A 56,414-nucleotide genomic window follows, 5' to 3' on the forward strand; every position below is an offset into this window, starting at 1 on the left:
TGCACTTCTAGCTCAGTTGGTAGAGCAGCTGACTCTTAATCAGCGGGCCCAGGGTTCGAGTCCCTGGAAGTGCACCACAAAAAGACAGGACAAACGTCCTGTCTTTTTTGTTGCACTTCCCCCCTTCGGGGGCGGCTTCACCGTTCGCGCTGTTAGCGCTCCGGTTCAGCTCGCAGGGCCTCTCGGGCTAAACAACATGCCACCGGCATGTTGTTCTTAACGCCCTCGTCTAGAAGTGCACCACAAAGAGGTGAGCATTGAAAGGTGCTCGCTTTTCTTTTGCTGCACTTCCCCCCTGCGGGGGCGGCTTCACCGTTCGCGCCGATGGCGCTCCGGTTCAGCTCGCAGGGCCTCTCGGGCTAAACAACATGCCACCGGCATGTTGTTCTTAACGCCCTCGTCTAGAAGTGCACCACAAAGAGGTGAGCATTGAAAGGTGCTCGCTTTTCTTTTGGTCCACTTCCCCTCTGCGAGGGCGGCTTCACCGTTCGCGCCGATGGCGCTCCGGTTCAGCTGGCAGGGACTCTCAGGCTAAAAAACATGCCGCTGGCATGTTTTTCTTAACACCTTCGTCTAGAAGTGTACCACAAAATGGGAAACGTAAACGAAACAGGCAGTTGCGTTCTCCCGGTGCCATACATATAAATAATAAAACCCATTCATTTGATCACATGGAAAGGATCGAATCAATGGGTTTTAAAGCGAAAACACGCTTATTCAATTACTCTTCGATGGAAACGCCCAATTTTTCGGCAATCTCGTTCAGCTTCATGCCGGATTTCTGGGCTTTGGAGACCAGAGACTTGATCTGCTGTGCTTTGGTTTTGCGGCGCACGCGCTTTTTCGGTGTGAGCAGATCCTGTTTACGGGCCTGCAGCTTGCGGATCTTCTCATTGATCGAGGCAATTTTGGCGTCGAATTTTTCCACGGCTTCGGCCTTTTTCGCCTCTACATCCTGAATCGAATCATTGAGCTCGGCGATTTGCAGATCCAGATCATTGGCGATCTGCTCAGAGGTGCGGCGTACTCGCTTTTGTTCAGACATGGCATATAACTCCTTACCATTTTATAGTATTTTTATCGTAGCATATGCCGATAAAACTAACAAGAGTATTTTGTCTGAATTTTTGGAAAACACAAAAGTAACACAAAATTCGTTATAAAATGATTTTTCGAAAAACACGTTAGAAGATAAGCGGTTTTATTAATAGAAATTTTAAAAACCTTGCATCAAAAACTGGAAATAAAAACCGCTTCCCCCAACTTCTTTATAAAGAAGGTAAAACCTTCCATAAAAGGTGGGGAAGCGGTAAAAGCAGTTGGATGGATGTAAAATCAGAACAGATCGTCGTCGGTGTCGTAAACAGAAATATACGAAGGGGCGTGCTCCTGCTTGAGCAGGGCAATGCCCAGTGCAGCGCCGGCAAGCGCGAAAATCAAAGCTAAAATTTTAACAAGCAGTTTCATCGGGAAACCCTCCTTTAAATAATGCGGGATGTTGCTTTTAGTATAGCATAAAGCGGTTGGCGCGTGCAAACCATTTTATGGGGAAAAACGGCAAAAATACAAAGAAGATGGGTTACAGAATCGTAATCCATGTTGACTTGAATCCATAAAGGAATTAGAATATTCTAGAGCGGGTGCGCCATGCTGTGGTTCGTAGATGCGCCCCGTAGATTGTATGAAATGGGGGAACGTTCAATCCATGTTGAAAAAGCTGAAACGTGCGGCGCTGGGCGCCGGCGTGCCGCATGAGAAGGGAACTGCCGCCCTGGCCACGGTGAAGATGCCTGTGCCCAGCAAGGTTGTTCTGCCCATGCAGCAGCACATCGGCGCACCTTGCACGCCGGTGGTCAAGAAGGGTGACACTGTAATGGTGGGCACCCTGGTCGGCAAAGCGGAAGGCTTTGTGAGCGCAAATATTTATTCCGGCGTGTCCGGTACGGTAGCTGCGGTGGACACCGTGCATATTTCCAACGGCACCAGCGTACCGGCTGTTGTGATCACGCCCGACGGTCAGCAGACCGTTGATCCCGCTGTGAAGGCTCCGGTGGTGACCGATAAGGCCAGCTTCATTGAGGCGATTCAGGCTTGCGGTCTGGTGGGCCTGGGCGGCGCCGGCTTCCCCACTGCAGTGAAGCTGAGCCCCAAGGCTCCGGTGGATACCCTGGTGATCAATGCGGCGGAGTGCGAGCCCTATCTGACTGCTGACACCCGCGAGATGCTGGAGAACGGCGAGACCATCGCCTCCGGCATCAAGGCCGTGATGAAATATCTGGAAATCAAGAATTGTGTGATCGGCATCGAGCGCAACAAGCCCGAGTGCGTGAGCGCTATGAATCAGCTGTTCAGCGGTGAGGCCGGTGTGACCGTGAAGGTCCTGCCCAACCGCTACCCGCAGGGCGCCGAGAAGGTGCTCATCGAGAAGACCACCGGTCGTGAAGTGCCCCAGGGCGGTCTGCCCAGCGATGCGGGTGTGATCGTGCTGAACGTGACCACCGTGTCCACCATCGGCAAGTTCCTGGCCACCGGTATGCCTCTGGTGACCAAGCGCCTGACCGTGAACGGCGACGCCATCAAGGAGCCCAAGAATGTGGAAGCCATCATCGGCACCCCCCTGCGCGAGGTGCTGGATTTCTGCGGCCTGAAAGAGGGCGTGACCGTTGCCAAGCTGATCAGCGGCGGCCCCATGATGGGCGTTGCGCTGCCGGACGCTGATGAGCCGGTTCTGAAGCAGAACAACGGCGTGCTGGCCTTCAGCGAAAAGATGGCCACTCTGCCCGCCGCGGGTCCCTGCATCCGCTGCGGCCGCTGCATCGAGGCCTGCCCCATGGGCCTGGCTCCCGTGCAGATCGCCGGTGCCTTCAATAAGAAGAACACTGAGGAGCTGAACAAGCTGTGCGTGGACCTGTGCATGCTGTGCGGCACCTGCAGCTATGTCTGCCCCGCCAAGCGCCCGGTCACTCAGACCATGGGCCTGGCCAAAGAATTTGCCAAGAAGGAGGCAAAGAAATAAATGGAAAACCGTTATATGGTCACTGCCTCCCCCCACATTGTGGATCGTTCCTCCACCCGTGGGCTGATGGGCAATGTGATTATCGCTCTGCTGCCCTGTGTGGTTGCCAGTGCGTGGATCTTCGGCCTGCGCGCTCTGCTGGTGATCGGCGTTACCACCGCCGCCTGCGTGGGCTTTGAGTACCTGTATTGCCTGCTGATGAAAAAGCCGAACCCCGTGGGCGATCTGTCCGCCGTGGTTACCGGCATTATCCTGGCTCTGAATATGCCCGTGAGCATGCCCCTGTGGATCGCCATTGTGGGTGCGTTCATCGCGATCGTTGTGACCAAGCAGCTGTTCGGCGGCCTGGGCTTCAACTTTGTGAACCCCGCTCTGGTGGGCCGCATTGTGCTGTTCACCGGCTTTGCTTCCCGCATGACCACCTGGACCTTCACCTCCCGCATGGAGCAGACCCTGAGCGGTATCGATGCCGCTGCCAGCGCCACTCCCCTGCAGGTGGTGGATGCTGCCGGCAACTCTCTGCTGGGCCAGTACCCCATCATGGACCTGTTCCTGGGTCAGCACGGCGGCGTGCTGGGCGAGACCTGCGCCCTGGCCATCCTGATCGGCTTCGTGTGGCTGGTTGCCACCCGCACCATCAGCCCGGCCATCCCCGTGACCTACGTGGCCACCGTGGCGGTCATCAGCGCTCTGGCGGGCAAGCCCGTTCTGGCTGAGCTGCTGGCCGGCGGCCTGCTGTTCGGCGCCGTGTTCATGGCTACCGATTATGTGACCAGCCCCTTCACCCTGAAGGGTAAGATCGTGTTCGGTCTGGGCCTGGGCATCATCACCTGCGGCATCCGCTACTGGGCAAACATGGCCGAGGGCGTTTCCTATGCCATCCTGTTCATGAATCTGCTGGTTCCCTACATCAATGATCTGACCCGCCAGAAACCCCTGGGCGCGAAGAAGAAAGGGGTGTAAAAGGCATGAAAAACAATAACATGTGGGAAAACTTTCTGAAACCCGTTGTGGTTCTGGTTGTGATCTGCATCGTGGCCAGCGCTGCGCTGGCCGGCACCAACCAGCTGACGGCTCCCATCATCAAGGCGCAGGAGGAAGCTGCTGCCAATGCCGCTTATCTGGAGGTTCTGCCTGAGGCCGACGGCTTTGAGGAGATCACCGACTTCCAGTCCAGCAATGTGACCAAGGCCCTGAAGGCCACCAACGGCGCCGGCTGGGTCATCCAGGCCTACGGCAAGGGCTTCGGCGGCGACGTGCCTGTGGTTGTTGCCTTCGACAGCGAGGGCACCATTCTGAAGGTGAAGTTCATGGAGAACAGCGAGACCGCCGGCTTCGGCCAGAAGCTGGCTGATCCCGCTGACGCTGACGGCCAGAAGCTGGCCGAGAGCTTTGTGGGCAAGAGCGGCACCCTGGAAGCGGGCGACGTGGATATGATCAGCGGCGTAACCGTTTCCTCCAAGGCTGCTCTGGCTGCCGTGAACTCCGCTGTGAACTGCTTCAACGAGGTCGCTCTGGGCCAGGCTGCTGTTGTGGAAGCCGAGCAGCTGACTCCGGAACAGGCTCTGGAGAGCATGGAGCTGACCGAGATCGAGATCCCCGAGGGCCTGACCGGCGCCTGGGAGACCGCCAACGGCACCACCGTGCTGCGCACCGAGGCCAATGGCTATGAATACGAGACTGCTCCCATGGATGTTCTGGTAGAGCTGGACGCTGACGGCAACATCCTGAACGTTTGGGTCGGCACCGATGGCCAGACCGCCGGTATCGGCGATCAGGCGGGCGGCGCTGAGTACCTGAACCAGTACAAGGGTGTGCTGGGCGAGGCTGGCCTGGACGGCGTGGATACCATTTCCGGCGCTACCCAGTCCACCCGCGGCGTGAAGAAGGGTGTGCGCAAGTGCATCCAGGCATTTGTTGCCATGTACCCTGACTGCGCTGCCGCCACCGCGGTTGCTCCCGAGGGCGGCGATGCTGAGAGCGAAGCCGCTTCCAGCGAGGCCGCTGTGGAGACCGTTACCCTGAGCGATGAGGCCTGCAAGGCCGTTTTGCCCGACGCCACCACCTTTGAGGCGGTGGAATCCGCCACCAGCGGCGTACAGGCTGCTGTGAAGGCTGACACCGGCTGGGTCATCCAGGCCAGTGCCAAAGGCTTCGGCGGCCAGGTGCCCGTGATCGTGGGTCTGGACGCTGACGGTGCCATCGTGGGCGTAAGCTTCCCCAAGAACAACGAGACCGATGGTTTCGGTGCAAAGCTGTATCAGGAAGGCAATGAAGAAGCTGCTGCTCTGGCCGCCAGCCTGGTGGGCAAGAGCGGTGAGGTCGCCATCGGCGACGTGGATGCCATCTCCGGCGCCACCATCTCCTCCAAGGCGGTCGTTGAGGCCGTGAACACTGCTCTGAGCTGCTACAACGAGGTGGCTCTGGGCCAGGCTCCCGCTGCTGACGAGGGCGGCGAGGGCACCGACATGAGCGCCATGAGCGCCGAGGAAGCCCGCGCTGCGCTGGCTCCCGGGGCCACTCTGACCCAGATCACTGCTCCCGAAGGCCTGACTGACGCCTGGCAGGGCGACGACGGCAGCTATGTGCTGTACGCCGAGGATAAGGGCTACGAGTACTCCACCAAGCCCCTGAACGTGGCGGTTGGCTTTGATGCCAACGGTGCCATCACCGGCGTTTGGGTGGATGTATCCGGTCAGACCGCCGGCATCGGCGATCAGGCCGCCGGCGCGGACTACCTGGGCCAGTACACCGGCATCACCGATGAGGCCGGTCTGGATGGCGTGGATACCATCGCCGGCGCCACCGAGTCCACCCGCGGCGTGAAGAAGGCAGTGCGCAAGTGCATCCAGGCATATGCCGCGGGCCTTGCGTCTTGATAGGGAGGCTGTGAATTCATGAATAAAGTTCAGATCTTTACCAACGGCCTCGTGAAGGAGAACCCGGTTCTGCGCCTGGTTCTGGGCACCTGCCCCACGCTGGCTGTTACCACCATGGCCTTCAACGGCCTGGGCATGGGCATTGCAGCTACCTTCGTGCTGTTCTGCTCCAACATTGCGATCTCGCTGCTGCGCAACGTGATCCCCGACAAGGTGCGCCTGCCGGCTTATATCACCGTTATCGCCACCTTCGTTTCCATCGTGCAGATGCTGGTCAAGGCTTACGTTCCCGCTCTGGATAAGTCCCTGGGCGTGTTCCTGCCCCTGATCGTTGTTAACTGCATCATCCTGGGCCGTGCCGAGATGTTCGCTTCCAAGAACAAGCCTCTGGACTCCGCCCTGGACGGCCTGGGCATGGGCCTGGGCTTCACCCTGACTCTGGTGCTCATGGGCTCCATCCGTGAGATCCTGGGCTCCGGCACCTGGTTCGGCATGACCGTGATCCCCGCTTCCATCGACCGGTTCACCTTCATGACTACGCCCGCCGGCGGCTTCTTCACCTTCGGCTGCCTGATGGCCCTGGTGATCTTCATCGAAAACAAGACCGGCAACAAAAAAGAGCGCAGCATCGGCTGTGAGGGCTGCCCCTCCAAGAGCGTCTGCGGCGCGAAAGGGGGCTGTGAATAATGGCTGCTCGTTTAGCTGCTATCTTCTTCACCATGATCCTGGTGGACAACTATGTCCTGGTTAAGTTCCTGGGCATCTGTCCGTTCCTGGGCGTATCCAAAAAGCTCAACTCTGCCTTCGGCATGAGCTGCGCTGTTATCTTTGTTATGACCCTGGCCACTGCGGTGACCTGGCCCATCCAGAACTTCCTGCTCACCCCGGTGGACGCGGAAGGCAACCTGAAATGGGATCTGGGCTACCTGCAGACCATCGTGTTCATCCTGGTGATCGCCGTGCTGGTTCAGCTGGTTGAGATCATCATGAAGAAGTACATGCCTCCCCTGCACAAGGCTCTGGGCGTGTATCTGCCTCTGATCACCACCAACTGCGCTGTTCTGGGCGTTACCGTGCTGAACATCGACAACGGCTACAACTTCGTGGAGTCCATCGTCTGCGCCCTGGGCGCGGGCTTCGGCTTCATGCTGGCCATGGTCATCTTCTCCGGCGTGCGCAAGCGCCTGGAGGATGCTCAGCCCCCCAAGTGCTTTGAAGGCCTGCCCATCACTCTGGTGGCGGCTTCCGCCACTGCCCTGAGCTTCGGCGGCTTCGGCGGTCTGATCGAAAACATCTTTGGTGCAATTTAAAAGGAGGCCGGGAATATGTCTATTGCAATGGCGATTGCCATCGTTTCTGTTGTCGGCCTGCTGGGCGCCATCATTCTGGTGCTGGCCGCCAAGTTCATGCATGTGGAGGAGGACCCCCGCATCGGTCAGGTGAACGGCTGCCTGCCCGGCGCCAACTGCGGCGCCTGCGGCTATGCCGGCTGTGCCGACTACGCCAAGGCCATCGTTGAGTCCGGCGCTCCAGTGAACAAGTGCGTTCCTGGCGGCGCCAAGGCTGCGGAAGACGTGGCCGCTGTGATGGGTGTGGAGGCCGGCGCCACTGCGGTGGTGAAGGCCATCGTGGGCTGCCAGGGCCGCCCCGGCGTGTGCACCCAGAAGTTTGATTACAAGGGTGTGGCCAGCTGCGCTGCTGCCGCTTCTCTGTTCGGCGGCGGCAAGGCCTGTGTACACGGCTGCCTGGGTCTGGGCGACTGTGTAAAGGCCTGCCCCTTTGACGCCATGCACATTGTGGACGGCGTTGCCTGCGTGAACGTGGCCAAGTGCACCGGCTGCGGCGCCTGCGCTGCGGTCTGCCCCCACGGCGTGATCGAGATCTGCTCCAACACCGAGAACAAGCCCAAGGTGCTGTGCAACAACACCGAGAAGGGCGCTCTGGTGATAAAGGAGTGCCAGACCGGCTGCATCGGCTGCATGAAGTGCCAGAAGACCTGCCCCAGTGAGGCGATCAAGGTCACCAACAACCTGGCGCACATCGACTACGACAAGTGCACCGGCTGCGGCGCCTGCGTGGAGGTCTGCCCCAAGCACGTGATCGTGAAGGCGTAAGCCGACCCGTAACAATGCAAAAAATCCCGCTGCTCAAATGCGAGCAGCGGGATTTTTCTTTGTTTCAGAAGCCGGGCGCGCAAGCACGGCGGGGTGTCTGCCTATGTAAAAGAGAAACAGCGCTTTTGGAAAAGCCGGTCATTCCAGAATGATCTGCGCCAAAGCGGCAGGATCGGCGGCAATATGGTCCGCCCCTTCGCCGCGCAGCTCCTCCTCGGTACGGAAGCCCCAGAGCACGCCGCAGCCCGCCAGACCTCCGTTTTTGGCGGTACGGATGTCCACGTTGCTGTCACCCACAAAGAGGGTGGAGGCCGCATCCGCGCCCATGGCGGCCATCAGCTGGCGCAGACCGGCAGGGTCCGGCTTTACCGGAACGCCGGGCAGTGCACCCTGTACAAAGGCGAAACGGCCGGGGAAATAGTGCTCCAGCACGCCTTTGGCCAGGGGGTGGGCCTTGTTGGTGAGCACGCCGAAGACCACGCCTGCGGCCTGCAGAGCGTCCAGCAGAGCCTCGATGCCCGGATAGGGCGCGGTGGCGTCCTCCTTGTGGGCGTCGTAGTAGCGGGTGAACTGCTCCAGCGTTTGGGCTAGCCGCTCGGGGCTGCGCTGGTCGGCAGGAGAGAACCGCTCGCAGAGTTTGGGGATGCCGTTGCCCACGAAGTAGCGGTATTCCTCCAGCGTGTGGGCGGGCCAGCCGTTTTGGGCACAGACATATTCGCCCGCGGCGGCCAGGTCTTCCAGCGTGTTGAGGAGGGTCCCGTCCAGATCAAAAATCACATAGCGATACAAAGCTGATTTCGCCTCCTTGGCGATGCAAAATGATTGAGAAAGTGCGCGTTCAGGCCACCAGCCGCAGGTGGTCCGCCGCCAGCTTTTTGATGCTGCGCACCCGGATACGGCGGCGGCAGGGCAGATAGATGGTCAGGGTACAGCGGCCCACCGCCTCGGAAAAGGGAGTCTGGATGCTGGAAAGCGAGATGTTGGGGCTGAACACACACAGCTGGTGGCGGCTGAACAGGCGGTTGTAGCACACCGCCATGGTGCCGTTGGAGTTGCGGGCCGCGCCCTCGGTGAACCAGCCCTCCACCGAGACGGCCACCAGCCCGGCCGAGAGTGCCAGCGGAACCAGCAGCAGCGGGGTGAGCTGGGGAAGCTTCCACATGGACACCACACACAGCATGGCGCAGAAGGCCAGAAGTGCGCCGCTTTTCCACAGAAACTGGGGCCAGCTGCGGTTGGCGGTGATGCCAGCCACCGGCCGCGGCGGGATGAACTGGGGCATCAGCGCCTGCAAAAGTGCATCCCGCCCTTTGCCGTACACCAGAATGGGCAGGTCCGCGCCGGTGTAGCTTCCGGCACACAGAAACACCGGAAACCGGCGCAGCAGCCGGGAGATGGGGGTGACGCGGATGTCGCAATAGCTTACCGCTGAGGCCTGAATGCGCCGCTCGGTCAGATTGATGCGCCCGCCCTTGGCGAAGATCACGCCGCCGCTTCGGCTCACCCGGAAGTTGGCGGTGGCCAGCAGGGAAGAGAACAGCGCGATGCCCCACAGGGTAAAGATCAATGTGAACAGCCAGGCCACACCGGCGGGCAGAAACAGCTCGGCCAGCCGTTCCATCCGGCCCAGGTTGGCCATGGCCAGCGAACCCAGGTCCACGCCCAGGTTGTTGCCGATCAGACCCTGGGTCTGCCGGGCGCTGAAGACCACCAGAAAGGAGGTGGTGACCAGGTTGGCGCTGAGCATGGTAAAGCGCAGCCGCTCCGCTCCGGTGGGAGCAAAAAAGGAGGAGGCCGACTGCACCGGCATCAGGCATTCCGCCAGCACCGCGGCCTGGCGGCGGGGCAGAAAGAACTGGACCTGCCCGAAGGCGGCGCTGGAGGCGGCGAACAGCCGCACCTTTGTGCAGCCCGCCAGCCGCAGATAGATGGGCCGGTCCAGCTGGATGGCCGCCAGCTGCGACGGGCGAATCACCTGCTGACGGTGCCAGAGGATGCCCCGGCGCAGGGTGAGCTGACGGTCGGTGAGAACGAAGCCGCAGCGCCGCCAGATGACAAATGAAAAAAGCGCCATCCCCACCAGGATGGCGGCATCCTGCCGCAGGGCCCTGGTCAGGCTGGGCAGGTCAAAGGCGATCAGCGCCTGGAGCATGGGCACCAGACAGAGAATCAGGCCGTAACGAATGTATTTGACGATGAAAACGATGTGGAAGCGCCCCTGGGCGCGCACGGTCCTCATAGGCCGCCTCCTTCCAGCGCGTGGATCAGCGGCTCGGCGTCCTCGTCCGAAACCGGAGGCAGGAACAGCACACAGCCGCTGGTGTATACGATCAGCAGGCTGCTGCGGGTCAGTGCCAACAGCGGAGTGCGAATGCGGCAGACCCCCGCCACAAATCGGGTGGGCACCCGGCGGCTGGATTTGAACAGGATGCCCCGGCTCAGGCGCACCTCGCCCAGCGAGACGCTGCCCCGCACGGTGGACAGGTGCAGCGGCACACACACCGCGCAGAAGAACAGCCAGACGGCGCAAAACAGCACGCCGCCCCAGAAGGTCTGCCAGAAAACAAAGGGGGCCAGCACCGCGCCGACAAGCAGCAGCCACAGGGCCACTACCCGGGCGCCGCCGGCACTCGCGGTAAAGCGCAGCACGGGTACGGACCTCCTTTGCAAACAGGCGGGAAAGGGCGTCAGCCGCTGGCCAGGCCCCAATCCTGCATCAATTCATGGATCGCAGTGTCCCGCGCGACGCAGAGCACCTTGTCGCCATTCAGAATCTGGGTATTACCACGGGGGATCAGCAGCTCGCCCGCGCGGGTGATGGCGATGATAACGGCGGATTCCGAGATGGGAATCTGCGCCAGGCTTTTGCCGTTGTACTTGAACCGGTCCGGGATCTGGATCTCGAACACGGTGGCGGTGCCGCCCGCCAGGTTCAGCACCTGCTGGATGGCGGCCGTCTCCACCTCACGCTCCAGAATGCGGGCCAGGTTGTCGGTGCTGGACACAGCAATGTCCACGCCCAGGCGGCGCAGCACCTCGGTGTTTTTGGGGTTGTTGACTCGGGCCACGGTTTTTTCCACATGGAAAACCCGCTTGGCGATCTGGCAGGTGATCAGATTCACCTCGTCCCGGCCGGTCACCGCCACCAGAGCCTGGCAGCGGCCGCAGCCCGCGGCCTCCAGATATTCCACGGTGGAGCCGTCGCCCTGGGTCACGGGGATGTCCAGGTCGTTGGCCACCTGGCTGCACAGCTTGCGGTCCTTTTCGATCACGATGGGCTGGTGGCCGTGGTCAAGCAGGGTCTTTGCCATGTAGTAGCCCACCTTGCCGCCGCCGACGATCATTACTCTCATAATTGCTTCCTCTTCCTTGCTGCTTTGTGACTCAGTCCGCGATGCGGGCGAAGATGATCTGGTCGCCCTCTTCCAGCACCGGCATGGGCTCCACCGCCAGTTCCACGGTAGTGTCGGCCCGCAATACGCCGTAGAGCAGATCGCCCTCCGGCGGACGGATGCGGTTCAGGCTTCGGCCCACGTCCCGCAGACTTACCGGAACGGTGACAAACGCGGTGGTGGTGGCGCCGATGGTCACACTGCGGGACTCCTGATCGTCCAGCAGGCCCAGCAGCATGCTTTCCACCGTCAGATTGGTGGTGCATACCGTGCGCAGACCGAACTCCTTGGTGAAGAAGTTCTTCAGGGCAGGATCGGTCACACGGGTGATGACCCGGGGCACATGGAAGATATTCTTGGCGATCTGGGCCACCATGATGTTCACGCTGTCATCCGGGGTGGCGATGGCCACCGCGTCGCAGGTCTCAATGCCCGCCTGACGCAGGTCGTCGATGTCGATGGGAATGCCCACCGCAGCGACGCCGGAAAAATGGTAGCCGTCCACGCCTTCCAGCCGCTGAAGCTCTTCCGGGTTGGAATCCATCACAGAGACCTCGTGGCCCATCTGCTCCAGGATACGCACAATATTGGCGCCGGCACGGCCGCAGCCTACAACAAGGATATTCAAGAAAACACCTCTTTTATAACAGAAAAAATCTGAAAAAAACAGCGAGATATGGACTCAAAGCCCCACGGGCGGCCCACATCCTTCGCTTATCCCGATTATACTGTATTTTACCCGGAAAAGAAAGGGCTCAGCAGAAAAAAGGGCGTTCTGTTTTGCACTTTCCTGTGGTATACTGTTATGGTACCTGCCGGGCACCCGGCGGGCGCTAAATGCCAGAAAACAAGTGAGGCGAAACAATGGAATGGATAAAAACGATCCTGTACGGGATCATTGAAGGGATCACCGAATGGCTGCCGGTGAGCAGCACCGGGCACCTGATCCTGGCGGAAAAGTATCTGAACATGGGGTTTGACGAGTCCTTCCTGGAGCTGTTCCGGGTGGTGATCCAGCTGGGCGCGATCCTGGCGGTGGTGGTGCTCTTCTTCCCCAAGCTCTGGCCCTTCTGCGCCGACAAGTCGAAGGGATATATCAAGAAAAACACCTGGGTGATGTGGTTCAAGATCGTGGTGGCCACCCTGCCCGCCATGGTGCTGGGCCTCTTGCTGGACGACTGGCTGGAGGAGCACCTTTACAACTACATCGTGGTTGCGACCATGCTGATTCTGTATGGCGTGTTCTTCATTCTCATCGAGAACCGGCACAAAAGGCCCCGTATCCGCAGCATCGACCAGCTTACTTATAAGGATGCGCTGATCATCGGTTTCTGGCAGGTGCTGGCCATGATCCCCGGCACCTCCCGCAGCGGCGCCACCATTGTGGGCGGTCTGCTGCTGGGCGCAAGCCGTCCGGTGGCGGCGGAGTTCACCTTCTTTCTGGCCATCCCGGTTATGTTCGGCGCCAGCGCCCTGAAGGTGGTCAAGTATCTGATGGAAGGCATGGTGTTTACCGGCGAGCAGCTGGCCGTGCTGGGCCTGGGCTGCGTGGTGGCCTTTGTGGTGAGCGTGCTGTCCATCGGCTTCTTGATGAACTTTGTGAAAAAGCACGACTTCAAGGTGTTCGGCTGGTACCGCATTGCCCTGGGCATCGTGGTGCTGGCGGCCGCTCTGCTGGGCCTGTGAGTCGCGGCGGCTGAATCAAAACAAGGAAAGAGAACATCCGGCCGGGGCCGGGTGTTCTCTTTGCGATAAGAGTTTGAAAAAGGATGTTTGAATGGAGGAGATTTCCATGGAAAAGGCAAAGGTCTATTTCACCGACCTGCGGGCAAAGCCCGGCATGAACCTGCTGGATAAGCTGCAGAAGCTGATTCGTACTGCGGGCATCGGTCAGATCGATATGGAGGGCAAGTTCGTTGCCATCAAGATCCACTTCGGTGAGCCGGGCAACCTGGCTTACCTGCGGCCCAACTACGCCAAGGCCGTGGCCGATGTGATCAAGGAGCTGGGCGGCCGGCCCTTTTTGACCGACTGCAACACCCTGTATGTGGGCCGCCGCAAGCACGCGCTGGAGCACATGGACGCTGCCATGGAAAACGGCTTCACCCCTTATTCCACCGGCTGTCAGATCATCATTGCCGACGGCCTGAAGGGCACCGATGAGGCCGAGGTGCCTGTGGAGGGCGGCGAGCACGTGAAGGTGGCAAAGATCGGCCGGGCCATCATGGACGCGGATGTGGTCATCAGCCTGAACCACTTCAAGGGCCATGAGAATACCGGCTTTGGCGGTGCGCTGAAGAACCTGGGCATGGGCAGCGGCAGCCGTGCGGGCAAGCTGGAGCAGCACGCCGCAGGCAAGCCCAATGTGGACCAGTCCCTCTGCCGCAAGTGCCACGCCTGCGCCAAGATCTGCGCCCAGGATGCCATCTCCTTCACCGGTGAGGGCGGTACCGCTTATATCGACCACAACAAGTGCGCGGGCTGCGGCCGCTGCCTGGCTCACTGCAACTTCGATGCCATCGGCGGCGATTACGACGCGGCGGTGGACGAGCTGAACTGCCGCATCGCCGAGTATGCCAAGGCGGTGGTGCAGAACCGGCCGAATTTCCACATCAATCTGGTGATCGATGTTTCCCCCAACTGCGACTGCCACGGCGAGAACGACCTGCCCATCATCCCGGATGTGGGCATGTTCGCCTCCTTTGACCCGGTGGCTCTGGACCAGGCCTGTGCCGACGCCTGCAACAACATGCCGCCCATCCCCGGCAGCCAGCTGGACGACAACCGGAAGACCCCCGGCTTCTGCAGCTGCGGCGATCACTTCACCGATTCCACCCCCATCACCGACTGGCGGGTCTGCACCGAGCACGCCGAGAAGATCGGTCTGGGCACCCGTGAATATGAACTGGTGGTTGTGAAGTAAAAATACAATTCGTATTTTTGCAAACAATATTACAAAAAGAAAATGCTCGCTCGCCGGATTGACCCGGCGGGGGAGCATTTTTGCTTATGGGAGAAAAGGCACACGTGAAGCGGGAAAGAGCGAAGTCAGAGCTTTTTCTCAATGGCGCCACGCCTGCCCTTTCGCCAGGCGGCGGGGGGCGGAAGCTGGGAGCGGAAGGACGAGTTGGTCACCGGCTACACCGTTCCGGTTTCGGTGAAGATGACGGTGATCGCCACGCCGGTGTCGCAGCCGCTGTCTTGAAAATTTTGCCAGTCGGTGGGCACCGGGGCGGTGGATTCGTCCCAGCCCAGCCGGGCCAGCAGTGGGATCTCCTTCCCGGGCTCAATCACCGATTCCCCGGTCAGGGAAGAATAGCTGCATGTGCCGGACTGGCTGGTCACATCCACCGGGCAGGGGATGGCGTAGCGCGTTGTGCCGGTTTCCTCCAAGATGATCAGCTCTGCCTGACTGGCGGTGAGCCGCATTGCAAACTCTGCCTGCCCGGCAGCTGGGCCGGTGAGCAGATTGGTCTTTTCCCAGCTGCCGTTCTGGCAGACCCAGAGGTCCACCACCATGGTGTAGGTGCCGTCGTTCAGCCGGTACTCCCAGAGGGTGAGTTCATTGTCAATGAGGTCCAGCACCTGGCGGGTCTCCTCGCTCACCGGCGCGGCCCGCAGCTGCATGGGCTCCAGGCCCTTTTCACAGCCGCACAGCCCGGCGGCAAGGAGGAGGGTCAATACAAGCAGAAGAAGTTTTTTGGCCATAACGGGGTCCTTTCCGGCGCGGCTCAGGTTTTGTCTTTTGCCCAGAAGCGGAAGAAGCTGGTCATCAGGGGAATGTAGGTGAGTGCGAACACCGCCCCGGCCGCACCGATGGCAGGCCGCTTCCAGCGGCGGGGCAGCAGGATGCCGCAGATGAGCCCCACGGAGAACAGACAGAATTTGACCAGCGCCAGAATCTTCCAGTTGGAAGCACGGCAGTAGTCGTCGGCAACACGGAACAGTTTCATACAGAGCACCTCCCAAAGACTTGGATAAAAACACCGGTTTTCTACCCTGATTGTACCCAATTTGACTGGTCCTGACAAGCCTGCATTGACGGGCGGCGGGCTGCCGCCGTATAATCGAAGGCAGATAAACTGCTTTTTCAGAGAGGAATGATTGTTATGGCAATCCATCAGGATCTGTTTGCTTACATCGAAAAGAGCCCCACTCCCTTCCACGCAGTGGCCGAAAGCGCCCGGCGGCTGGAGCAGGCGGGCTTTGCTGCCCTGAACGAGACCGAGAACTGGAGCCTTGTGCCCGGCGGCAAATATTATGTGACCCGCAACCAGTCCAGCCTGATCGCCTTTGTGATGCCCCAGGCGGCGGGCGAGGGCTGGCGGATGAGCGCCGCCCACAGCGACAGCCCCTCCTTCAAGGTGAAGGGCGTGAGCCAGCAGGCGGGCTTCACCATGCTGAACACCGAGGGCTACGGCGGCATGATCCGCTCCGCCTGGCTGGACCGGCCTCTGGGCATCGCGGGCCGCGTGCTGGTGAAGACCGAGACCGGCGTGGAGAGCCGTCTGGTGGACCTGGAGGGCGTGAGCGCGGTGATTCCGCATCTGGCCATCCACTTCGACCGCACCGTGAACGACGGCCACAAGTATGACCTGAAAAAGGACATGCAGGCCATCTTCGCCGGGCCGGATAAAAATGCCTGCTACACCGAGCTTTTGGCCAGGGCCGCGGGCTGCACGTCGGCGGAGATTCTGGGCACCGACCTGCTGCTTTACTGCAAGGACAAGGGCCAGGCCGTGGGCGGCGAAGGGGAGTTCCTGCTCTGCCCGAGGCTCGACGATCTGGGCTGCGCCTGGGGTACCCTGTACGGCTTTTTGAGCGCCCCGGCCTCCCGGCAGGGGCGGGTCTGGTGCCTGTTCGACAATGAAGAGGTGGGCAGCGGCACCCGGCAGGGCGCCTGCGGCAGCTTTTTGCCGGACGTACTGGCCCGGGCCGGTCAGGCTCTGGGCGAGAGCGAGCAGGACCGCCGCCGCGCGCTGGCAAACAGCCTGCTGCTCAGCGCCGATAACGGCCACGCCATCCACCCGAATTTTGCTGAGATGAGCGACCCGGCCAGCCCGGTAAAGCTGAATGGCGGCGTGGTGCTCAAGTTCAACGCCAGCCAGAAATACACCACCAACGGTGTGACCGGCGCGCTGTTCCACAGCCTGTGCGACGGAGCCAAGGTGCCGGTGCAGGAATACTACAACCGGCCGGACCTGCCCGGCGGCTCCACCCTGGGCAACCTGCTGGGCGCCCAGGTGAGTGTGCCCATGGCGGACATCGGCCTGCCCCAGCTGGCCATGCACTCCTGTGTGGAGCTGACCGGCGCGCAGGATGTTCAGTGGCTGGCGGATGCCTGCGCCGCATGGTTCCGGGCGGACGTGCGCTGCACCGGCGACGGCTGCTATCAGGTGGCCCTGTGACCGGCGAGACCCGGGCCCGGCTTGCCGCCCAGGCGGACCCGGCCTACCGGGATTTTCAACACAAGCTGATGCCCGGTGTGGAAAACTACCTGGGCGTGCGGCTGCCGCTGCTGCGCAAGGCTGCTGCTCAGCTGGCGAAGGAAGGCTGGGCTGCCGAGCTGGCCGCACCGGATGAGACCTTTGAGGAGGTCCTGCTGCGGGGCATGCTCATCGGCAAGGTGAAAACCGATCCGGCCCGGCGGCTGGAGCTGGTGCGGCAGTTCGTGCCCCGCATTGACAACTGGGCCGTGTGCGACAGCTTCTGCGCCGGGCTGCGGGATGCGAGAGTATACAAAGAGGAATATTTTGATCTGATTCAACAGTATGCCGGTTCGGACCGGGAGTTTGAAGCCCGGTTTGCGGCGGTGCTGCTGCTGACCCATTTCAACCGGCCCGAGGAGCTGGACCGCTGCTTTACGGTGTACCGGGGCATCCGCCAGCCGGATTACTATGCCTGGATGGGCGTGGCCTGGGGCTATTCAGTGTTCGCGGTCACGGATTTTGATCGGACCATCGCCGCCATGGAAGAGGCGCAGCTGCCGGATACGGTATGGAACAAGGCTTTGCAGAAAATGCGGGAAAGCTATCGGATCACACCGGAACAGAAAAACTGGGCGGCGCGGCACAAGCGCGTCCAAAGGGGGAGAAAACAGCATGAGTGAGACCGGGCGGTTTGCCCCCAGCCCCTCCGGGCGGATGCACCTGGGCAACCTGATGTGTAGCCTTCTGGCCTGGCTGAGCGCTAAGCAGGCGGATGGCCGGGTGGTGCTGCGCATCGAAGACCTGGACAAGGCCCGCTGCCCCCGCGTCTGGGCGGACCAGCTGGAGGCGGATCTTTCCTGGCTGGGCCTTGTGTGGGATGAGGGCGGCTCAGGGGGCGGGCCGGATGGCCCCTACTACCAGAGTCAGCGGGATGAGATTTATCATTCCTACTATCAAAAGCTGGAGGAGCAGGGGCTTGTGTATCCCTGTTATTGCAGCCGTGCCCAGCTGCATGCGGCCAGCGCCCCCCACCGGGAGGACGGCACCCCGGTTTATCCGGGTACCTGCCGCCGGCTGACGGCGGAGCAGCGCCGGGAGCTGGAAGCCCGGCGCAAGCCCGCCATGCGCCTGATCGTGCCGGACAAAACGGTGGAATTCACCGACGGCCATCTGGGGCCGTACCGGGAAAATCTGAAGACCGATTGCGGCGACTTTGTGCTGCGCCGGTCGGATGGCGTGTATGCTTACCAGCTGGCGGTGGTGGTGGACGACGCGCTGATGGGGGTGACCCAGGTGGTGCGGGGAGCGGACCTTTTGGAAAGCACCCCTCGCCAGTTGTACCTCTATCAGCTGCTGGGCCTGCCCGCACCCCGGTTTTATCACCTGCCGCTGCTGCTGGCGGAGGACGGGCGGCGGCTCTCGAAACGGGACGGAGACGTGAGCCTGGAGCAGCTGCAGAGCCGCTACACCGCGCCGGAAATCATCGGGCGGCTGGCCTTTCTGGCCGGGCTGCTGGACAAACCCGAGCCCGCACGCCCCGAGGAACTGCTGACGGTGTTCGACTGGGACAAGGTGCCCCGTGCCGATGTGCGTTTGCCCCGGAATTTGTTCTGAAACAGATTGATAAACTTTTCCCGGCTTACAAAAGAATGACACAGACCATTGGCCCACCTGCGCAAAGCGGGATGGGCCTTTTTGTTGTATATGCTCAAAAATAATAATAAAATGGGAAGAAAAACCGAGAAAAGGTATCAAAGAATTTCATACTTGTGGAAATCCGGTTCGCATCCTACAATAAAAGCAGAAAAACCGGTCCCATGCCAGCGGTGAGGTGCACGGCCACAGGGCGGGGCAGCGAAAACGAATCTTGAGAAAAAGGAGCTTGTCCGCAATGAAGAAAAGCAAATTGCAGTCGGATGCAAAGTGGATGAACCGGTTGTGGCTGTTCATCTCCTTCGCAACGGCGATGGTCCTGTGGTACATACTTTCCATTCTGCCCAGCACCGCCCGATGCTTCCCCAATGTGGTGGTCGTGCTGCAGCAGATTCAGGTCATGATCGACCGTGGCTGCCTGTTCACCGATATCGGCAGCAGTCTGATCTCGGTATTTGCAGGTTACGCGCTGGGCTTTGTGATCGCCCTTCCGGTGGCCATTCTGATGGCCTGGTACAAGCCGGTGCGCAACATTCTGGAGCCCTGGATCCAGTTCGTGCGCAACATCCCGCCCCTGGCCTACGTTCCCCTGGTGGTCATCGGCGCGGGCGTTGGCCGCAAGCCTCAGATCATCGTAATCACCCTGGCCACCTTCCTCATCATGTGCGTGACCATCTACCAGGGCGTTATCAACATCGACGAGACCCTGATCAAAGCCGCCCGCATCCTGGGCGCGTCGGATAAGGACATCTTCATCCGGGTCATTGCCCCGGCCACCCTGCCCTTCATCCTCACCGCCGTCCGCCTGGGCGCCGGCGTTGCCCTGACCACTCTGGTGGCCGCCGAATCCACTGGCGCTTCCGCAGGCTTGGGCATGCGAATCCGTACCCTGAACAACAGCTTCGAGACCGCTCCCATGCTGCTGTACATCATCATCATCGGCATCATTGGCATCACCATCGAGAAAATCATCAAAACTTTGGAAAGGAAGCTGACGGGATGGCAGGAAAAGAGAGAGATATAAAGGTCAAAATTGAGAATGTGGTCAAGAAGTTCAATGGCCGCAATGGCGAAATGGTCGCCCTCAATGGTGTGAACCTGGATATCCATGAAAACGAATTCATCACGGTCGTCGGCCCTTCCGGCTGCGGCAAATCCACCCTTTTGAACATCATCGCCGGCCTGCACGAGCCCACCAGCGGCCGGGTGATCTGCAACGGCAAGGAAGTCCACGGCACCGGCACCGACCGGGGCGTGGTGTTCCAGCAGTACGCCTTGTTCCCCTGGCTCACCGTAAAGAAGAACATCAAGTTCGCGCTGGACATGCGTGGCGTAAAGGGCGAGCAGGCGGAGGCCGAAATCCAGAAATACCTGAAGATGGTGGATCTGGAGAAGTTTGCAGACCACTACCCGAAGGAGCTGTCCGGCGGTATGAAGCAGCGCGTGGCCATCGCCCGTGCCTATGCCGCCAACCCCCAGGTGCTGCTGATGGACGAACCTTTCGGCGCCCTGGATGCCCAGACCCGTACCCAGCTGCAGACTGAGCTGCTGGATACCTGGGAAAAGGAGCAGAAGACCTGCTTCTTCATCACCCATGACGTGGAAGAGGCCATCATCCTGGGCCAGCGTGTGGTCATCATGAGTGCACGCCCCGGCCGCATCAAGGATATCGTGGAGATCGACATCCCCTATCCCCGCACCCAAGAGACCAAGATGAGCCCCCGCTTTTTGGAACTGAAGAACTACATCTGGAGCCAGGTGTATCAGGAGTACCTGGCAGTGCGCAAGTAACGGCAAAACGGTACCCATCCGGACCGTGGGCACGAAACAGCCGGCCCGGATCAAATATTCCGGCGAGCCCTCAGGGCCGCCGCAATCACAACAGGAGGAAACAATCATGAAAAAAGCGTTATCCCTGCTCATCGCGGGCTGCATGGCCCTGAGCATGGCCGCCTGCGGCGGCTCCGGCGCATCCACCGCCACCAGCACCGGCGGCGCTTCTTCCGGCAGCGCTCCCGCTTCCACCGCTTCCGAGGCCTCCACCGGTGAAAAGACCAAGGTCGTTGTGGGTTACATGCCCAACTACGGCAGCCTGGCTGAGGTGGTCTCCGCTCAGAACAACGGTTACTTTGAGGAGCAGGGCCTGGAAGTGGAGCTGATGGAGTTTGCCGACGGCCCCACCATCATCGCCGCCATGGAATCCGGCAGCGTTCAGGTGGGCTACATCGGTTCCGGCGCTCATAAGCTGGCCATCCAGGGTCAGGCCAAGATCTTCTGCATGGCCCATGTGGGCAACGCTGACGCAGTGGTCACCGACGCCTCCAAGGGCATCGAGACCATTGAGGACCTGAAGGGCAAGACCGTTGGTTACTCCTCCGGTACCTCCAGCGAGCAGATCCTGAAGTACGCTCTGGAAGCCCACGGCATGACCATGGACGACATCAAAGCTCAGGAGATGGACGCCTCCGCGCTGGTGACCGCCATGCTGAGCGGCAGCCTGGATGCCTGCGCCGCCTGGAGCCCCATGACCTTTACCATTCAGGAACAGCTGGGCGACAATTACAAGGTCCTGGCTGACAACATGATGTTCTCTGACCAGTCCGCCGCGGTTTCCAGCTGGATCGTGACTCCCAAGTATGCTGAGGAGAACGCCGACACCATCCTGGCCTTCACCAAGGCTTTGATGAAGGCGAAAGACTTCCGCGCCGACGAAGCCAACTACGAACAGATCGCTCAGTGGGTGGCCGACCAGACCAAGACCGATTACGAGACCTGCTACCAGCAGCGCGGCGACGCCGAGTGGCAGACCAGCGCCGAGCTGATTGAGTCCATCAACGACGGCAGCATGGAGAAGATGTATAAGGTTCAGCAGGATGACTTCCTGAAGAATGGCCAGATCGAGGCGGAGGTACCGGTATCCGACTATGTTATGTTCGACAACATGCTGGCCGCTGCCGAATAAGGTCTTTACAAAACGCTCTGCGCGCTTTACACTGAAATAGGAAAAGCGCCCGGATTCCTTCACGGGACCCGGGCGCTTTTTGGCGTGATTGCCGAAAACACGTTCGGACACAACGAAAGGAGAGAGCGGCAGATGGTCCTGATCCTGATGGTCCTGCTTCTGGCGGGCAGCGGGGTGCTGTTGGCAGTGCGCCGCTCCAAGGAAAGCTGGCTGGTGCTGGGGCTGGTGATCTCGCTGGACGTGTTTTTGCTGGGCATCCTTACCTACATTGCAAAAAAGGGCGGCATCGGCGACCAGATTGAGACGCTGTTTTATCTGACCAGTGATGTGCGCCGTTTTTTTCAGTACCGGGTGATGACGCTGGGGCAGCTGGGTTTCTTCGTGGCGGTGGGACGTTATACCTTTCCGCCGCTGTTGGTGGCTCTGGCTTTGCAGTACAGCCTGAGTCCCTGGCTGCGGCCGCTGCGCAAAAAGGGCTGGGCGTTTTTTCTCCTTCCGGCGCTTACATTGTTCGTATATCTGCCGCCGGTGTTCAAGCAGTTGACCCATAACCGGCTGGAGCTGCAGAAGTTTCTGGTGGAGGCGAGTCTTGCCTGGATCTGGGCCTATCTGCTGCTGGCGGCGGCGCTATTGGTTTATGAGTATTTCAGCGTTTGCATTTCGTTTTTGAAAAAGCGTTACTTGGCAAAAGCATTGCTGCCGCTGAGCATGGGGCTGCTGTTTGCTATGTATTGCCCGCAGGACCCGGCGCAGATCTATCTGTTTTACAGCAGCGATTATATGTGGCTGTTGGGGATCTGGTATCTGAACCCGATTCTCTCACCCAGCCGTTATATCGCGGTGATCGCTATTACTGCCGTGGCAGGGGTTATGTGCTTTTACACCCTTCTGCGTAACACCCATACCTATATTTCAGAAAATCAGCGAGAACTGGTGCTGCAGCGCAAGTTTGACGCGGCCAATATGGGTGTGAGCGTGTTCGTGCATAGCATGAAAAACCAGCTGCTGGCCAACCGAGTGCTGCACAAGCGTATCAAGGCAGCCCTGGCTGAGTCTGAGCCGGACCTGGAAAAGCTGCGCCAGTACAGTTCAATGCTGGACGAGACAAACGAGGCGCTTTTGCAGCGGATGGAAGAGCTGTATCAAAGCGTAAAGGCCAAAAGCCTTTATCTGAGCGTGGTGTCCGCCGCCCAGGTGGCCGAAAAAGCTGTTGAGCGGTTCCAACACAAGTATCCGGAGGGCAGTGTGCAGGTGAAGGTGCCGGAAGAACTGAAGATCCTGGCGGATACCGTACACCTGGCGGAAGCGCTGTATAACCTGCTTACCAACGGCTGGGAGGCTATGGTGATGGCGGGCTGTGCCGGGCCGGAACAGGCGGTGCGGCTGCGCATCTACAACGAGCGGCTGTACACGGTAATTGAGGTGGCAGACCAGGGGCCTGGCATCACTCCGGAGGAGCAGAAACGCATCTTTGAACCCTTTTACTCCAGCAAAAATTCAAATCAGAATTGGGGCATGGGGCTTTACTATGTGCGGCAGATCGTAAAGAGCCATCTGGGCCACCTGCGGGTGGAGAGCAAAAGGGGACAGGGGACTCGCTTTCTGATCCTTCTGCCCCGCTATGCCGCCCGGCCCGCTGGGCCGGATGTACTGCTGGAAAGCTGTGAACACGAGGAAGTGGTGCTGAACCGGGAAGGAGGGAGAAAATGATCTCGATCTTGATTGCGGAGGATCTGGATCTTCTGCGAGAGGATATGGTTGAACTGCTGAACGCTCAGCCGGATATGCAGGTGGTGGGCACAGCGTCCACCGGAGCAAAAATCCTGGAACTGGCCAAAAGCGTGAAGAGTGATGTGGTACTCATGGACATCGAAATGGAGAGTCTCTCCGCTGGAATCATGGCGGCGGAGGCAATTCGGGATGAAGAGATTGACACCCATGTGGTCTACCTGACTGCTCACGAGACCGAAAAGACCATTCTCACCGCCATGGCCACCGGCGCAGCGGATTACATCGTGAAGGGCTGCCCGGACGAGGAGCTGCTGGAGCATATCCGCAGCGTGTATGCAGGGCATCCCATGATGGATTCCCGTATCCAGGAGGTGGTTCTGGAGGAATATAACCGGCTGCGCCGTTCGGAAAAAAGCCTGCTGTTTTTTATCAACAATGTGTCCCAGCTCACTGCCGCCGAGCGGCAGCTGGTCAAGCTGCTTTTGCAGGACAAAAAAGTCAAGGAGATTGCCGCCATCCGCTGTGTGGAGGTGGTGACCGTGAAGACCCAGATCAAGGGCCTTTTACATAAGTTCGGATGTTCCCGGACCAAGGAGATCGTTCAGATGATCCGGGAGCTGAATATATCGCATCTGTTTTTGAATGAGTAATTCTCAGAAAGGGGTCAATAGTCATGTACGAATACTATCAGATCAGCGCCCAGGACCTGGGCAAGGATGCCAAGGTGCCTGTGCTCAAGCTGGGGGATTCCGGCGAGGTGTTCTATGAGCTGGCGCTGGAGATGGTGAACACCATCAAGGAGCACAATGCAAAAGGCGAGAAGACCGTGTTCATCTGCCCGGTGGGCCCGGTGGGGCAGTATCCCATCTTTGTGCGTCTGGTCAATCGGGATCGGGTGAGCCTGAAAAACTGCTGGTTCATCAATATGGACGAATACCTCACCGACGAGGGTGAATGGATCGACAAGGAGAATCCCCTGAGCTTCCGGGGCTTCATGGAGCGCACTGTTTACAGCAAGGTGGACCCGGAGCTGCTGATGCCTGAGGAGCAGCGGGTCTTCCCGGACCCTCACGACACCGAGAAGGTGCAGCGGGTTATCGAGCAGCTGGGCGGAGTGGATATCGCCTTCGGCGGCATTGGCATCAACGGCCATCTGGCCTTCAACGAGCCTCAGGATGAGTTGACCCCCGAGGAGTTTGCTGCCTTGAACACTCGAGTGTTGACCATCAGCCGGGAGACCCGGACCACCAACGCCATCGGCGATCTGAACGGTGCCATCGATGCCATGCCCAAGCAGTGCATCACCATCGGCATGGCCCAGATCCTGGGCGCCCGCAAGATTCGGCTGGGCGTTTTCCGTGACTGGCACCGCAGTGTGGTGCGCCAGACTACCTATGGCGAGGTGAGCGCCCACTTCCCGGCAACCCTGATTCAGAATCATCCGGACGCCATGATCATTGCCAATGCCAACGCGGCCAAGCAGCCCTTCTGAACAGCGCGCAAACGCGGAAAGGAAACCAGCCATGGAACTTGTGATTAAAAACGCACGGGTCTACCACAATCATCGCTTTGAACAGCGGGAGGTCCTGATTCAGAATGGAACCATCACCCAGGTGGCGCCTCGGGTGGACACCCCGGCGGGCTGCCCGGTGCTGGATCTGGGCGGCAAGCGTCTGGTGCCCGGCTTCATTGACGTACACACCCACGGCAGCGCCGGGGTGGATGTGAATGCGGCCACCGCCGACCAGCTGAACAACACCATCGGCCGATTCTTCGCCAGCCAGGGCACCACCGGCTGGCTGGCCAGCGTGCTTACCGACACGCCGGAGCAGACTCTGTGGTGCATCGAGCAGATCAAGCAGGCCAAGGCCCAGACCGGCGACCATGCCCAGCTGCTGGGCGTGCATCTGGAGGGACCCTTCCTGGCCAGCGAGTACAAGGGCGCCATGCCGGAGCATCTGCTGCAGAAGGGCAACGCCGAGCTGTTCCGCCGTTACGCAAAAGCAGCCGAGGGCAGCATCAAATACATGACCGTAAGCCCTGAAGTGGAGGGCGTACCGGAGATGATCCGTCAGATCGCCGGTGAGGTGGTGGTGGCCATCGGCCACTCCGGTGCGGACTATGACACCGCCATGGAATGCATCGACGCGGGCGCGGCCTCCGCCACCCACACCTTCAACGCCATGAAGCTGCTGCACCAGCATTTCCCCGCCATCATGGGCGCGGTGCTGGAAACCGATGTATACTGCGAGGCCATCTGCGACGGGCGGCATCTGCACCCGGGCACCGTGCGCTTTCTGATCAAGTGCAAGGGCCTGGACCGGGTGGTGGCCATCACCGACAGCATCATGGCTGCCGGCCTGCCGGACGGCAACTACAAGCTGGGCGTGAACGACGTGGTGGTGGAGGATGGCGATGCCAAGCTGGCCAGCAACGGCACACGCGCCGGCAGCACGCTGACCACCGGCCAGGCACTGAAGAATCTGGTCAAGTTCACTGGACGCCCGGTGGAAGAGGTCCTGCCTCTGCTCACTGAGAACCCGGCGGACCTGTTGAAGATGGGTACCCAAAAGGGGCGCATCCGTCCCGGCTGGGATGCCGACCTGGTGGTGCTGGACGAGGACCTCAATGTAGTCCGCACCCTGGTGGGCGGCCGCACCGTTTTTGAAAAGGTCTGAATATATTTTTTCGCGAGAATCCCCCGAAGCAGCTGCTTCGGGGGATTTTTCATGAAGCAGCCGGCGAAAGGTATGAGGGATTTTCATACTGGCCCGTCGAAAACCGGCGGCCTATAATGAAATATAAGGAGAAGTGAGTGGTTATGAAGCTTTATCTGAACACCGATCTTGCCCGGCGCTATGCCGACGCAGGGCTGCTGGAGCAGGAGCGCCTGCGGGCAAAGGATATTTACCGGGAGCTGATGACTGCCGGTGAGGCAAGCCCGGACTGGGGCGTGACCGGCTGGCTGCACTGTGAAGAGGCGGCCATGCAGCGGGCACAGATCGCGGAAAAGGCAAAGGAGATTCGCCAGAACGCCGATGCATTCGTGCTGGTGGGCGTGGGAGGCTCCAACCAGGCAGCCCGGGCCATGATCGAGGCGTTGGATACCACCGGCCCCCAGATCCTCTATGCGGGCAACACTCTCTCGGCCTGGGAACTGGTTCGCACCCTGCAGAAGCTGGAGGGCAAGAGTGTTTACATCAACGTGATCGCCAAAAACTTTGAGACCCTGGAGCCGGGCAGCCACTTCCGGGTGCTGCGCCGCTGGATGAGCGAGCGCTATACTCCCGACGAGATGGCCCGGCGGGTGGTGCTTACCGGTACGTACGGCAGCCGCCTGGAGGAGATCGCAAAGGAGAACGGCTATCTGTTCCTCAGTTTCCCCGAGCGCATCGGCGGGCGCTATTCTGCCTTCAGCCCGGTGGCGCTGCTGGCGCTGGCGGTGGCCGGGCTGGACGTGGAGGCATTTGTGGCGGGCGGCTCGGCCATGGAGGCGGAGCTGACCGCAGAGCAGGGAGGCATCGCTGCGGAATATGCCGCACTGCGCAGCGCGCTGGGCCAAAAGGGCTACGCCATCGAGATGCTGGCCGCCTTTGAGCCCCGGCTGTTCTGGGCCCAGAGCTGGTGGAAGCAGCTGTTTGGCGAGAGCGAGGGTAAGGACCACAAAGGCCTGTTCCCGGCCACCATGACCAATTCCGAGGACCTGCACAGCATGGGCCAGTACATGCAGGAGGGCAGACGCATTCTGATCGAGACCTTCCTGATGGTGGATGACCCGGGCGCTGAGCTGCGCGTGCAGTCGGACAAGGCCTTCGGCGACCGGTTCGATTATCTGGACGGCATGGATTTTGCCAACATCAACCGGGCAGCAGAAAAGGCCACCATCCAGGCCCACGATGCCGGGGGCGTGCCCTGCATCCAGCTGCGGCTACCCCGCCTGAACGAGGAAACCTACGGCCGGATGTATTATTTCTTTATGATCGCCTGCGCTATCTCCGGCAAGCTGCTGGGCGTGGACCCCTTTGATCAGAACGGTGTGGAGGAGTACAAGCGCAGCATGTTCCGTGCACTGGGAAAAGCTTGAAGGAAGTAATCGGGTGGATGCATTTGCAAATTGACCGGTTCGGCTGCTGCCCAACCGGGTCCGATACTTGATTCCGCACAGAGCGATGCGGCGGTGGTGCTGAAATGTGTTCCGCCAAGCGGAAAACCAGCCGAAAATACGGTTTAATGGGCTATTTTCACAGAAAAACAGCCTCGGTCTACTGCAACTAGCCGAAAATATACACACGTGTAAATATTTTGCGTAAATCCCTTGTAACCCCTGCGGATTTGTTTTATGATTGGACCTGTAGCAAAAGCAAACGCCGTAGTTAATCCTGCCGCCGCCGGCGGCCGACCCATACGAAAAGGAGTATCATTATGTTAGTACCTCTGCGTGCGATTTTGGAAGCCACTGAAAAAGAACACTATGCCCAGGGCGCGTTCAACGTGAACGCTGTGGCCCAGGCCAAGGCAGCCATCCAGGTACACGAGATGTTCCGCAGCCCCGCCATCCTGCAGGGGGCGGACCTGGCCAACGGTTTTATGGGCGGATGCACCGATTTTATGAACGCCACCCTGGAGGACAAAAAGGTGGGCGCGCAGAACATCGGCAATGCGGTGAAGAAATACGGTGAGGACAGCCCCATTCCCATTGCGCTGCATCTGGACCACGGTCGGGATTTCGACTCCTGCAAGGCGGCCATTGCCGGCGGCTACACCAGCGTGATGATCGACGGCTCGTCCCTGCCCTTTGAGGAAAACATCGAGCTCACCCGTGAGGTGGTAAAATACGCCCACGAGCGTGGCGTTTCGGTGGAGGCTGAGCTGGGTGTGCTGGCCGGTGTGGAGGACCATGTGTTCAGTGCCGGCTCCACCTACACCAATCCTCTGGACGCGGTGGAATTCATCAAAAAGACCAAGGTGGATGCGCTGGCCATCAGCTACGGCACCATGCACGGCGCCAACAAGGGCAAGGGCGCAAAGCTGCGCAAGGAGATCGCCATCGCCACCAAGGAATGCCTGATGCATGAGGGTATCTTCTGTGCGCTGGTGAGCCACGGTTCCTCCACCGTGCCCCAGTACATCGTAAAGGAGATCAACGCCTTGGGCGGTGACCTCCAGAACGCCTACGGTATTGAGCTGGCTCAGCTGAAGGAGGCTGCCCGCTGCGGTATCGCAAAGATCAATGTGGATACGGATATCCGTCTGGCGGTGACCCGCAACATGAAGGAGCTGTTCCACTACCGCCCCGAGCTGCAAAGCAGCGCCAGCATCGGCGCCATCTACCGCCTGCTGGAGGAGAAAAAGACCGCCTTCGATCCCCGTGTCTTCCTGCCGCCCATCATGAATACCGTGATGTACGGCGATGTACCCGACGAGGATGTGGCCGCCATTGTGGACTGCGTTGAGCGGGGCGTGAAGGAAGTGGTCGGCACCCTGATCGTGGAGTTCGGCAGTGTGGGCAAGGCGCCCGCCGTGGAGCGGGTGACCCTGGACGAGATGGCCGAGCGCTACCGCAAGGAAGGCATCTGATCCAATTCGTTTCCGGCCGCCGGCCGCTCCCTTGGGGGCAGCCGGCGCTGGCCGGTTTATCAAACCAGACTAAAAGGAGAAGTGCTCATGAAATACATCTTTTTGAATCTGAAACGCTTCGATGTGCCCACCGAGTTCGGCGGCGTGAACCGCATCGCGCCGGTGGGAGACTGGGGCCGCTATATTGTGGAGAACACCCAGGAGCAGCTGAAAAAGTATGACCCGGAGAAGGTGGAGTTTGTGCAGTACTTCCCCGAGGCCCACATCCTGGGCGCGGCGGCGGCCCGCTGTGAGAACAGCCCGGTGAAGATCGGCTGCCAGAGCATCTATCGGGACGATACCGCCGTGGGCGGCAACTTCGGCGCCTTTACCACCAACCGGCCCGCCTCCATTGCCAGGGCCATGGGCTGCGGCGGAGTGATCATCGGCCACTGTGAGGAGCGCAACGATAAAAACGGCGTTCTGGCCGAGGCCGGCGTGACCGACACCGCCGCCACCAACCGCCTTTTGAACAAGGAGATCAAGGCGGCCATTGCCCGGGGAATGAAGGTGCTGTACTGCATCGGCGAAAAGAGCGAGGAGCAGGACCGCTGGCAGGAGGTCCTGGGTGAGCAGCTGGACATCGGCCTGGACGGTGTGGACAAGAGCCAGGTGGTCATTGCCTACGAGCCCATCTGGTCCATCGGCCCCGGCAAGACCCCGGCGGACAAGCCCTACATCGAAAAGATCGCCCGCTTCGTGAAGGAACGCACCGGCGGCATCCCCGTGGTATACGGCGGCGGCCTGAAGAAAGACAACGCCGAGATGCTGGCCAGCATCGAGGAGATCGACGGCGGCCTGATTGCTCTGACCCGCTTCTCCGGGGAGATCGGCTTCTACCCGGACGAGTATCTCGAGATCATCCGCACCTACCTGGGCGAGTAACAAAAGAGGAGGAATGTTTCCATGAAACTGGATTTTGAATACGGCCACGGCCTGATGAGCGCCGAGCTGCCCGACAACACCGATGTGTTCATTCCCGGCACCACCGTGCCCGACCCGGACTACATCCCCGAGGATAAGCTGGAGGACGCCTATCTGGAGAGCCTGCGCAATCCCATCGGCATGAAGCCCCTGAGCGAGCTGGCCTTCCCCGGCGCAAAGGTGGTCTTCATCGTGCCCGACCGGGTCAAGGGCGGCGAGCAGCCCACCAGCCACCGCAAGGTCAGCATCAAGCTGATTTTGAAAGAGCTGTATGCGGCCGGCGTGAAGAAGGAGGACATCCAGTTCATCATCTCCAACGGCCTGCATCCCCGCGCTAAGCCCGAGGATTACAAGGCCATCTTCGGTGAGGAGCTGTTCAATGAGTTCTGGTACACCCACCAGATGACCAGCCACGACTCCGAGGACCCGGACAACATGGTCGACCTGGGCACCACCAAGCGGGGCGACCCGGTGTGCATGAACAAGACCGTGTTCGAGTGCGATATTCCCATTCTGATCGGCCACGTGCAGGGCAACCCCTACGGCGGTTACTCCGGCGGGTACAAGCACTGCGCCACCGGCATTACCAACTGGCGCAGCATCGCCAGCCATCATGTGCCTGAGGTCATGCACCGGGACGACTTCACCCCCGTGAACGGCGGCAGCCTGATGCGCCACAAGTTCAACGAGATCGGTATGCACATGGAGGAGAAGATGGGCCATCCCTTCTTCTGCTGCGACGCTGTGCTGGATACCAAGAGCCGCCAGATCGCCATCTACTCCGGCTACGCCAAGGAGATGATGCCCGAGAGCTGGAAGCTGGCCGACAAGCGCACCTACGTGCACTGGGCCGAAAAGAAATACGACGTGCTGGTCTTCGGTATGCCCCAGAAGTTCCACTACGGCGACGGCATGGGCACCAACCCCATCATGATGATGCAGGCGCTGAGCGCCCAGGTGCTGCGCTTCAAGCGCGTGATGAGCGACCACTGCGTGATCATCTGCTCCTCCATCTGCAACGGCTATTTCCACGACGAGCTGTGGCCCTACCTGCGCGAGGAGTGGGAGGCCTTCCAGCATGACCACATGAATATTCTGCCGGATATGAACCGTCTGGGCGAATACTACGCCACCAACGAGGAATACATCCGCAAGTACCGCTTCACCAACGCCTTCCATCCCTTCCACGGCTTCTCCATGATGAGCTGCGGTCACATCGCCGAGATGAACACCAGCGCCATCTACATCGTGGGCGCAGAGGAGCCGGGCATCGCCCGCAGCATGGGCCTGAAGACCCGCGCCACCTTTGAGGAGGCGCTGGCCGATGCCAAGAAGAAGTTCGTGGGCGAGAACCCCAACATTCTGGCGCTGCCCCAGACCTTCAAGGTTGCCGCTGTGCACCTGTGCATGAAGGACCCCAGCCAGGACTGCATGGACGAGTACGGCCATCATCCCTGCTGCGGCTAAGAGCGGTATACCCATTTTAAAATAAACCATGCCGGGCCCCCGGAATGAGGGGGCCCGGCCTTGCGCTTTTCAAGAGAGGAAGGAAACCAATGCAGGTTTTTGCATATCTTATCATCAGTTTGCTGGCCAGCATCGCCGGAGCCATCTGCGGCATCGGCGGCGGAGTCATCATCAAGCCCACCCTGGACCTGTTCCATCTGGACAGCGTGGCCACCGTAAGCTTTCTGTCCGGCTGCACCGTGCTGGCCATGAGCTGCTATTCCGTGACCAAGGCCATGCGCGCGGGCGACAGCAAGGTGGATTTGAAGATCGGTACCCCGCTGGCCATCGGCGCGGCCATCGGCGGCGTGGCGGGCAAGCAGATGTTCAGTGTGATCAGCGCCCAGTTCCAGGAGACCGCGGGTGCGGTGCAGGCCGCCTGCCTGTTTCTGATCACCCTGGGTACCATGGTGTACACCCTGTGCAAGGCGCGCATCCGCACCAAGCAGATCGACAGCGCGGTGGTCTGTCTGATCATCGGCCTGTTGCTGGGCATCATGTCCAGCTTCCTGGGCATCGGCGGCGGCCCCATCAACCTGGTGGTGTTCTATTTCTTCTTCTCCATGGACACCAAGACCGCGGCTCAGAACAGCCTGTATGTGATTCTGGTCAGCCAGATCACCAGCCTGCTGGCCACGCTGGTCACCGGCAGTGTGCCGCCCTTCGGCTGGCTCAGCCTGGTGCTGATGGTCGCCGGCGGCATCGGCGGCGGCATGATCGGCCGTGCCTTCAACAAGCGGATGGACAACAAGGCGGTGGACAAGCTGTTCATCGGCCTGATGGTCATCATCATGGGCATCAGCCTTTATAATGTATATCAGTACACCTTTGCGGTGTGAGCGATTTCCAAAGTGCGGGCGGCCGGTTTGCGGCTGCCCGCTTTGCTTTTGCGGCCAAACAGTGTACAATAAAATCATATCGCATAAAATAGCGGGGCAAGACCCCGCGTACCAATAAGGAGAACCCAAATGATCTTGGATGCAAACGAACGGGAGCGGCTGGCCCACCAGGCACAGGAGCTGTTTTTGGCTGAGCCCGCCGACTATGAGGCGGCGGTGCCTGCACTGCGCCAGGCGGCGGCGCTGGGCGATGTGTGGTGCCTGTGCACCCTGGGCTGGTGCTGCGAATTCGGCAAGGGCACCGAACTGGACCTGCCTCAGGCCGCCTGGCTCTACCGCCAGGCGGCGGACAAGGGCTACCCGCCCGCTCAGTGCAATCTGGCGGTGCTGCACATTACCGGCAAGGGCATGGCGCCGGACCCGGCCCAGGGGGCCTACTGGCTGGAAAAGGCCGCGGCTCAGGGCTTTGCACGGGCCCAGTATCTGCTGGGCACCCTGTATCAGGATGGCCGGGGCGTGGAAAAGGACCAAAAGCGCGCCGCTCGCCTGTTTGGCGACGCGTCCTTCCAGGGCTACACCGCCGCCCAGTTCAGCCTGGGCGTGTGCTATGAACGGGGCCGGGGTGTGGAGCGCAACTTCGAGACCGCCCTGCACCAGTACCAGCTGGCGGCGGCTCAGGGCCACATTGCCGCGGTGTACAACGCGGGCTACTTTTACGAGATGGGCCTCGGCACCGAGCGGGACCCGGTGAAGGCCGCCCAGCTGTATGCCCAGGCCGCCGAGGCCGGGGATTCCGACGGCCAGTGCAGCCTGGCCTGGTGCTACGACACCGGCACCGGCGTGGAGAAAGACCCCCGCAGGGCGGTGGAGCTGTATCAGAAGGCAGTGGATCAGGGCCATCTGCGGGCCATGCACAATCTGGCCTGGTGCTACCGGATGGGCCAGCCCGGCGCGGACGGGCCGGACCGGAAGGAAAAGGCGGTGGAGCTGTTCCGCCGCGCGGCCAGTCAGGGTTATATGAGCTCGGTGTGCGATCTGGGCATCTGCTACCAGGAGGGCTGGGGCGTGCCCCAGGACCTGGACAAGGCGCTGGAGCTTTACCGGAAGGCGGCGGACCGGGGCCTGGCCAAGGCCATGAACTGCCTGGGCGAATGCTGCTGGCGGGGCGAGGGCGTGGAGCAGAATCTGCAGGCTGCGCTGGAATGGTTTGAGAAGGGCGCGGCAGGCGGCAACCCGGAGGCCCAGTTCAACGCGGCCTGGTTTCTGGACGAGGGCCTGGCCGGAGAGGCGGACCATGCCCGGGCAGTACACTGGTACGAGGCGCTGCTCAAGCAGGCGCTGCCCGAGCGGGAATGCTGGCGCAACGGGGTGAACAACCTGGGCGAATGCTACCGCTACGGCCGGGGTGTGGAAAAGGATCTGGAGACCGCCGAACAGCTGTACCGGCTGGCGGGCCAGAGCGGAAACGACATGGCCTGGTTCAATCTGGGCGAGATGTACCATCAGGAAAAGAAGGATGCAGCGGCCGCTGCGGAATTTTACCGAACCGGTGTGGAGACCTGCACCGAGGGCGGCGACTGCGCACTGGCGCTGGCACTGCTGTATGAGAACGGTCAGGGCGTGGAGCGAGACGAGGACAAGGCGGTGGAGCTGGCCCGGCTGGCGCTGAAGCGGGCCGGAGGTGACGAGCAGGTCATCCGGGACGCCACCGCCCTTTTGGACCGGCAGGGCGCGCAGCACTGAGCGCCTGCCAAAAAAGGAGGAACGAACATGGACAAGGAGAAGCTGCTGGCATTTGCCCGCGCCCGGCTCAAGCCGGTGACCTGCCTGGATGCGATCGAGATTCTGGCCTGTGAGCCGGGTCTGGCCCGGCTGCGGGCTCCGGTGGGCGACCAGGCAAAGAACGCCTTCGGCAACGCCCACGGCGGCTGGCTGTATACCCTGTGCGACAGCTGCAGCGGTCTGGCCGCCTGCGCGGGCGGCTATGCCCATGTGACGCTGCAGGCCGGCATGAACTATCTGGCAGCAGGCCGCCCCGGCGACCTGCTCACGGTGGAGGCGGTGAGCGAGCATTCCGGCCGCCACACCTGCGTGAACCGAGTGACCATCACCAACCAGGAGGGCAGGCTGGTGGCCACCGCCAGCTTTACCATGTATCGGCTGGATGACAAGATCCCCGGGCTGGACTGAACGTTGCGAGAAACAGAAAAAGAGAGCATTCGCCTGCCGGAACCCGGCGGGCAGATGCTCTCTTTGTTTGTATTCAAGGGTGCAGGCCCAGCAGGCCGCCGATCACAAGGCCCGGCGCGGCCCAGTCCGCCTGCCAGAAGGCTTCGTTCACCGCCCGCAGGTTGTCCGGGGCGTATTCCACCTCCCGGGAATAGGCCTTGGCGGCGCTGACCAAAACGGTCTGAAAATCGCCCTGCTCCTGCTTCGCCAGCAGGGGCAGCAGCAGGGCCGCGGCGATGGCGTGCATCGCGCCGCACAGCGCGTCGCCCTCACAGGCCTCGGATACGAAATACCGGTAGAGCATGTAGTGGGCCACATTCGCTGCCGTCTGTTCCAGCTCCGGGGTTTCCCACAGAGGATGGGCCAGCCGTTGGGGCAGCGCCTGCCGCAGCTCGGCCAGCCGTCCGGGCCAATCGGCGTGATTGGCCGGGAGGGTTTCCAGCAGCGCCAGCAGCGGGGCGAGAAATTCCGCAAGTGAGGCCTCGGGGACGGCCTCGGCCAGCTGCCGGGCCAGGTCCGGCCAGCGGCTCTGTTCGCCGTAAAATTCCGCCAGCGCAAAGGCCGCGTCGGCGGTCAGCTGCTGGGCGGTGCAGCCCCGGGCTTCGGCCTGCTCCGGCGCGCCGTCCATCCAGCTTTGCAGGTCCCGGGCCAGGCTGGCCAGCAGGGCGAGCCTTACCACCAGAGGCAGCGCCGCCTCCCGCAGCAGAGCGAAGGCGGATTCGCGAACTGCCCGCAGTCCGGCCAGCAGCTCCGGGTCGGGGCCGTCGGGGTCCGGCGCTTCCGCAATGTCCCGGCTGGTCAGCCGGGGCGGAGCAGAAAACAGAATCAGCCGGGCGGCCTCCTCACAGCTCAGGCCCAGACCGCTCTCCTTTTCCGCGCCGAACCAGTTGTGAAAGCGGGGATGCTGGTCGCAGATGGCACAGAGGTGGGTTTCGCCCAGATGTCGGTAGATGTCGCACAGGTTTTCGCTGTTCAGAAAGGGGCAGCGCCCCGCCCCGGTCAGGGCGAAATAGGGCGGGTCCCCGGGCTGGATGGCCGCCCGCAGCCGGTCACCGAAGGCGCCGGTCTGGGACTGGTAATCCGCCAGCGCGGCCGGGTCGATGCCGATCTCCCAGCCGATGCAGCAGTTGTCGGTGCAGCGGGAGGCGATGCACCGGAACCGGTCGTAGTAATCAGGTACGGTGAGCCGCATGGGGGCTCTCACTCCTTTTCAAAGGTGTTCAGCAGAGCAAGGAATTCCTCGCCGTACTGCTCGCACTTGCGCACGCCCACGCCGGGCACCTCCAGAAGTGCTTCCCGGGTCTTGGGCAGATGGGCGCACATGGCCCGCAGGGTGGCGTCGGTGAAGACCACGAAGGCGGGCACGCCCGCCTGCCGGGCCAGCTTGAGCCGCAGGTCCTTGAGCTGCTGCAGATGGTCCGCATTCAGGTCCTTTTCCTCGATGGCCTTCAGCTTGGCTGCGCTCTTCGCGGCCAGCTTCACCACCGAGGCCCGCTGCAGATCGGGGCGGCAGACCGAGCAGGCGCCGCAGCCCTCCCGGCCGGTGCGCTGGCCGAAGTATTTTAAAATCTCCCCCCGCAGACAGTAGCGGCTGTGGCAGTAAAAGGTCATCTGACGCAGCCGGTCCTTCTGGCGCAGAAGCTGGGTCTCCACCTCCTCCGGGCTGGCCCCGGCGGCGGGCTCGCTGTTGTCGATGAGGAAGTTGCCGGTGCGCACATCCCCGGCGGAGTAGAGCAGGATGCAGTCCGCGTCCTGACCGTCCCGCCCGGCGCGGCCCGCCTCCTGGTAGTAGCTCTCCAGATCCAGGGGCATGTTGTAGTGGATGACGAAGTTCACGTTGGATTTGTCGATGCCCATGCCGAAGGCATTGGTGGCCACCATCACCCGCGCCTGATCGAAGAGGAAGGCCTCCTGGCTGCGCTGGCGCTCCTCCGGAGCCATGCCCGCATGATAGCGGGCGGCGGCGATGTTCTGGCCGATGAGCTTTTCGTATACCTCGTCCACCTTTTTGCGGGTGGAGCAGTACACGATGCCGGTGGCCTGAGGGTGGTCGTTCAGGTAGGCCAGCAGGCAGGGAAACTTCTCCCGCTCCTCCATCCGCTGTACCTCGAAGAACAGGTTGGGCCGGTCAAAGCCGGTGGTCAGCTCCAGGGGCTGGCGCAGGGCCAGCAGCTGACGGATGTCGTCCTTCACCCGCTGGGTGGCGGTGGCGGTGAAGGCTCCCAGCGGCGGGCGCTGGTTCAGCTGGTCCGCAAACTGGCGAATCTGCAGGTAGCTGGGCCGGAAGTCCTGCCCCCACTGGGAGACGCAGTGGGCCTCGTCCACGCAGAGCAGCGAGATCTGCACGCTGTGGGAAAAGCGCAGAAAGCCTGGGGTCAGCAGCCGCTCCGGGGCCACATACACGATCTTATACATGCCGTCGCAGGCGTTGGCCAGCGCCTTGCGGCACTGGTTCTCGGTGAGGGAGGAGTTGATGTAGGCCGCCCGCACGCCCATCTGGATCAGCGCCTGCACCTGATCCTGCATCAGGCTGATCAGCGGGCTGACCACCACGGTGATGCCGGGCAAAAGCAAGGCCGGCAGCTGGTAGCAGATGGATTTGCCCGCGCCGGTGGGCATGACCGCCAGCACGTCCTGCCCGGCCAGCAGGGCGTCCACCACCTCCTGCTGGCCGGGGCGGAAGGCGTCGTAGCCGAAAATATCCTTCAATGTCCGGTGGACCCGGATCGGATCATAATTCATGGAAACACCTCAGTCGGGGATGGGATAAAACGTTCGCAATCTATTATAGCAGATTTTGCGAAGGAACGGGCACAGGCAAAAGGGCCGCTGAAACATCAGCGGCCCTTTTGCTGTGGTTCGTATGAAAATGGGGAGAAAAAAGCGAAGGAAATGAAGCGCCTCAGTTCAGGCTGTCCCAGTCCCGGCGCAGGAGCAGCCAGGTAATCACGGGAACCAGCAGGCTGCCCACCAGCGACATGATGATGGACACCAGCAGACCCGGCTGGCCCAGGCTGCCCAGCACGGCCACAAAGAAGGAAACCACATAGCAGCAGCACATCAGGGCAAAACCCGCCTTCTTTTTGGCAAACAGCACCATGCACAGGCCGGCCAGGGAAACAATGGCCACAATCACGGAGGGCCAGCGGCCGAAGCAGGCGTTCATCACGGTGGTGGCGGCGCAGAGCACCAGAGCAAACCAGAGCCAGATCTTGGTGGAAGTTTTCATGTTACAGTCTCCTTTTCTTATGCAGAGCCCCGGGTGCGGGGCCGGTATCGGGCACGGCGTGGGGAAAGACCGCCGTGCGGTTGATTTATCTGACATAGTCAGTATATTCGATATATCTGATAAAGTCAATTAATTTTTGGAAAAAGGAGCGTTTGGGCCACCGACGCGGACGATAATGCAAAAATAGCGCAAAAAAGCCCCATTCCCGAAGGAATGGGGCGAAAGAATGTTGCTTTACAGCATGGACAGCGCGGCTAGGCGTTTTTCCATGGCTTCATAGTAGATGGAATGGGTGAGGGCAGTGTCACGGGTGATGCGGCCCTGCTGGTACAGGCGAAGAAGGCTGGTATCCATGGTGCACATGCCCTCGGCGGCACCGGCCTGGATGGCCGCGTCCAGCTGGTGGGATTTGGCCTCGCGGATCATGTTCTTGATGGCGGGGTTGGTGTACATCACCTCAAAGGCAACTGTCTGGCCACCGTCCACCGTGGGCACCAGCTGCTGGCTGATGACCGCCTGCAATACCATGGACAGCTGGATGCGCACCTGCTGCTGCTGACTGGCGGGGAAGGAGTCCACAATGCGGTCCACGGTGCTGGCCGCGCCGGTGGTGTGCAGGGTGGAGAAGAGCAGCTGGCCGGTCTCGGCGGCGGTCATGGCCACCTCGATGGTCTCGTGGTCCCGCATTTCGCCCAGCAGGATCACGTCCGGGCTTTCCCGCAGGGCGCTGCGCAGCGCCCGCACATAGCTGGGGCTGTCGCTGCCGATCTCCCGCTGAGTCACGATGCACTTCTGATGCCGGTGGATGTATTCGATGGGGTCCTCCATGGTGATGATATGGGCTTCCCGGCTGTGGTTGATGGAGTCGATCAGGCAGGCCAGGGTGGTGGATTTGCCGCTGCCCGCGGGCCCGGTGACCAGCACCAGCCCCTTCAGCTTTTTGGCTGCGTCCATCACCTGGGAAGGAATGCCCAGAGCCTGGGGGTCAGGCAGGCCGAACTGGATCACCCGAAGCACCACCGCAAGACTGCCGCGCTGGTGCAGTACGTTGGCCCGGAAACGGCCCAGATGGGGAATGGCAAAGGAAAAGTCGTCATCCGCATCCTCGGCGGCGCAGCGGTCCATATTGCGGCCGCACAAAGCGTAGATGCCCTCCACCAGGTGGGCGGTGTCGGCGGGGGTGAGCATTTCGCCCTCCCGCAGCTGGCGGCCGTTGACCTTATAGGTCAGCGGCAGGCCGGCAATGATAAAAATATCCGATGCCCGCACATCAATGGCGCGGTGCAGAACGGCGTCCATCTCCATAAATAAAACCTCCTGTTTCAGCCGGAGCATCTAACAAAACAACAGCGTGGGCGCTCAGAAGCTGCCGTCCCACAGCTGGGGGCCCTGATCAAAGTCCCGCTCCTGGCCATACTGCCAGCGGGTCAGGGTATAACGGCCGGGGCCCTGGGGCGTGGGCAGCGCGGCGATGGTCAGGGTGCGGCCGGCTTGCCCGGTGAGGGTCACGGTAACAGCGCCGTCCTCGCCGGTCTGGCCAAGGGCGGCGGTATCCTGCCCGGCGGCCAGCGCCGCGTCCAGCTGGGCCAGCCACTGCTGGCCTTCGTTTTCCAGCGCTGCGTCCTGGGAAAAGCGGTCCAGGGATTTTTGCGCCAGCGACAGGTCCGCCTGAGCGGTGGTGAGAGAAAGCACGGCCAGCACGGCCAGGCAGATCGCAGCCAGTGCCAGCAGCAGGGTAAGTGCGCCGGAGCGGATGGGGGGCACGTTATGGCGTTCCATCATGGCAGTAGCCTCCTTTCACAAAACCTCAGGACCCGGGCAGATAGCGGTCGAAGGTGCCCTCGAACAGCACCTGCCCGCCGCTGCCGGAAAGCCGCAGGGCCAGCCGGGCCGTCTGCCCGGCCTGAGTGGCCTGGTGCTCCAGAGTCAGCTCCAGTTCATAGGTGCCGATGGGGTCCGGGCGGCCCTGGCTGTCCACGGTCAGGGTCAGCGCCTGGCCTTCGGCGGGTGGGTTCGCAGTCCCCAGCAGCTGCCAGAACGCCTCCTCAGAATCGCTGGCATAAAAGCTCTCGCTCACGTTCTGGGCGATCTGCTGGGCCGCGGTCAGCTCCTGGGCCTGAGTCGAGCGCAGGCGAGCGGCGGCGAACAGGCGCACCAGCACGGTGCAGAGCGCCAGCACGAACAGGGTCAGCAGCAGCGCCTCAATAAAAAACGCGGTGTTTTTGCGGTGCTTCATGGTTCATTCTCCCTCTGCGCAGCGCAGGGCCACCCGCGCGGTGCCCTGGTCTGTGGTCAGCTCCAGCAGCGAACCGGAGCGCTCGGCCTCAAAGCGGGTGCAGGCGCACACCGGCTGGGCGTTCTCCGGGGCGGGGTCGCTTTCGGCGGCGGTGTACTCCTCCACCAGCTGGCCCTGCCACAGATAGATCCGGGTCTCGTAGCCGGTGGAGGGCTCCTCCAGCACCAGTATCACGCCCTCGGGGCCGCCTTCCAGCCGCAGGCCGGCGGCGGTGTCGGCGGCGCGCACACTGGTGGTCAGATAGCGCAGGCTGGCCCGGGCGGCGTTGTTGGCGGTCATGGACCGGGTCACGCTGCCGTAAAGGCCGCTGCCCAGCGCCATCAGCCCCAGCACACAGGCCAGCATCAGGCCGAACAGGGCCATGGCCAGCAGGGGCGCCAGGCGCCCGGGCTCCTTGTGTTCCATCGCTCAACTCTCCTTCCGCGGGGGTGTTCAGGCCCGCTCCAGCACGTTCACCTGAGGCATCAGGTTGGAGGCAAAGGCCTCATAGGTCACAATAAAACGGTCGTGGTTCACCAAAAGACCGTAGTTTTCTTCCAGATAATCCAGGCTGGCAGGGTAGCTGCCCTCCACCGCGTAGCATTGCACCGCGGCCTGCAGCACCGCCTGGCGCAGGGCCTGGGCGCTGGCGCTGTCCAGATCGCGGCCCACTTGCCGGGAGCCCAGCGCAAAGGCTGCGATGAGCAGAACCAGCACCGCCAGAAGCCCGGCGGCCATAGCCAGCCGGGTGCGCAGCGAAAGTATCTGCTTGATGTGATACATCCAAACCCCTCCTTAGCCGATGGAGCCCAGAATGCCGATGAGCGGCAGCATCACGGCCAGCAGCGTCACCCCGACCGCCAGGGTCAGGAAAGCGGCCAGCAGCGGCTCGATGGAATCGATCAGCCGGTCCAGCGCGGCCTGGGCGTCCTGGGTGAACAGCTGGGTCAGCCGGGCCAGCACCGTGTCGGCCTGGCCGCTGCGGGCGCCGCTGATGAGCATACGGCCATACAGCGGCTCGAAGACCTTGTGTTCAAACAATGCGGTGGAAAGCCCCTTGCCCTTCAGCATGTCCTCATGGCAGGCCTGCAGCTGAGCGCGCAGACCCTGGTGGTCCACCATGTCGCTGGCGGCGGTGAGGGCGGTGTCCGCATCCACGCCGCTGGCCAGAAACAGCGAAAGGGCGCTGGCCAGCCGGGCCACCGCCAGCTTGCGGGCGGCGGGGGCGGTGAAGGGAATCTTCTCAAACAGCCGGGCCAGCCGGTGGGAACCGGCGCTGCTGCCGCTGAGCACAAGACCCGCGGCCAGAACCGCCGCCAGCAGCAGGGTGATGACCAGAGCGGCCCAGCCCACGATATAGGCGAAATTTATGTAGCCGTAGGAGGAGGCGGCCAGACTGCCCGCCAGGCTCTGGTACACGCCGGTGAACACCGGCAGCACCTTGGCCACCAGCACCGCCAGAATCACAGCGGTGAGCCCCAGCAGCACGCCGGGGTAGAACACCGCGCTTTTCAGCTTTTTCTGCAGCTGGTCCTGGCTGGCGTAGTGCCGGGCCAGGCTGCGCAGCACGCTGTCGGTTCGGCCGCTCACCTCGCCCGCGGCGATCATGCGCACCGCGTAGTCCGGAAACATGCCGCAGGTTCTGGCCGCCTGGGAAAGGCTTTCGCCCAGCAGCAGGGATTTCTGCATGGAAAGCGCCGCCTGCTGCAGCTGACCAGCGCCGCCGTCCTCCGCAAGAAGGGCGGCGGCCTCGTCCGGCTGGATGCCGGCCTCCAGCATCATGGCCATGGATTCACAAAAGGCGCTCACGGCCAGGCTGTTCAGTTCGTTTTTTGCCATTGCATTGCCCTCCCTTTAATAAGTGCGGAAATCGGTATAATTGCTGCCGTCGCCGATGTACTGGCTGCCCGCGCCTCCGGCGGCGAAGGTGGTGTCCACCCGATTCCAGACCCCGGGCTTCACCTCAAACTCCACGGTGATCCAGCCGGTTTCCTCCAGCCAGATCATGTTCCAGGCGTGATACAGGTCATTCGGGGCCACATAGCCGGTGATCAGCTTGGTGGGAATGCCCTGGCTGCGCAGCATGGCAGCGGCCAGCGCCGCGTAGTCCACGCAGATGCCCTTGCTGGTGGCCAGAGTCTCGTCCGGGTCCGGGTAATAGTCGGTGCCGATGCTCTCGGCCTTGGGGGTGTCGTAGGCGATGTTCTTCACGATGTAATCGTAAATGCGGCCTGCTGCGTCCACCTCGTCGGCCGCCCCGGCGGTGAGCTCGCTGGCCTTTGCCACGCAGGCTGAATCCGGGGAATAGGGGATATAGATGCTGGGCCGCAGGAAGGGCGCGAACTCGTCCTCCAGTGTGACCGATACGCTCTGGCGGCTCAGATAGGAATATTTGTCGCCGGAGATGTTCTGGCAGACCGCCAGCTCATAGGGCCCGTCGCCCAGCTGCAGCGGGATGACGGCGGCCGAGCCGTCCGCGGGCATCAGGTAGGAATACTGGCTGGGCGCGCCGCCGGTGTCGCCCTGATAGGTGAGCAGAAATTTGATCTTACCCTCCTGATCGGTGCGCACCGCCACATAGCCCTGGGAAAGATGGCTGGTGTCCCAGAAAACGCCGTTGTCGGTCTGGGCGGCGGCCTCGTCGAAGGCGGTGGTCAGCGGCGCGGGGGCGGTGAAGCTTCCGGCCTTGTCTGCCTGGAGCGAGGATGCGCCGGGGGCAGAGGTCTGGGCGATGCTTTCGATCTGCTGCGAGGGCTCGGGCGAGCCGCAGCCCGCGCAGAGGGCCAGTGCCAGTGCCGCGGCGGCCAGCCACAACGGTTTGGGCAGCTTCAAGCGGCACCCCTCCTTTTTGCAAAAAATGATTCAATCTTATTATAAAAATACAGTTCCGGCTTGTAAAGAGGATCGGAGTCTGCCGAGGCGGACAATAGTGCAAAAAAGAGAAAAAGTCCGGTGCAAATTGGCGAAATTTCATAAAAGCAGGGCGCTTTTCTGTTGACAGCCCCCTATTATAGTAGGTATAATAAGAAAAACCAAGCCAAAAGCGTAAGCCCGGCAGGCCCGGACTTGCGCTCTTTTTATCGCCCACATATTGTTTGCGTGCGCAAGCAATATGTGGGGCGGTGTATACCGCTTTGGGAAAAAGAACAGGAGGAGTGAAACAAGATATGTACAAACAACTCGCGCGATCCATTCGGGAGTACAAATCCGTGTCCATCAAGGCGCCGGTCTTTGTGTCGCTGGAGGTGCTCATAGAATGCATCATCCCCTTTGTGATCGCCCAGCTGGTGAACCAGATCAAGGCGGGCTGCGGCTTTTCCACCATTCTGCAATATGGTGCGGTGCTGCTGGCCATGGCCGGCCTGTCGCTGTTTTTCGGCGTGCTGGCGGGCAAGTATGCGGCCACCGCATCCTGCGGCTTTGCCCGCAATCTGCGCAAGGATATGTTCTATAAGATTCAGGACTATTCTTTCCAGAACATCGACAAATTTTCCACCTCGTCGCTGGTGACCCGTCTGACCACCGACATCACCAACGTGCAGATGGCCTACATGATGATCGTGCGCGCCGCCATCCGCTGCCCGCTGATGCTGGTGTTCTCGTTCACCATGGCCTTTGTGATGGGCGGACGCATGGCGCTGATCTTTTTGCTGGTGGCCCCCATTCTGGGCATCGGCCTGTTCTGCGTCATCCGCACCGTAATGCCCCTGTTCAAGCGGGTGTTCAAAAAGTACGACGCGCTGAACAACTCCATTCAGGAGAACGTGCAGGGCATGCGGGTGGTCAAATCCTATGTGCGGGAGGACTACGAGAAGAAGAAGTTCACCGCTGCCGCCGAGGACGTCTGCCGCGACTTCACCCAGGCGGAAAAGATTCTGGCCTTCAACAACCCCCTGATGCAGTTCAGCCTGTATGTGGTCATGGTTTTCGTGCTGTCCTTCGGGTCCTACACCATCATCACCACCCGGGGCATGGCGCTGGACGTGGGCCAGTTCTCGGCGCTGCTTACTTACAGCTTCCAGATCCTGAGCAGCCTGATGATGTTCTCCATGGTATTCGTAATGATCACCATGGCCAGCGAGTCCGCCCACCGTATTCTGGAGGTCATTCAGGAGGAGAGCACCCTGAAAAGCCCCGAAAACGGCATCACCGAAGTGGCGGACGGTTCCATCGACTTTGACCATGTGAGCTTCAAGTATTCCGAGCATGCCGAGCGCATGGCCCTGACCGACATCGACCTGCACATCAAGAGCGGCGAGACCATCGGCATCATCGGCGGCACCGGTTCCTCCAAGTCCTCGCTGATCCAGCTGATCAGCCGTCTGTACGACGCCACCGAGGGCAGCGTGAAGGTGGGTGGCCGCGACGTGCGGGAGTACGATCTGGAGACGCTGCGCAACCAGGTGGCCGTGGTGCTGCAGAAGAACGTGCTGTTCAGCGGTACCATCAAGGAGAACCTGCGCTGGGGCAACAAGAACGCCACCGACGCCGAGCTGGAGGAGGCCTGCCGCCTGGCTCAGGCGGATGAGTTCATCCAGCGCTTCCCGGACAAATACGATACTTACATCGAGCAGGGCGGCTCCAACGTGTCCGGCGGTCAGAAGCAGCGCCTGTGCATCGCCCGGGCTCTGCTGAAAAAGCCCAAGGTGCTGATCCTGGACGACTCCACCAGCGCGGTGGATACCAAGACCGACGCGCTGATCCGCAAGGCCTTCCGGGAGTTCATCCCCGAGACCACCAAGATCATCATTGCCCAGCGTACCTCCTCGGTGGAGGACGCGGACCGCATCCTGGTGCTGGACGGCGGCGCCATCAGTGCCATCGGCACCCACAAGGAGCTGCTCGAGACCAGCGAGATCTATCGCGAGGTCTACACCTCGCAGAACAAGGCAGGAGGGCAGGAGAATGCATAACAATCCGACCATCAGCAAGCAGGGCACCCTGCTGCGCATCTTCAAAACACTGTTCTCGTTCTATCCGGTCATGATGCCGGTGGTGGTGGCCTGCATTCTGTTCAGCGCCATCATCAGCTCGCTGCCTGCGGTGTTCATGCAGAAGGTCATCGCCGTGATCGAGGCCAACTGGCAGAGCGGCGACTGGGCCGCTGCCTCCGGTCAGGTTATGGGTCTGGTGAGCGTTCTGGTAGTGATGTATCTGCTGGCGCTCATCTCCGCCTTTACCTATACCCGGATGATGGCCATCATCACCCAGGGCTTTCTGAAAAAGCTGCGTGTCAAGATGTTCAGCGGCATGCAGGATCTGCCCATTCGTTATTTCGACACCAACAACCACGGCGATATCATGAGCTACTACACCAACGATATCGATACCCTGCGGCAGCTGGTGTCCCAGAGCTTCCCCCAGATCACCATCACCCTGGTCACCATGACCAGCGTTACCTGCATCATGCTGTATTACAGCCTGTGGATGACCCTTGTGGTGGTGGCCGGTGTGGCGGTCATGGCCTGGCTCACCAAAAAGGTGGGCGGCAACTCCGCCCGCTTCTTCCTGCGCCAGCAGGAGGCCATCGGCGCCATGGAGGGCTACGTGGAGGAGATGATGAACGGCCAGAAGGTGGTCAAGGTCTTCTGCCACGAGGAGGAGAGCAAGGCCGACTTCGACAAGCGCAATGATGAGCTGTTCCGCGCCGCCGAGAGCGCCAACAAGTTCGCCAACATTCTGGGCCCCATCCTGAACAACATGGGCAACGTGGTCTATGTGGTGGTGGCAGTGGCCGGCGGCTTTCTGCTCATGGCCGGCGTGCCCAACGTGAGCATTTCCGGCCTGGCGCTGAGCATCAGCATTGTGGTACCGTTCCTGAACATGACCAAGCAGTTTGCGGGCAGCATCATGCAGGTGTCCCAGCAGATCAACGCGGTGGTCATGGGCCTGGCGGGCGCCCAGCGCATCTTCACCCTGCTGGATGAAAAGCCCGAGGAGGACAACGGCTACGTGACCCTGGTGAACGCCAAGGAGAACGCGGACGGCAGCATGAGCGAGTGTGCCGAGCGTACCAACGTGTGGGCCTGGAAGCATCCCCACAGCGACGGTACCGTCACTTACACCCGGCTGCGGGGCGATGTGCGCCTGTTCGATGTGGACTTCGGCTACACCCCCAACAAGACCGTTCTGCACGATGTGACCCTGTATGCGGAGGCAGGACAGAAGGTGGCCTTTGTGGGTGCCACCGGCGCGGGCAAAACCACCATCACCAACCTGATCAACCGCTTCTACGACATTGCCGACGGCAAGATCCGCTACGACGGCATCAACATCAACAAGATCAAGAAGGCGGACCTGCGCCGCAGCATGGGCATCGTGCTGCAGGACACCAACCTCTTCACCGGCACCGTGATGGAGAACATCCGTTACGGCAACCTGGACGCCACCGATGAGGAGTGCAAGGCCGCCGCGCTGCTGGCAGGCGCACACGACTTCATCACCCGCCTGCCGGAGGGCTACAACACCATGCTCACCAGCAACGGCGCGAACCTGTCTCAGGGGCAGCGGCAGCTGCTGGCCATCGCCCGGGCCGCGGTGGCGGACCCGCCGGTTATGATCATGGACGAGGCCACCAGCAGCATCGACACCCGCACCGAGGCCATTGTGCAGCGGGGCATGGATGCGCTGATGACCGGCCGCACCGTGTTCGTGATCGCTCACCGGCTTTCCACCGTAAAGAACGCCGATGTGATCATGGTGCTGGAGCAGGGCCGCATCATCGAGCGCGGCAACCACGAACAGCTGATCGCCCAGAAGGGCAAGTACTACCAGCTGTACACCGGTGCCTTCGAGCTGGAATAACTGCAGGATTGTGCGCAGTTTGGCGGAGTCGCCCTGATTTTTTGGGGCGGCTCCCTTTTTGTTGCCCGGTGGCTTTTCAAATGCCGGAATCGTGGTATAATAGCCAGTAAGAAATGACTCACCGCAGCGCCTCCCCCGGCGGGCAGTGCTGCGGAGATAAGGAGATAGAAAGCAATGATTACAAAGGAACTGCGGGCCGCGGTGGATGCATTTGTGGCCGCCAATGAAGAAAATGTTGTGCGCGACATCAAGCGCCTGGTGGATATCAACAGCGTGGAGGGCACCCCGGAGCCGGGCAAGCCCTTCGGCGCGGGCCCTGCCGCCGCACTGGACGAGGCGCTGAAGATCGCCGCCGAGATGGGCCTTTCCACCAATAACTGCGAGGGCTACATGGGCTGGGCCGAGCTGCCCGGCGAGACCGACAAGCAGATCGCCACCATCACCCACCTGGACGTGGTGCCCCAGGGCAACGGTTGGACCGCCGATCCCTTCGACATGCAGGTGCGGGAGGGCTGGATCATCGGCCGCGGCGTGGCCGACGACAAGGGCCCCAGTGTGCTGTGCCTGTACGCCCTGAAATTCCTCAAGGAGCATAACGTGCCCCTGAAGTACGGCGTGCGCGCGCTGCTGGGCGCCAACGAGGAGACCGGCATGGAGGATGTGGAGTACTACCTGAAGAACTACCCCGCTCCCGATTTCTGCTTCTCCCCGGATGCCGAGTTCCCGGTGTGCAACGGCGAGAAGGGTGGCTTCAACGGCTACCTGGTTTCCAAGAAGCTGGAGAACGGCAACATTCTGGAGTTCACCGGCGGCGTGGCCCACAACGTGGTGCCCGACCGTGCCTCCTGCCTGGTGAAGGCAGACTTCGCCGCTCTCAGTGAGCGGGAGGGCATCACTCTGGAAGAAGAGAATGGCGCGGTGCGCATCCGCGGCTGGGGCAAGGGCGGCCATGCGGCCATGCCTCAGAACACCGTGAACTCCATCGGCCTGATCGTGGATTACCTGCTGGACAATCATCTGGTCACCGCCGAAGAGGAGGAGTTCCTGACCTACCTGCGCAAGCTGCACAGCAACACCGACGGCAGCGGCGTGGGCATCGCCGCCAGCGATGACGCCTTCGATCCGCTGACCATCATCGGCGGCATGATCGAGCTGAAGGACGGCCGCCTGTGGCAGGATGTGGACAGCCGCTTCCCCACCAGCATCACCGGCGAGGAGATCAAGGCCCGGCTGGAGGCGGCCTCCGAGGGCTGCGCCACCGTGGAACAGGCCACCTGGCGGGTGCCCTTCTACATCAGCGCCGACGCCGCACCCATCCAGGCGCTGATCGAGACCTACAACGAGGTCACCGGCGAGAACGCCAAGCCCTTCACCATGGGCGGCGGCACCTACGCCCGTCACTTCCCCAAGGCAGTGAGCTTCGGTCCCGAGCGGCTGGACACCGTGCTGCCCGAGTTCGGCGGCCCCATGCACGGCGCCAACGAGGCGGCCAACATCGCCCAGCTGATGCAGGCGCTCAAGATCTACATCCTGGCCATCCTGAAGCTGGAGACCATCGAGCTGTAATCCGGCAAAACAGCCTTGCAGCCGGGGCGGACAGAACACCGCCCCGGCTTTTTGCTTGACAAGACGAGGAAAACCCTGTATGATGAACAGTGTTCAAGATGAAAGGCAGGAGCGCCATGAATAAAGTGATCACATCCCGCGAGGAGCTGCTGGCCGCCAGCAAGAGCATTGCCGCCAGTCAGGGCCTGGCCGCACTGAACATGCGGGCAGTGGCCGCTGCCGCCAACGTGGCGGTGGGCTCGGTGTACAATTATTTTCCCAGCAAAGCAGAGCTGGTCACCGCCACGGTGCAGGACATCTGGCGGGGGATCTTCCACGCGGCGGGCAGCTGCACCCAGAGCGGGGATTTCTGTGCCTGTGTGGAGTGGCTGTTCCACAGCATCCGTACCGGGGCAGCGGAATATCCGGATTTTCTGCGGGCTCATATGAGCGGCTTTGCTGCCCAGGACCGGAAAAAGGCCCGGCAGACCATGGAAGAGGCCTTTGGCCACATGCGTGCCAGCCTGGAGCAGGTGCTGGAGCGGGACGAAAAGGTGCGGCCGGATGCCTTCGGGCAGGATCTGACCCGGCAGCAGTTTGTGGCGTTTGTGTTCTCCGGCCTGATGGCAGGGCTTGCCCGGGAGGACACCGACTGCGCGGTGCTGCTGGCGGTGATCCGGCGGGTACTGTACTGACCAAATATTCTGCGCCGCCCCGGCGGGAGCGGCGCGGCTTTTTCATAAATTCTGAACCGCGTTCAAAATCAACTGAAATGGGCCAACGGCCCGGAAAGAGGGAACCCCTTATGAAAAAACTCATCAATACCGCATTCGGCTACGCCATCGCCTCTATGGCCTTCGGCGTGTTCTACCGGGAATTCACCAAGTGGAACGGCTTTGCCGGCAAGACCACTCTGGCGGTGAACCACCTGCATCTGTTCGCGCTGGGCACGGTGCTGTTTCTGGTGCTGGCGCTCTTCGCCAAGACCACCAGCCTGACTGCTCAGCCCATGTTCCGCCGCTTTTACGGCCTTTACAACGTGGCGCTGCCCTTCATGACCGTGATGTTCACCGTGCGTGGCGTTGTGCAGGTGCTGGGCATCTCGCTGAGCAGCGGAGCGGACGCGGCCATCAGCGGCATCGCGGGCATCGGCCATCTTCTGATGGGCGTGTCCATCGTGATGCTGTTCCTGGCGCTGAAGGCCGTGGCCAAGACCGAGGAATAAGAAAACAAAAAAGCGGGCGGTTCCGAAGCTTTGAAGTGACCCCGAAAAGTTAGACAATATTTTTGAAGAAATTGTTCAAGCAACCGAGAGGGCTTGTTGTCTGTGAAGAGCAGGCGGCAAGCCCTTTAGTTTTATCTTGATTCTGCGGTTATTGTAGTAATCCAGATAGTCCACCAGTTCCTGCTTGAAGTGTTCCAGGGAATCGAATTTTTGCAGGTACAGCAGTTCACTTTTGAGTAAGCCAAAGAAATTCTCCATGACGGCATTGTCCAGGCAGTTGCCCTTACGGCTCATGCTCTGGCGAATCCCTTTCCTCCTGATCATGTGTTGGTATTTCTTGTGCTGATACTGCCAGCCTTGATCAGAATGGAGGATCAATCCTGTTCCGTCGGGTATCATCTCAAACGCCTTCTCCAGCATGGAAGTTATCATACCCAATACTGGCCGGTCAGAGATGGTATAGCTGACCAGATAACCGTTGTGCAAATCCAAAATGGGCGAGAGATACATCTTCTGTCCAAACAGACTGAACTCGGTTACATCGGTCACCCATTTCTGGTTTGGCTTTTCCGCATAGAAGTTCCGGTTCAGCAGATTAGGGGCAAGTTTTCCCACTTCGCCCTTGTAAGAACGATATTTCTTGATTCTGACACGGCAAACCAGCCCCAACCCCTTCATAAGCCGCTGGACTGTCTTGTGGTTCATGGAAAATCCACGGTTATGTAACTCAGTTGTGATACGGCGGTATCCGTACCGTCCTTTGTTCTCATGGTAAATCGCGGCAATTTCTGCCTTGGCTTCCTTGTATTTGTCTGGAACCCTCATCCGCTTCAGATGGTAGTAGAAGGTCGCACGAGGAAGTTGAGCGATTGTGAGCAGAAGGTCCAGCGAGAACTCATGCCTCAGTTTTTGAACTACCTGCGCTTTTTGCGCTGGCGTCGCTCTTCTTCCAAAACCAAGGCTTGCAAGTTTTTTAGGTATGCATTTTCCGCTCGCAGCCGCTGCACTTCGGCAAGCAAGTCCTCTTCTACTTTGCTGGATAGCTTCTTTGGCCTGCCTGTGCTTCTGCGCCCTCTGCGCTCCACCTCAAGACCTTCCGGCCCCTCTTCCAAATAAATCCGTTCCCAGCTTTGGATGCGGTCATGTCCTTGAACTTCATAAATTCTGGCAGCCTCCTGATAGCTTAGTCCCTCTTGTATGACCGCCTCTACTACCTGCTTCTTGAATTCTGGTGTATAGCGTTTGTTTGGTATTCCTTTCGGCATAGTAAAGCACCCCATTTGTTATTCAGTATATCATACTGTCTAACAAATGGGGTGCAGTTCACTTCGGAACCGCCCGCTTTGCTGTGCGAGGAAAAATTACTTGGTGTAGTTGTCGAAGTAGCCCTGCACCAGAATGATGGGGGTGCCCTTATCGCCGCTGCCGCTGGTCAGATCGCACAGGCTGCCGATCAGGTCGGTGAGGCGGCGGGGAGTGGTGCCCTGGCTGGCCATGTTGCCGGTCAGGCTCTCGGCCTTCTCGTCCTTCTCCCGGATGGCCTTGGAGATGGCATCCTTCAGTTCCTGGCCGGAGAGGTTGGCGAAGTCGTTGTCGGCCAGATACTTCAGTTTCAGCTCGTTGGGGGTGCCCTCCAGACCGGCGGTGTAGCCGGGGGAGACAACGGGGTCGGCCAGCTCCCAGATCTTGCCCATGGGGTCCTTGAAGGCGCCGTCGCCGTAGACCATTACCTCAACGTGCTTGCCGGTGGCGTCCAGAATCCGCTGCTGGATGTCGTCCACCAGCTCCTGGCAGTGGATGGGGAACAGCTTCACGGTCTCCTCGGTGGCCTTGTTGGAGCCCAGCAGGCCGTAGGCGTCGTTGTAGCCGCTGCCGTTCACGGGGGCGGTCATCAGCTCATCCAGGCTGAGCACCTTTTCGGCACCGGCGGCGGTCAGCAGCCGCTTGGTGCGCTTGCGGGTGTGGATGTCGCAGTTGAGCACGTTCTTGGTGTAGTCCAGAATGGCACGGGGGTTGTTGGCGAAGATGATCTCGGCCTTCGCGCCCGCACCCTCGATCACGCTGCGGTAGTACTCCACGTAGTCCACGCCGGTGAAGGTGTGCTTTTTGTAGCCGAACAGCTCCCGGTAGCGCTCCTCGCTGAGCACATCGCTCCAGGGGTTCACGCCGGAGGCATCCAGCTCATCCTCGCTGATCAGATGGTTGCCCACCTCGTCGGAGGGGTAGCTGAGCATCAGAACAACCTTTTCGCAGCCTGCGGCAATGCCCTTCAGGCAGATGGCGAAGCGGTTGCGGCTCAGAATGGGGAAGATCACACCCAACGTGCCGCCGCCGAATTTTTCCTTCACATCCTGGGCGATGTTCTCCACCGAGGCGTAGTTGCCCTGGCTGCGGGCCACAACGGCCTCGGTCACGGCGATCACATCACGGTCGCGCAGGCAGAAGCCCTCGCTGTTTGCGGCGGACAGAACGGAATCCACCACGATGCTGGCCAGGTCGTCGCCCTGGCGGATGATCGGGGCGCGGATGCCCCGGGATACAGTGCCAACCAAACGTTCCATAAAAGCTGTCTCCTTCTGTGTTTCATTTCAGCACGCGGGGACAGAGTTGCCCGCGCGCGGGGAAGTCCTCTTCCATTATAAGGTCCGGGCCGGGGCTTGTAAATCGTTTTGCGGCAAAAAGGAGAATGCGTCGGCTTTCAACAGAAAATACGGCAGAGTGTGGAAAACGCGCCCCCGGAACCAGACGGTTCCGGGGGCGCGCTGTGCGTCGGTTATAAAAATCAGAAGAACAGGTCCTTGCCGGGGTACTTGGGCTCCATGGTGATGCGCAGGCCCAGCTTGCGCAGGGTGCCCTGGTCGCCGGAGTGGAGCATCTGGGTGGAGTGCATGTCGCAGTCCCGCAGCAGGGGCAGGGCAGACATGGCCTTGGCGGCCACCGGCTCGGTGGCGGCGCTCACGGCCAGACCGGCCAGCACATCGTCCACCTTCAGCACGCTGGAGCGGCTGCCCAGGTAGTCGATCTTCAGGCGCAGGATTGGCTCCAGCACCTCGGGCCGGATCAGCAGCACGGAATCCTGGATGCCGGCCAGGGCCTTCAGGCTGTTCAGCACGGTGGCGCTGCAGGCGCTCATCAGGTCGCTGGCCTTGCCGGTCACGATGCGGCCGTCCGGCAGCTCAATGGCGGCGGCGGGCTGCTCGGTCTGGCGCATCTTGGCCAGAGCGGGGGCAACCACGGCCCGGTTCTCGGCGTTCACATCCAGCTGCTGCATGATGTTCTCGATCTTATGCAGGCTGGCCTCGGTGGCCTTGCCCTGCTTCACATCGCAGGCAGCGGTGTAGTAGCGGCGGAAGATCTCCTCGGTGGCGGCCTTGCGCACCACTTCGTCGTCGAAGATGGCGTAGCCGGCCATATTCACGCCCATGTCGGTGGGGCTGCGGTAGAACTCCTTGTCGCCGGTGATGCGGGCCAGAATGTTCTGCACGATGGGGAAGGCCTCCACGTCACGGTTGTAGTTCACGGTGGTCTCGCCGTAGGCTTCCAGGTGGAAGGGGTCGATCATGTTCACATCGTTCAGGTCGGCGGTGGCAGCCTCATAGGCCAGGTTGACCGGGTGCTTCAGGGGAATGTTCCAGATGGGGAAGGTCTCGAACTTGGCATAGCCGGCCATTACGCCGCGCTTGTACTCGTGGTAGACCTGGCTCAGGCAGGTGGCCAGCTTGCCGCTGCCGGGGCCGGGAGCGGTGACCACCACCAGGGGCTTGGTGGTTTCCACATAGGGGTTGGAGCCGTAGCCCTCGTCGCTGCAGATGTAGTCCACAGCCAGAGGATAGCCCTCGATGGGGCGGTGGATGTAGTTCTTCACGCCGCGGCTGGTGAGCTTCTTGGCAAAGGCATCGGCGGCGCGCTGGCCGGTGTACTGGGTGATGACCACGCTGTTCACGGCAATGTCCATGGCGGTGATGTCGTCGATCAGGCGCAGCACCTCCATGTCATAGCTGATGCCCAGGTCGGCGCGCATCTTGGTCTTTTCAATGTCGCCTGCGCTGATGCAGAAGATGATTTCGGCCTTGTCGCGCAGCTCGTGCAGCAGACGGATCTTGCCGTTCACATCAAAGCCGGGCAGCACCCGGGCGGCGTGGTAGTCGTCGAACAGCTTGCCGCCGAACTCCAGATACAGCTTGCCCTGGAACTTTTCGATCCGGGCGAGAATGTTCTCGGTCTGCTTTTGAATATAAAGGTTGTTATCGAATCCGATCTGCATAAATAGTCTCCTTCTCATCGCATGAACGCCTGATATGCCCACCGGGGACCCGGCGGACCGTTCCTTGTTTTTAGGATGTCCTCAACTAAAAAATGATACCATGCACCCGCGATGAATGCAACAAAAAGCCGCCGCCTGCGGGCAAAAAAATGACGAAAATTTTTTCGAAAAACCGTTGACTTTACCCCGGTGGGGTGATATAATAATTTTCGTCGCGGAGGATTAGCTCAGCTGGTTAGAGTGCCTGCATCACACGCAGGAAGTCTGGGGTTCGAGTCCCTAATTCTCCACCAAAAACCCACAGGTTCGCCTGTGGGTTTTCTTTTTGTGTTCAGACAGAGAAAACGCCCGCGGATTTGCCAAATCCGCGGGCGTTTTTTGTCAGCCGGCTTACGCCCCGATGGCGTTGCCGGTGTACAGCTGGTAGTAGCGGCCCTTCTGGGCGATCAGCTGGTCGTGGGTGCCCACATCGCTGATGCGGCCGTCGTCCAGCACCACGATCCGGTCGGCGTTCTGAACCGAGGAAAAACGCTGGGCAATGATCAGCTTGGTGGTGCCGGGAATGGCCTGGGCAAAGGCTTCGCGGATGCGGGCGTCGGTGGCGGTGTCCACCGCGCTGGTGGAGTCGTCCAGAATCAGCACCTTGGGCTTTTTCAAAAGGGCCCGGGCGATGCACAGGCGCTGCTTCTGGCCGCCGGATACGTTGGAGCCGCCCTGTTCAATGTGGGTGTTGTAGCCGTCCGGCAGGCGCTGGATGAACTCGTCCGTCTGGGCCTGGATGCAGGCCTGGCGGCATTCCTCCTCGGTGGCGTCCTCCTTGCCCCAGCGCAGGTTATCCAGAATGCTGCCGCTGAACAGCACGTTCTTCTGCAGCACAACGGCCACCTGGTCCCGCAGGGCCTCGGTGTCGTACTCCCGCACATCCCGGCCGCCCACCTTCACGCAGCCTTCGGTGGCGTCGTACAGGCGGCTGATCAGGTTCACCAGACTGGACTTGCCGCAGCCGGTGCCGCCGATGATGCCGATGGTCTCGCCGCTTTTGATGTGCAGGTCGATGTCGTGCAGGGTGTCCTCACCGGTGGAGCCGTGTTTGTAGCAGAAGTTCACATGGTCAAAATCAATGCTGCCGTCGGCGATTTCCTGCACCGCATTGGCGGGACTGGTGATGTCCGGGGTCTCGGTGAGCACCTCGGCGATACGGTGGGCGCTGGCGGCGCTCATGGTCACCATGACGAAGACCATCGCGAGCATCATCAGCGACATCAAAACGCCCATCACATAGCTGAACAGGGAGGTGAGCTCGCCGGTGGTCAGGCTGCCCGCCACAACGAAGTGGGCGCCGAACCAGGACAGGGCGATGATGCAGCCGTAAACCATCAGCATCATCACCGGGTTGTTCAGAGCCAGCAGGCCCTCGGCCTTTACGAACAGGTTGTACAGGTTCTGCGCGGCCTTAGTGAATTTTTCGGTCTCGTGCTCCTCCCGCACATAGGCCTTTACCACCCGGATGGCGCTCACGTTCTCCTGCACGCTGGCGTTCAGATCATCGTACCGGCGGAACACCTGGTCGAAGATGGGAATGGTGCGCCGCATGATGAGAATCAGCGCGCCGCCCAGCACCACAATGGCCGCCAGGAAGACCAGGCTCAGCCGCAGATTAATGAAAAAGCACATGGCCATGCAGCAGATGAGCATCAGGGGCGCGCGCACCGCGATGCGCAGAATCATCTGGTAGGCGTTCTGCAGGTTGGTCACATCGGTGGTCATGCGGGTCACAAGGCCCGAGGTGGAGAACTTGTCGATGTTGGAAAAGGAAAAGGTCTGGATGTTTTCGTACATGCCGTCCCGCAAATTGCAGGCAAAGCCGGACGAGGCCCGGGCTGCAAAACGTCCGGCCAGCACGCCGCAGGCAAGGCTCACGAAGGCCAGCACCAGCATGATGCCGCCGTAGCGGTAGACCTCGTGCAGTGAGCCCGCCTCGATGCCCTTGTCGATGATGGCGGCGGTGATGAAGGGGATCAGCACCTCCATCAGCACCTCCATAGCAGTGAACAGGGGAGCAAGCAGGGAGTCCGCCCGGTACGGCCGATCTGCCGCATCAGGGTTTTTATCATAGTCATTCCTCCTTGTGGAATCTGTTTTTGTGGAACATTGCGGGCGCAAAGGCAGCGCCTGCAACGGTTCTATTATAGGGCCGGGCCGGTTGCAAGTGAATTCAAAAAAATGTTATTATTGATAAACAGAATTTATTAATCGAAATGGGAGGAATGCGCGGTGAATACCTTTCAGCTGGCCTGCTTTCTGGCGGTGAGCGATACGCTGAACTTTGCGCGGGCCGCCCAGCGGCTGAACGTGACCCAGCCCGCGGTGACCCATCAGATCCGCACGCTGGAGGAGGAGCTGAACACAAAGCTTTTCCGCCGCACCACCCGCAGTGTGGAACTCACCGAGGCGGGGCGGCTGTTTCTGCACGATGCCAACGGCATGATGACCATTGCCATGCGGGCAAAAAAGCGGTTTGAGAACCCGGCGGCGGGGGAGCTCTGTGAGCTTTCGGTGGGCTGCCACGGCTACACCCATCTGTTCAGCCTGCATGAGCCGCTGCGGCAGCTGGCTCAAAGCTACCCCAATCTTCACCCCCGGCTGCAGGTGGTGCCCTATGACTTTTTGTACCGGCTTCTGGAGGAGGAGCACGTGGATGTGATTCTGAGCTTCCAGGAAAACGAGGCAAAAAAAGCGCCCGGCATCTATGCCGAGCTGGAGAAAACCCCCATGGTCTGCG

The 56,414-nt window shown here is 60.9% G+C and carries 54 protein-coding genes, 2 tRNA genes and 1 pseudogene (1 of these 57 running past the window's edge); 33 read left to right on the forward strand and 24 right to left on the reverse strand.

Features of this window, described 5'->3' with window-relative positions:
- Position 1 precedes the first annotated feature (1 nt).
- A tRNA-Lys gene (locus tag B5F28_RS10765) sits at positions 2–77 on the forward strand.
- A gap of 644 nt (positions 78–721) precedes the next feature.
- Here the strand turns inward: B5F28_RS10765 and B5F28_RS10770 are convergent.
- The gene (locus tag B5F28_RS10770) at positions 722–1,045 is read right to left on the reverse strand and encodes a hypothetical protein (protein WP_087295899.1); all 324 of its coding nucleotides are present in this window, start codon (positions 1,043–1,045) and stop codon (positions 722–724) included.
- A 290-nt stretch (positions 1,046–1,335) separates the two neighbouring features.
- A complete protein-coding gene (locus B5F28_RS15315) occupies positions 1,336–1,467 on the reverse strand; it encodes a hypothetical protein (RefSeq protein ID WP_275532622.1) in 132 nt (43 codons plus the stop codon).
- 238 nt (positions 1,468–1,705) lie between these two features.
- Here B5F28_RS15315 and rsxC point away from each other — a divergent pair, with 238 nt between their 5' ends.
- Genes rsxC through B5F28_RS10800 form a run of 6 tightly spaced genes read left to right on the forward strand, consistent with a single transcriptional unit; the run spans position 1,706 to position 8,009 of the window.
- Positions 1,706–3,016, forward strand: a complete 1,311-nt coding sequence (rsxC, locus tag B5F28_RS10775) for an electron transport complex subunit RsxC (RefSeq protein WP_087295900.1) — start codon at positions 1,706–1,708, stop codon at positions 3,014–3,016.
- Positions 3,017–3,979, forward strand: coding sequence for an RnfABCDGE type electron transport complex subunit D (locus B5F28_RS10780; protein WP_087295901.1), 963 nt, complete (start codon positions 3,017–3,019; stop codon positions 3,977–3,979).
- A 5-nt stretch (positions 3,980–3,984) separates the two neighbouring features.
- Positions 3,985–5,895, forward strand: a complete 1,911-nt coding sequence (locus B5F28_RS10785) for an FMN-binding protein (protein WP_087295902.1) — start codon at positions 3,985–3,987, stop codon at positions 5,893–5,895.
- Between the two features lie 18 nt (positions 5,896–5,913).
- The gene (gene rsxE, locus B5F28_RS10790) at positions 5,914–6,582 is read left to right on the forward strand and encodes an electron transport complex subunit RsxE (protein ID WP_087183056.1); all 669 of its coding nucleotides are present in this window, start codon (positions 5,914–5,916) and stop codon (positions 6,580–6,582) included.
- Positions 6,582–7,205 (forward strand): electron transport complex protein RnfA, encoded by a 624-nt coding sequence (locus tag B5F28_RS10795; protein WP_087295903.1) that lies wholly within the window; start codon positions 6,582–6,584, stop codon positions 7,203–7,205. The genes rsxE and B5F28_RS10795 overlap by 1 nt, the downstream gene beginning before the upstream one ends.
- 15 nt (positions 7,206–7,220) lie before the next feature.
- The gene (locus B5F28_RS10800) at positions 7,221–8,009 is read left to right on the forward strand and encodes an RnfABCDGE type electron transport complex subunit B (RefSeq protein WP_087295904.1); all 789 of its coding nucleotides are present in this window, start codon (positions 7,221–7,223) and stop codon (positions 8,007–8,009) included.
- 138 nt (positions 8,010–8,147) lie between these two features.
- Here B5F28_RS10800 and B5F28_RS10805 read toward each other — a convergent pair whose 3' ends face one another.
- The 5 genes from B5F28_RS10805 to B5F28_RS10825 are packed head-to-tail and all read right to left on the reverse strand — an operon-like array spanning position 8,148 to position 12,029.
- Positions 8,148–8,798 carry an HAD family hydrolase gene (locus tag B5F28_RS10805; RefSeq protein ID WP_087295905.1) on the reverse strand — a complete coding sequence of 217 codons (651 nt, stop codon included), beginning with the start codon at positions 8,796–8,798 and terminating at the stop codon, positions 8,148–8,150.
- A 49-nt stretch (positions 8,799–8,847) separates the two neighbouring features.
- On the reverse strand, positions 8,848–10,248 hold the full coding sequence (locus B5F28_RS10810) for a PH domain-containing protein (RefSeq protein ID WP_087295906.1): 1,401 nt from the start codon (positions 10,246–10,248) through the stop codon (positions 8,848–8,850).
- Positions 10,245–10,658 (reverse strand): hypothetical protein, encoded by a 414-nt coding sequence (locus B5F28_RS10815; protein WP_087295907.1) that lies wholly within the window; start codon positions 10,656–10,658, stop codon positions 10,245–10,247. Before B5F28_RS10815 ends, B5F28_RS10810 begins: the two co-directional genes overlap by 4 nt.
- 38 nt (positions 10,659–10,696) lie before the next feature.
- Positions 10,697–11,362 (reverse strand): potassium channel family protein, encoded by a 666-nt coding sequence (locus B5F28_RS10820; protein WP_087182570.1) that lies wholly within the window; start codon positions 11,360–11,362, stop codon positions 10,697–10,699.
- A gap of 31 nt (positions 11,363–11,393) precedes the next feature.
- Positions 11,394–12,029: a potassium channel family protein gene (locus B5F28_RS10825; RefSeq protein ID WP_087182569.1), complete on the reverse strand. Its 636-nt coding sequence runs from the start codon at positions 12,027–12,029 to the stop codon at positions 11,394–11,396.
- A gap of 236 nt (positions 12,030–12,265) precedes the next feature.
- Here B5F28_RS10825 and B5F28_RS10830 point away from each other — a divergent pair, with 236 nt between their 5' ends.
- Both B5F28_RS10830 and B5F28_RS10835 read left to right on the forward strand, forming a co-directional pair.
- The gene (locus B5F28_RS10830) at positions 12,266–13,087 is read left to right on the forward strand and encodes an undecaprenyl-diphosphate phosphatase (RefSeq protein WP_087295908.1); all 822 of its coding nucleotides are present in this window, start codon (positions 12,266–12,268) and stop codon (positions 13,085–13,087) included.
- Positions 13,088–13,193: 106 nt separating this feature from the next.
- Positions 13,194–14,324 carry a DUF362 domain-containing protein gene (locus B5F28_RS10835; RefSeq protein ID WP_087295958.1) on the forward strand — a complete coding sequence of 377 codons (1,131 nt, stop codon included), beginning with the start codon at positions 13,194–13,196 and terminating at the stop codon, positions 14,322–14,324.
- A 215-nt stretch (positions 14,325–14,539) separates the two neighbouring features.
- Here B5F28_RS10835 and B5F28_RS10840 read toward each other — a convergent pair whose 3' ends face one another.
- Together B5F28_RS10840 and B5F28_RS10845 are read right to left on the reverse strand one after the other, a co-directional pair.
- A complete protein-coding gene (locus tag B5F28_RS10840) occupies positions 14,540–15,109 on the reverse strand; it encodes a hypothetical protein (RefSeq protein ID WP_087295909.1) in 570 nt (189 codons plus the stop codon).
- 23 nt (positions 15,110–15,132) lie between these two features.
- Complete coding sequence (locus B5F28_RS10845; RefSeq protein WP_087295910.1) at positions 15,133–15,354, reverse strand: hypothetical protein; 222 nt, start codon at positions 15,352–15,354, stop codon at positions 15,133–15,135.
- A gap of 156 nt (positions 15,355–15,510) precedes the next feature.
- Between B5F28_RS10845 and B5F28_RS10850 the strand changes: the two genes are divergently transcribed.
- The 17 genes from B5F28_RS10850 to B5F28_RS10930 all read left to right on the forward strand — a co-directional run bounded on the left by B5F28_RS10850 (position 15,511) and on the right by B5F28_RS10930 (position 34,251).
- Positions 15,511–16,809, forward strand: coding sequence for a M18 family aminopeptidase (locus tag B5F28_RS10850; RefSeq protein ID WP_087295911.1), 1,299 nt, complete (start codon positions 15,511–15,513; stop codon positions 16,807–16,809).
- Positions 16,806–17,510, forward strand: a complete 705-nt coding sequence (locus B5F28_RS10855; protein ID WP_158097581.1) for a DNA alkylation repair protein — start codon at positions 16,806–16,808, stop codon at positions 17,508–17,510. Before B5F28_RS10850 ends, B5F28_RS10855 begins: the two co-directional genes overlap by 4 nt.
- Positions 17,503–18,444, forward strand: coding sequence for a tRNA glutamyl-Q(34) synthetase GluQRS (gluQRS, locus tag B5F28_RS10860; RefSeq protein ID WP_087295913.1), 942 nt, complete (start codon positions 17,503–17,505; stop codon positions 18,442–18,444). The genes B5F28_RS10855 and gluQRS overlap by 8 nt, the downstream gene beginning before the upstream one ends.
- A 277-nt stretch (positions 18,445–18,721) precedes the next feature.
- Positions 18,722–19,507, forward strand: coding sequence for an ABC transporter permease (locus tag B5F28_RS10865; RefSeq protein ID WP_087182559.1), 786 nt, complete (start codon positions 18,722–18,724; stop codon positions 19,505–19,507).
- Complete coding sequence (locus B5F28_RS10870) at positions 19,483–20,274, forward strand: ABC transporter ATP-binding protein (protein ID WP_087295914.1); 792 nt, start codon at positions 19,483–19,485, stop codon at positions 20,272–20,274. Before B5F28_RS10865 ends, B5F28_RS10870 begins: the two co-directional genes overlap by 25 nt.
- 106 nt (positions 20,275–20,380) lie before the next feature.
- The gene (locus B5F28_RS10875) at positions 20,381–21,445 is read left to right on the forward strand and encodes an ABC transporter substrate-binding protein (protein WP_087295915.1); all 1,065 of its coding nucleotides are present in this window, start codon (positions 20,381–20,383) and stop codon (positions 21,443–21,445) included.
- A 132-nt stretch (positions 21,446–21,577) separates the two neighbouring features.
- A complete protein-coding gene (locus B5F28_RS10880) occupies positions 21,578–23,155 on the forward strand; it encodes a sensor histidine kinase (RefSeq protein ID WP_087295916.1) in 1,578 nt (525 codons plus the stop codon).
- Positions 23,152–23,826, forward strand: a complete 675-nt coding sequence (locus B5F28_RS10885; protein ID WP_087295917.1) for a response regulator transcription factor — start codon at positions 23,152–23,154, stop codon at positions 23,824–23,826. Before B5F28_RS10880 ends, B5F28_RS10885 begins: the two co-directional genes overlap by 4 nt.
- 23 nt (positions 23,827–23,849) lie before the next feature.
- Complete coding sequence (locus B5F28_RS10890) at positions 23,850–24,668, forward strand: sugar phosphate isomerase family (RefSeq protein WP_087295918.1); 819 nt, start codon at positions 23,850–23,852, stop codon at positions 24,666–24,668.
- Positions 24,669–24,699: 31 nt separating this feature from the next.
- Entirely contained in the window at positions 24,700–25,854 is a 1,155-nt protein-coding gene (gene nagA / locus B5F28_RS10895; RefSeq protein ID WP_087295919.1) for an N-acetylglucosamine-6-phosphate deacetylase, read from the forward strand.
- A gap of 143 nt (positions 25,855–25,997) precedes the next feature.
- A complete protein-coding gene (locus B5F28_RS10900) occupies positions 25,998–27,260 on the forward strand; it encodes a glucose-6-phosphate isomerase (RefSeq protein WP_087295920.1) in 1,263 nt (420 codons plus the stop codon).
- Positions 27,261–27,598: 338 nt separating this feature from the next.
- Positions 27,599–28,753, forward strand: coding sequence for a class II fructose-bisphosphate aldolase (locus tag B5F28_RS10905; RefSeq protein ID WP_414600600.1), 1,155 nt, complete (start codon positions 27,599–27,601; stop codon positions 28,751–28,753).
- 87 nt (positions 28,754–28,840) lie between these two features.
- Positions 28,841–29,677 (forward strand): triose-phosphate isomerase family protein, encoded by an 837-nt coding sequence (locus B5F28_RS10910; RefSeq protein WP_087295922.1) that lies wholly within the window; start codon positions 28,841–28,843, stop codon positions 29,675–29,677.
- Positions 29,678–29,698: 21 nt separating this feature from the next.
- The gene (locus tag B5F28_RS10915; protein ID WP_087295923.1) at positions 29,699–31,183 is read left to right on the forward strand and encodes a lactate racemase domain-containing protein; all 1,485 of its coding nucleotides are present in this window, start codon (positions 29,699–29,701) and stop codon (positions 31,181–31,183) included.
- An 89-nt stretch (positions 31,184–31,272) separates the two neighbouring features.
- Complete coding sequence (locus tag B5F28_RS10920) at positions 31,273–32,061, forward strand: sulfite exporter TauE/SafE family protein (protein WP_087295924.1); 789 nt, start codon at positions 31,273–31,275, stop codon at positions 32,059–32,061.
- A 129-nt stretch (positions 32,062–32,190) separates the two neighbouring features.
- Positions 32,191–33,804 (forward strand): tetratricopeptide repeat protein, encoded by a 1,614-nt coding sequence (locus tag B5F28_RS10925; RefSeq protein WP_087295925.1) that lies wholly within the window; start codon positions 32,191–32,193, stop codon positions 33,802–33,804.
- Positions 33,805–33,831: 27 nt separating this feature from the next.
- Positions 33,832–34,251, forward strand: a complete 420-nt coding sequence (locus tag B5F28_RS10930) for a PaaI family thioesterase (RefSeq protein WP_087295926.1) — start codon at positions 33,832–33,834, stop codon at positions 34,249–34,251.
- Positions 34,252–34,324: 73 nt separating this feature from the next.
- Here the strand turns inward: B5F28_RS10930 and fliB are convergent, their stop codons facing one another.
- The 10 genes from fliB to B5F28_RS10980 all read right to left on the reverse strand — a co-directional run bounded on the left by fliB (position 34,325) and on the right by B5F28_RS10980 (position 42,626).
- Positions 34,325–35,482 carry a flagellin lysine-N-methylase gene (fliB, locus tag B5F28_RS10935; protein ID WP_087295927.1) on the reverse strand — a complete coding sequence of 386 codons (1,158 nt, stop codon included), beginning with the start codon at positions 35,480–35,482 and terminating at the stop codon, positions 34,325–34,327.
- Positions 35,483–35,490: 8 nt separating this feature from the next.
- Positions 35,491–37,032: a RecQ family ATP-dependent DNA helicase gene (locus tag B5F28_RS10940; RefSeq protein ID WP_087295928.1), complete on the reverse strand. Its 1,542-nt coding sequence runs from the start codon at positions 37,030–37,032 to the stop codon at positions 35,491–35,493.
- A 160-nt stretch (positions 37,033–37,192) separates the two neighbouring features.
- Entirely contained in the window at positions 37,193–37,519 is a 327-nt protein-coding gene (locus B5F28_RS10945; RefSeq protein WP_087295929.1) for a hypothetical protein, read from the reverse strand.
- A 234-nt stretch (positions 37,520–37,753) separates the two neighbouring features.
- Entirely contained in the window at positions 37,754–38,824 is a 1,071-nt protein-coding gene (locus tag B5F28_RS10950) for a type IV pilus twitching motility protein PilT (protein ID WP_087295930.1), read from the reverse strand.
- A gap of 54 nt (positions 38,825–38,878) precedes the next feature.
- Positions 38,879–39,301 (reverse strand): hypothetical protein, encoded by a 423-nt coding sequence (locus B5F28_RS10955; protein WP_087295931.1) that lies wholly within the window; start codon positions 39,299–39,301, stop codon positions 38,879–38,881.
- Between the two features lie 25 nt (positions 39,302–39,326).
- Entirely contained in the window at positions 39,327–39,755 is a 429-nt protein-coding gene (locus B5F28_RS10960) for a hypothetical protein (protein ID WP_087295932.1), read from the reverse strand.
- Between the two features lie 3 nt (positions 39,756–39,758).
- The gene (locus B5F28_RS10965; protein ID WP_087295933.1) at positions 39,759–40,220 is read right to left on the reverse strand and encodes a DUF4860 domain-containing protein; all 462 of its coding nucleotides are present in this window, start codon (positions 40,218–40,220) and stop codon (positions 39,759–39,761) included.
- Between the two features lie 27 nt (positions 40,221–40,247).
- The gene (locus tag B5F28_RS10970) at positions 40,248–40,577 is read right to left on the reverse strand and encodes a hypothetical protein (RefSeq protein WP_087295934.1); all 330 of its coding nucleotides are present in this window, start codon (positions 40,575–40,577) and stop codon (positions 40,248–40,250) included.
- 12 nt (positions 40,578–40,589) lie between these two features.
- Positions 40,590–41,633, reverse strand: coding sequence for a type II secretion system F family protein (locus tag B5F28_RS10975; protein WP_087295935.1), 1,044 nt, complete (start codon positions 41,631–41,633; stop codon positions 40,590–40,592).
- A 15-nt stretch (positions 41,634–41,648) separates the two neighbouring features.
- The gene (locus B5F28_RS10980; protein ID WP_087295936.1) at positions 41,649–42,626 is read right to left on the reverse strand and encodes a transglutaminase-like domain-containing protein; all 978 of its coding nucleotides are present in this window, start codon (positions 42,624–42,626) and stop codon (positions 41,649–41,651) included.
- 335 nt (positions 42,627–42,961) lie between these two features.
- On the opposite strand from B5F28_RS10980, the gene B5F28_RS10985 reads away from it, so the two are divergent.
- The 5 genes from B5F28_RS10985 to B5F28_RS11005 all read left to right on the forward strand — a co-directional run bounded on the left by B5F28_RS10985 (position 42,962) and on the right by B5F28_RS11005 (position 49,368).
- Positions 42,962–44,707 (forward strand): ABC transporter ATP-binding protein, encoded by a 1,746-nt coding sequence (locus B5F28_RS10985; protein WP_087295937.1) that lies wholly within the window; start codon positions 42,962–42,964, stop codon positions 44,705–44,707.
- Complete coding sequence (locus B5F28_RS10990; RefSeq protein ID WP_087295938.1) at positions 44,700–46,598, forward strand: ABC transporter ATP-binding protein; 1,899 nt, start codon at positions 44,700–44,702, stop codon at positions 46,596–46,598. The genes B5F28_RS10985 and B5F28_RS10990 overlap by 8 nt, the downstream gene beginning before the upstream one ends.
- 174 nt (positions 46,599–46,772) lie before the next feature.
- A complete protein-coding gene (locus B5F28_RS10995; RefSeq protein WP_087295939.1) occupies positions 46,773–48,164 on the forward strand; it encodes a Sapep family Mn(2+)-dependent dipeptidase in 1,392 nt (463 codons plus the stop codon).
- Positions 48,165–48,280: 116 nt separating this feature from the next.
- Positions 48,281–48,838 (forward strand): TetR/AcrR family transcriptional regulator, encoded by a 558-nt coding sequence (locus B5F28_RS11000; protein ID WP_158097582.1) that lies wholly within the window; start codon positions 48,281–48,283, stop codon positions 48,836–48,838.
- A gap of 110 nt (positions 48,839–48,948) precedes the next feature.
- A complete protein-coding gene (locus tag B5F28_RS11005) occupies positions 48,949–49,368 on the forward strand; it encodes a DUF2871 domain-containing protein (RefSeq protein ID WP_087295941.1) in 420 nt (139 codons plus the stop codon).
- A gap of 75 nt (positions 49,369–49,443) precedes the next feature.
- Here the strand turns inward: B5F28_RS11005 and B5F28_RS11010 are convergent, their stop codons facing one another.
- The 4 genes and pseudogenes from B5F28_RS11010 to B5F28_RS11025 all read right to left on the reverse strand — a co-directional run bounded on the left by B5F28_RS11010 (position 49,444) and on the right by B5F28_RS11025 (position 53,632).
- A complete protein-coding gene (locus B5F28_RS11010) occupies positions 49,444–50,409 on the reverse strand; it encodes an IS3 family transposase (protein WP_143424730.1) in 966 nt (321 codons plus the stop codon).
- Positions 50,361–50,648: pseudogene (locus B5F28_RS11015) on the reverse strand (transposase); the annotation flags it as partial. The gene B5F28_RS11010 and the pseudogene B5F28_RS11015, both read right to left, overlap by 49 nt.
- A gap of 81 nt (positions 50,649–50,729) precedes the next feature.
- Entirely contained in the window at positions 50,730–51,929 is a 1,200-nt protein-coding gene (locus B5F28_RS11020; RefSeq protein WP_087295944.1) for a coenzyme F420-0:L-glutamate ligase, read from the reverse strand.
- 221 nt (positions 51,930–52,150) lie between these two features.
- Positions 52,151–53,632, reverse strand: a complete 1,482-nt coding sequence (locus tag B5F28_RS11025) for a DUF1846 domain-containing protein (protein WP_087295945.1) — start codon at positions 53,630–53,632, stop codon at positions 52,151–52,153.
- A gap of 216 nt (positions 53,633–53,848) precedes the next feature.
- Here B5F28_RS11025 and B5F28_RS11030 point away from each other — a divergent pair.
- Positions 53,849–53,925: transfer RNA gene (locus tag B5F28_RS11030), tRNA-Val, on the forward strand.
- Between the two features lie 97 nt (positions 53,926–54,022).
- Here the strand turns inward: B5F28_RS11030 and B5F28_RS11035 are convergent.
- Entirely contained in the window at positions 54,023–55,663 is a 1,641-nt protein-coding gene (locus B5F28_RS11035; RefSeq protein ID WP_247643472.1) for an ABC transporter ATP-binding protein, read from the reverse strand.
- A 243-nt stretch (positions 55,664–55,906) separates the two neighbouring features.
- On the opposite strand from B5F28_RS11035, the gene B5F28_RS11040 reads away from it, so the two are divergent.
- Positions 55,907–56,414, forward strand: partial view of a LysR family transcriptional regulator gene (locus B5F28_RS11040; protein WP_087295947.1) — the 5' portion only. It continues 377 nt past the right edge of the window; the window shows 508 of its 885 coding nt (coding positions 1–508); the start codon lies at positions 55,907–55,909; its stop codon lies beyond the right edge, outside the window.

The sequence above is a fragment of the Gemmiger sp. An194 genome (assembly GCF_002160145.1).
In the GTDB taxonomy this organism is placed as follows: Bacteria; Bacillota; Clostridia; order Oscillospirales; family Ruminococcaceae; genus Allofournierella.

Excerpts from the sequence above, each read along its gene's own strand:
- B5F28_RS10770 (WP_087295899.1), bottom strand. The coding sequence starts at position 1,045 with ATGTCTGAACAAAAGCGAGTACGCCGCACCTCTGAGCAGATCGCCAAT.
- B5F28_RS10795 (WP_087295903.1), top strand. The coding sequence starts at position 6,582 with ATGGCTGCTCGTTTAGCTGCTATCTTCTTCACCATGATCCTGGTGGAC.
- B5F28_RS11000 (WP_158097582.1), top strand. The coding sequence starts at position 48,281 with ATGAATAAAGTGATCACATCCCGCGAGGAGCTGCTGGCCGCCAGCAAG.
- B5F28_RS10990 (WP_087295938.1), top strand. The coding sequence starts at position 44,700 with ATGCATAACAATCCGACCATCAGCAAGCAGGGCACCCTGCTGCGCATC.
- B5F28_RS10945 (WP_087295929.1), bottom strand. The coding sequence starts at position 37,519 with ATGAAAACTTCCACCAAGATCTGGCTCTGGTTTGCTCTGGTGCTCTGC.
- B5F28_RS10900 (WP_087295920.1), top strand. The coding sequence starts at position 25,998 with ATGAAGCTTTATCTGAACACCGATCTTGCCCGGCGCTATGCCGACGCA.
- B5F28_RS10880 (WP_087295916.1), top strand. The coding sequence starts at position 21,578 with ATGGTCCTGATCCTGATGGTCCTGCTTCTGGCGGGCAGCGGGGTGCTG.
- B5F28_RS10885 (WP_087295917.1), top strand. The coding sequence starts at position 23,152 with ATGATCTCGATCTTGATTGCGGAGGATCTGGATCTTCTGCGAGAGGAT.
- B5F28_RS10995 (WP_087295939.1), top strand. The coding sequence starts at position 46,773 with ATGATTACAAAGGAACTGCGGGCCGCGGTGGATGCATTTGTGGCCGCC.
- B5F28_RS10850 (WP_087295911.1), top strand. The coding sequence starts at position 15,511 with ATGGCAATCCATCAGGATCTGTTTGCTTACATCGAAAAGAGCCCCACT.
- gluQRS (WP_087295913.1), top strand. The coding sequence starts at position 17,503 with ATGAGTGAGACCGGGCGGTTTGCCCCCAGCCCCTCCGGGCGGATGCAC.
- B5F28_RS10950 (WP_087295930.1), bottom strand. The coding sequence starts at position 38,824 with ATGGAGATGGACGCCGTTCTGCACCGCGCCATTGATGTGCGGGCATCG.
- nagA (WP_087295919.1), top strand. The coding sequence starts at position 24,700 with ATGGAACTTGTGATTAAAAACGCACGGGTCTACCACAATCATCGCTTT.
- B5F28_RS10965 (WP_087295933.1), bottom strand. The coding sequence starts at position 40,220 with ATGGAACACAAGGAGCCCGGGCGCCTGGCGCCCCTGCTGGCCATGGCC.
- B5F28_RS10820 (WP_087182570.1), bottom strand. The coding sequence starts at position 11,362 with ATGAGAGTAATGATCGTCGGCGGCGGCAAGGTGGGCTACTACATGGCA.
- B5F28_RS10870 (WP_087295914.1), top strand. The coding sequence starts at position 19,483 with ATGGCAGGAAAAGAGAGAGATATAAAGGTCAAAATTGAGAATGTGGTC.
- B5F28_RS10915 (WP_087295923.1), top strand. The coding sequence starts at position 29,699 with ATGAAACTGGATTTTGAATACGGCCACGGCCTGATGAGCGCCGAGCTG.
- B5F28_RS10780 (WP_087295901.1), top strand. The coding sequence starts at position 3,017 with ATGGAAAACCGTTATATGGTCACTGCCTCCCCCCACATTGTGGATCGT.
- B5F28_RS10930 (WP_087295926.1), top strand. The coding sequence starts at position 33,832 with ATGGACAAGGAGAAGCTGCTGGCATTTGCCCGCGCCCGGCTCAAGCCG.
- B5F28_RS11025 (WP_087295945.1), bottom strand. The coding sequence starts at position 53,632 with ATGCAGATCGGATTCGATAACAACCTTTATATTCAAAAGCAGACCGAG.
- B5F28_RS10890 (WP_087295918.1), top strand. The coding sequence starts at position 23,850 with ATGTACGAATACTATCAGATCAGCGCCCAGGACCTGGGCAAGGATGCC.
- B5F28_RS10845 (WP_087295910.1), bottom strand. The coding sequence starts at position 15,354 with ATGAAACTGTTCCGTGTTGCCGACGACTACTGCCGTGCTTCCAACTGG.
- B5F28_RS10875 (WP_087295915.1), top strand. The coding sequence starts at position 20,381 with ATGAAAAAAGCGTTATCCCTGCTCATCGCGGGCTGCATGGCCCTGAGC.
- B5F28_RS10970 (WP_087295934.1), bottom strand. The coding sequence starts at position 40,577 with ATGTATCACATCAAGCAGATACTTTCGCTGCGCACCCGGCTGGCTATG.
- B5F28_RS11035 (WP_247643472.1), bottom strand. The coding sequence starts at position 55,663 with ATGGAGGTGCTGATCCCCTTCATCACCGCCGCCATCATCGACAAGGGC.
- B5F28_RS10810 (WP_087295906.1), bottom strand. The coding sequence starts at position 10,248 with ATGAGGACCGTGCGCGCCCAGGGGCGCTTCCACATCGTTTTCATCGTC.
- B5F28_RS10975 (WP_087295935.1), bottom strand. The coding sequence starts at position 41,633 with ATGGCAAAAAACGAACTGAACAGCCTGGCCGTGAGCGCCTTTTGTGAA.
- B5F28_RS15315 (WP_275532622.1), bottom strand. The coding sequence starts at position 1,467 with ATGAAACTGCTTGTTAAAATTTTAGCTTTGATTTTCGCGCTTGCCGGC.
- rsxE (WP_087183056.1), top strand. The coding sequence starts at position 5,914 with ATGAATAAAGTTCAGATCTTTACCAACGGCCTCGTGAAGGAGAACCCG.
- B5F28_RS10940 (WP_087295928.1), bottom strand. The coding sequence starts at position 37,032 with ATGAATTATGATCCGATCCGGGTCCACCGGACATTGAAGGATATTTTC.
- B5F28_RS11020 (WP_087295944.1), bottom strand. The coding sequence starts at position 51,929 with ATGGAACGTTTGGTTGGCACTGTATCCCGGGGCATCCGCGCCCCGATC.
- B5F28_RS10800 (WP_087295904.1), top strand. The coding sequence starts at position 7,221 with ATGTCTATTGCAATGGCGATTGCCATCGTTTCTGTTGTCGGCCTGCTG.
- B5F28_RS10910 (WP_087295922.1), top strand. The coding sequence starts at position 28,841 with ATGAAATACATCTTTTTGAATCTGAAACGCTTCGATGTGCCCACCGAG.
- B5F28_RS10955 (WP_087295931.1), bottom strand. The coding sequence starts at position 39,301 with ATGATGGAACGCCATAACGTGCCCCCCATCCGCTCCGGCGCACTTACC.
- B5F28_RS10785 (WP_087295902.1), top strand. The coding sequence starts at position 3,985 with ATGAAAAACAATAACATGTGGGAAAACTTTCTGAAACCCGTTGTGGTT.
- B5F28_RS10960 (WP_087295932.1), bottom strand. The coding sequence starts at position 39,755 with ATGAAGCACCGCAAAAACACCGCGTTTTTTATTGAGGCGCTGCTGCTG.
- B5F28_RS10920 (WP_087295924.1), top strand. The coding sequence starts at position 31,273 with ATGCAGGTTTTTGCATATCTTATCATCAGTTTGCTGGCCAGCATCGCC.
- B5F28_RS10865 (WP_087182559.1), top strand. The coding sequence starts at position 18,722 with ATGAAGAAAAGCAAATTGCAGTCGGATGCAAAGTGGATGAACCGGTTG.
- fliB (WP_087295927.1), bottom strand. The coding sequence starts at position 35,482 with ATGCGGCTCACCGTACCTGATTACTACGACCGGTTCCGGTGCATCGCC.
- B5F28_RS11005 (WP_087295941.1), top strand. The coding sequence starts at position 48,949 with ATGAAAAAACTCATCAATACCGCATTCGGCTACGCCATCGCCTCTATG.
- B5F28_RS10905 (WP_414600600.1), top strand. The coding sequence starts at position 27,599 with ATGTTAGTACCTCTGCGTGCGATTTTGGAAGCCACTGAAAAAGAACAC.
- B5F28_RS10985 (WP_087295937.1), top strand. The coding sequence starts at position 42,962 with ATGTACAAACAACTCGCGCGATCCATTCGGGAGTACAAATCCGTGTCC.
- B5F28_RS10840 (WP_087295909.1), bottom strand. The coding sequence starts at position 15,109 with ATGGCCAAAAAACTTCTTCTGCTTGTATTGACCCTCCTCCTTGCCGCC.
- B5F28_RS10835 (WP_087295958.1), top strand. The coding sequence starts at position 13,194 with ATGGAAAAGGCAAAGGTCTATTTCACCGACCTGCGGGCAAAGCCCGGC.
- rsxC (WP_087295900.1), top strand. The coding sequence starts at position 1,706 with ATGTTGAAAAAGCTGAAACGTGCGGCGCTGGGCGCCGGCGTGCCGCAT.
- B5F28_RS10830 (WP_087295908.1), top strand. The coding sequence starts at position 12,266 with ATGGAATGGATAAAAACGATCCTGTACGGGATCATTGAAGGGATCACC.
- B5F28_RS10925 (WP_087295925.1), top strand. The coding sequence starts at position 32,191 with ATGATCTTGGATGCAAACGAACGGGAGCGGCTGGCCCACCAGGCACAG.